At 72.5% G+C, this 55145-nt stretch carries 54 protein-coding genes; 47 read left to right on the top strand and 7 right to left on the bottom strand.

Features of this window, described 5'->3' with window-relative positions; genetic code table 11:
* The first annotated feature begins 183 nt into the window (after window positions 1-183).
* From rpsH to glmM, 21 genes are all read left to right on the top strand, one after another.
* Window positions 184-591, top strand: coding sequence for a 30S ribosomal protein S8 (gene rpsH / locus ACIPLC_RS00270; RefSeq protein WP_030055831.1), 408 nt, complete (start codon window positions 184-186; stop codon window positions 589-591).
* A gap of 22 nt (window positions 592-613) precedes the next feature.
* A complete protein-coding gene (rplF, locus tag ACIPLC_RS00265) occupies window positions 614-1153 on the top strand; it encodes a 50S ribosomal protein L6 (protein WP_030055832.1) in 540 nt (179 codons plus the stop codon).
* Between the two features lie 3 nt (window positions 1154-1156).
* Window positions 1157-1540 (top strand): 50S ribosomal protein L18, encoded by a 384-nt coding sequence (gene rplR / locus ACIPLC_RS00260; RefSeq protein ID WP_030280785.1) that lies wholly within the window; start codon window positions 1157-1159, stop codon window positions 1538-1540.
* Between the two features lie 48 nt (window positions 1541-1588).
* Window positions 1589-2212, top strand: a complete 624-nt coding sequence (gene rpsE, locus ACIPLC_RS00255; protein WP_030055834.1) for a 30S ribosomal protein S5 — start codon at window positions 1589-1591, stop codon at window positions 2210-2212.
* Window positions 2212-2394, top strand: a complete 183-nt coding sequence (gene rpmD, locus ACIPLC_RS00250; protein WP_030055835.1) for a 50S ribosomal protein L30 — start codon at window positions 2212-2214, stop codon at window positions 2392-2394. The genes rpsE and rpmD overlap by 1 nt, the downstream gene beginning before the upstream one ends.
* A 2-nt stretch (window positions 2395-2396) precedes the next feature.
* Window positions 2397-2849 (top strand): 50S ribosomal protein L15, encoded by a 453-nt coding sequence (gene rplO, locus ACIPLC_RS00245; RefSeq protein WP_030055836.1) that lies wholly within the window; start codon window positions 2397-2399, stop codon window positions 2847-2849.
* A gap of 306 nt (window positions 2850-3155) precedes the next feature.
* The gene (gene secY, locus ACIPLC_RS00240; RefSeq protein WP_400469126.1) at window positions 3156-4466 is read left to right on the top strand and encodes a preprotein translocase subunit SecY; all 1311 of its coding nucleotides are present in this window, start codon (window positions 3156-3158) and stop codon (window positions 4464-4466) included.
* Entirely contained in the window at window positions 4466-5119 is a 654-nt protein-coding gene (locus tag ACIPLC_RS00235) for an adenylate kinase (protein ID WP_400469123.1), read from the top strand. Before secY ends, ACIPLC_RS00235 begins: the two co-directional genes overlap by 1 nt.
* A gap of 108 nt (window positions 5120-5227) precedes the next feature.
* A complete protein-coding gene (map, locus tag ACIPLC_RS00230) occupies window positions 5228-6067 on the top strand; it encodes a type I methionyl aminopeptidase (protein WP_400469120.1) in 840 nt (279 codons plus the stop codon).
* A gap of 140 nt (window positions 6068-6207) precedes the next feature.
* Entirely contained in the window at window positions 6208-6633 is a 426-nt protein-coding gene (mscL, locus tag ACIPLC_RS00225) for a large conductance mechanosensitive channel protein MscL (RefSeq protein ID WP_400469117.1), read from the top strand.
* 196 nt (window positions 6634-6829) lie between these two features.
* Window positions 6830-7051, top strand: coding sequence for a translation initiation factor IF-1 (infA, locus tag ACIPLC_RS00220; protein WP_014047798.1), 222 nt, complete (start codon window positions 6830-6832; stop codon window positions 7049-7051).
* A gap of 32 nt (window positions 7052-7083) precedes the next feature.
* Window positions 7084-7197, top strand: a complete 114-nt coding sequence (gene rpmJ, locus ACIPLC_RS00215; RefSeq protein WP_003956441.1) for a 50S ribosomal protein L36 — start codon at window positions 7084-7086, stop codon at window positions 7195-7197.
* A 178-nt stretch (window positions 7198-7375) separates the two neighbouring features.
* Window positions 7376-7756 (top strand): 30S ribosomal protein S13, encoded by a 381-nt coding sequence (gene rpsM / locus ACIPLC_RS00210; RefSeq protein WP_148644398.1) that lies wholly within the window; start codon window positions 7376-7378, stop codon window positions 7754-7756.
* 72 nt (window positions 7757-7828) lie between these two features.
* The gene (rpsK, locus tag ACIPLC_RS00205) at window positions 7829-8236 is read left to right on the top strand and encodes a 30S ribosomal protein S11 (RefSeq protein ID WP_030232513.1); all 408 of its coding nucleotides are present in this window, start codon (window positions 7829-7831) and stop codon (window positions 8234-8236) included.
* A 144-nt stretch (window positions 8237-8380) separates the two neighbouring features.
* A complete protein-coding gene (locus tag ACIPLC_RS00200) occupies window positions 8381-9403 on the top strand; it encodes a DNA-directed RNA polymerase subunit alpha (RefSeq protein WP_030055844.1) in 1023 nt (340 codons plus the stop codon).
* Between the two features lie 127 nt (window positions 9404-9530).
* Window positions 9531-10016 (top strand): 50S ribosomal protein L17, encoded by a 486-nt coding sequence (gene rplQ / locus ACIPLC_RS00195; RefSeq protein WP_400469114.1) that lies wholly within the window; start codon window positions 9531-9533, stop codon window positions 10014-10016.
* A gap of 76 nt (window positions 10017-10092) precedes the next feature.
* Window positions 10093-11004: a tRNA pseudouridine(38-40) synthase TruA gene (gene truA / locus ACIPLC_RS00190; protein WP_400469111.1), complete on the top strand. Its 912-nt coding sequence runs from the start codon at window positions 10093-10095 to the stop codon at window positions 11002-11004.
* Window positions 11005-11045: 41 nt separating this feature from the next.
* Entirely contained in the window at window positions 11046-12704 is a 1659-nt protein-coding gene (locus ACIPLC_RS00185) for an ABC-F family ATP-binding cassette domain-containing protein (protein ID WP_400469108.1), read from the top strand.
* Between the two features lie 233 nt (window positions 12705-12937).
* Window positions 12938-13381 (top strand): 50S ribosomal protein L13, encoded by a 444-nt coding sequence (gene rplM / locus ACIPLC_RS00180; protein WP_014136251.1) that lies wholly within the window; start codon window positions 12938-12940, stop codon window positions 13379-13381.
* A gap of 45 nt (window positions 13382-13426) precedes the next feature.
* Window positions 13427-13936, top strand: a complete 510-nt coding sequence (rpsI, locus tag ACIPLC_RS00175; protein WP_400469105.1) for a 30S ribosomal protein S9 — start codon at window positions 13427-13429, stop codon at window positions 13934-13936.
* A gap of 164 nt (window positions 13937-14100) precedes the next feature.
* Window positions 14101-15465, top strand: coding sequence for a phosphoglucosamine mutase (gene glmM / locus ACIPLC_RS00170; RefSeq protein WP_400469102.1), 1365 nt, complete (start codon window positions 14101-14103; stop codon window positions 15463-15465).
* Between the two features lie 58 nt (window positions 15466-15523).
* Here the strand turns inward: glmM and coaA are convergent, their stop codons facing one another.
* The gene (gene coaA / locus ACIPLC_RS00165; protein ID WP_400469099.1) at window positions 15524-16519 is read right to left on the bottom strand and encodes a type I pantothenate kinase; all 996 of its coding nucleotides are present in this window, start codon (window positions 16517-16519) and stop codon (window positions 15524-15526) included.
* A gap of 99 nt (window positions 16520-16618) precedes the next feature.
* Between coaA and glmS the strand changes: the two genes are divergently transcribed.
* Complete coding sequence (gene glmS, locus ACIPLC_RS00160) at window positions 16619-18475, top strand: glutamine--fructose-6-phosphate transaminase (isomerizing) (protein WP_400469097.1); 1857 nt, start codon at window positions 16619-16621, stop codon at window positions 18473-18475.
* Window positions 18476-18513: 38 nt separating this feature from the next.
* On the opposite strand, the gene ACIPLC_RS00155 is transcribed toward glmS, so the two are convergent.
* Window positions 18514-19071, bottom strand: coding sequence for a Uma2 family endonuclease (locus ACIPLC_RS00155; RefSeq protein WP_400469094.1), 558 nt, complete (start codon window positions 19069-19071; stop codon window positions 18514-18516).
* A gap of 171 nt (window positions 19072-19242) precedes the next feature.
* On the opposite strand from ACIPLC_RS00155, the gene ACIPLC_RS00150 reads away from it, so the two are divergent.
* The 5 genes from ACIPLC_RS00150 (at window position 19243) to ACIPLC_RS00130 (ending at window position 24215) form a co-directional block, all read left to right on the top strand.
* Window positions 19243-20718, top strand: coding sequence for an NAD(P)H-hydrate dehydratase (locus tag ACIPLC_RS00150; protein ID WP_400469091.1), 1476 nt, complete (start codon window positions 19243-19245; stop codon window positions 20716-20718).
* Window positions 20719-20909: 191 nt separating this feature from the next.
* Entirely contained in the window at window positions 20910-22109 is a 1200-nt protein-coding gene (gene alr / locus ACIPLC_RS00145; RefSeq protein WP_400469088.1) for an alanine racemase, read from the top strand.
* Window positions 22106-23308 carry an alpha/beta fold hydrolase gene (locus tag ACIPLC_RS00140; protein ID WP_400469085.1) on the top strand — a complete coding sequence of 401 codons (1203 nt, stop codon included), beginning with the start codon at window positions 22106-22108 and terminating at the stop codon, window positions 23306-23308. Before alr ends, ACIPLC_RS00140 begins: the two co-directional genes overlap by 4 nt.
* 95 nt (window positions 23309-23403) lie before the next feature.
* Window positions 23404-23901, top strand: a complete 498-nt coding sequence (gene tsaE / locus ACIPLC_RS00135; RefSeq protein WP_400469082.1) for a tRNA (adenosine(37)-N6)-threonylcarbamoyltransferase complex ATPase subunit type 1 TsaE — start codon at window positions 23404-23406, stop codon at window positions 23899-23901.
* Between the two features lie 119 nt (window positions 23902-24020).
* The gene (locus ACIPLC_RS00130; RefSeq protein WP_400469080.1) at window positions 24021-24215 is read left to right on the top strand and encodes a hypothetical protein; all 195 of its coding nucleotides are present in this window, start codon (window positions 24021-24023) and stop codon (window positions 24213-24215) included.
* A gap of 6 nt (window positions 24216-24221) precedes the next feature.
* Here the strand turns inward: ACIPLC_RS00130 and ACIPLC_RS00125 are convergent, their stop codons facing one another.
* A complete protein-coding gene (locus ACIPLC_RS00125; protein ID WP_400469077.1) occupies window positions 24222-24839 on the bottom strand; it encodes a hypothetical protein in 618 nt (205 codons plus the stop codon).
* A 105-nt stretch (window positions 24840-24944) separates the two neighbouring features.
* On the opposite strand from ACIPLC_RS00125, the gene tsaB reads away from it, so the two are divergent.
* The 5 genes from tsaB (at window position 24945) to ACIPLC_RS00100 (ending at window position 28455) form a co-directional block, all read left to right on the top strand.
* Window positions 24945-25601, top strand: a complete 657-nt coding sequence (gene tsaB / locus ACIPLC_RS00120) for a tRNA (adenosine(37)-N6)-threonylcarbamoyltransferase complex dimerization subunit type 1 TsaB (RefSeq protein ID WP_400469074.1) — start codon at window positions 24945-24947, stop codon at window positions 25599-25601.
* A gap of 23 nt (window positions 25602-25624) precedes the next feature.
* Window positions 25625-26104 (top strand): ribosomal protein S18-alanine N-acetyltransferase, encoded by a 480-nt coding sequence (rimI, locus tag ACIPLC_RS00115; RefSeq protein WP_400470601.1) that lies wholly within the window; start codon window positions 25625-25627, stop codon window positions 26102-26104.
* Window positions 26097-27203 (top strand): tRNA (adenosine(37)-N6)-threonylcarbamoyltransferase complex transferase subunit TsaD, encoded by a 1107-nt coding sequence (tsaD, locus tag ACIPLC_RS00110; RefSeq protein ID WP_400469071.1) that lies wholly within the window; start codon window positions 26097-26099, stop codon window positions 27201-27203. Before rimI ends, tsaD begins: the two co-directional genes overlap by 8 nt.
* Window positions 27200-27460 carry a hypothetical protein gene (locus tag ACIPLC_RS00105; protein ID WP_400469069.1) on the top strand — a complete coding sequence of 87 codons (261 nt, stop codon included), beginning with the start codon at window positions 27200-27202 and terminating at the stop codon, window positions 27458-27460. Before tsaD ends, ACIPLC_RS00105 begins: the two co-directional genes overlap by 4 nt.
* Window positions 27461-27540: 80 nt before the next feature.
* Window positions 27541-28455, top strand: coding sequence for a polysaccharide deacetylase family protein (locus tag ACIPLC_RS00100; RefSeq protein ID WP_400469066.1), 915 nt, complete (start codon window positions 27541-27543; stop codon window positions 28453-28455).
* Window positions 28456-28480: 25 nt separating this feature from the next.
* On the opposite strand, the gene ACIPLC_RS00095 is transcribed toward ACIPLC_RS00100, so the two are convergent.
* A complete protein-coding gene (locus ACIPLC_RS00095) occupies window positions 28481-29647 on the bottom strand; it encodes an SAM-dependent methyltransferase (protein WP_400469064.1) in 1167 nt (388 codons plus the stop codon).
* Window positions 29648-29969: 322 nt separating this feature from the next.
* Between ACIPLC_RS00095 and groES the strand changes: the two genes are divergently transcribed.
* The 3 genes from groES (at window position 29970) to ACIPLC_RS00080 (ending at window position 33150) form a co-directional block, all read left to right on the top strand.
* Window positions 29970-30275: a co-chaperone GroES gene (gene groES, locus ACIPLC_RS00090; protein WP_014136232.1), complete on the top strand. Its 306-nt coding sequence runs from the start codon at window positions 29970-29972 to the stop codon at window positions 30273-30275.
* A gap of 116 nt (window positions 30276-30391) precedes the next feature.
* Window positions 30392-32023 carry a chaperonin GroEL gene (gene groL / locus ACIPLC_RS00085; RefSeq protein WP_400469061.1) on the top strand — a complete coding sequence of 544 codons (1632 nt, stop codon included), beginning with the start codon at window positions 30392-30394 and terminating at the stop codon, window positions 32021-32023.
* Between the two features lie 131 nt (window positions 32024-32154).
* Window positions 32155-33150 carry a LysR family transcriptional regulator gene (locus tag ACIPLC_RS00080; RefSeq protein WP_400469058.1) on the top strand — a complete coding sequence of 332 codons (996 nt, stop codon included), beginning with the start codon at window positions 32155-32157 and terminating at the stop codon, window positions 33148-33150.
* A gap of 98 nt (window positions 33151-33248) precedes the next feature.
* Here the strand turns inward: ACIPLC_RS00080 and ACIPLC_RS00075 are convergent, their stop codons facing one another.
* Window positions 33249-33575: a WhiB family transcriptional regulator gene (locus tag ACIPLC_RS00075; RefSeq protein WP_400469056.1), complete on the bottom strand. Its 327-nt coding sequence runs from the start codon at window positions 33573-33575 to the stop codon at window positions 33249-33251.
* A gap of 561 nt (window positions 33576-34136) precedes the next feature.
* Between ACIPLC_RS00075 and ACIPLC_RS00070 the strand changes: the two genes are divergently transcribed.
* From ACIPLC_RS00070 to ACIPLC_RS00055, 4 genes are all read left to right on the top strand, one after another.
* The gene (locus ACIPLC_RS00070) at window positions 34137-34748 is read left to right on the top strand and encodes a response regulator transcription factor (RefSeq protein WP_014136228.1); all 612 of its coding nucleotides are present in this window, start codon (window positions 34137-34139) and stop codon (window positions 34746-34748) included.
* 338 nt (window positions 34749-35086) lie between these two features.
* Entirely contained in the window at window positions 35087-35803 is a 717-nt protein-coding gene (locus ACIPLC_RS00065) for a sigma-70 family RNA polymerase sigma factor (protein ID WP_400469054.1), read from the top strand.
* A 252-nt stretch (window positions 35804-36055) separates the two neighbouring features.
* Window positions 36056-37558 (top strand): IMP dehydrogenase, encoded by a 1503-nt coding sequence (guaB, locus tag ACIPLC_RS00060; RefSeq protein WP_363618013.1) that lies wholly within the window; start codon window positions 36056-36058, stop codon window positions 37556-37558.
* A 148-nt stretch (window positions 37559-37706) separates the two neighbouring features.
* Window positions 37707-38834, top strand: coding sequence for a GuaB3 family IMP dehydrogenase-related protein (locus tag ACIPLC_RS00055; protein ID WP_063348999.1), 1128 nt, complete (start codon window positions 37707-37709; stop codon window positions 38832-38834).
* 65 nt (window positions 38835-38899) lie between these two features.
* Here the strand turns inward: ACIPLC_RS00055 and ACIPLC_RS00050 are convergent, their stop codons facing one another.
* Complete coding sequence (locus ACIPLC_RS00050; protein WP_400469050.1) at window positions 38900-39463, bottom strand: hypothetical protein; 564 nt, start codon at window positions 39461-39463, stop codon at window positions 38900-38902.
* Window positions 39464-39717: 254 nt separating this feature from the next.
* Between ACIPLC_RS00050 and ACIPLC_RS00045 the strand changes: the two genes are divergently transcribed.
* A complete protein-coding gene (locus ACIPLC_RS00045) occupies window positions 39718-41682 on the top strand; it encodes a protein kinase (RefSeq protein WP_400469047.1) in 1965 nt (654 codons plus the stop codon).
* A 20-nt stretch (window positions 41683-41702) separates the two neighbouring features.
* Here the strand turns inward: ACIPLC_RS00045 and ACIPLC_RS00040 are convergent, their stop codons facing one another.
* A complete protein-coding gene (locus tag ACIPLC_RS00040) occupies window positions 41703-42245 on the bottom strand; it encodes an SHOCT domain-containing protein (RefSeq protein WP_400469045.1) in 543 nt (180 codons plus the stop codon).
* Between the two features lie 57 nt (window positions 42246-42302).
* On the opposite strand from ACIPLC_RS00040, the gene ACIPLC_RS00035 reads away from it, so the two are divergent.
* The 7 genes from ACIPLC_RS00035 (at window position 42303) to ACIPLC_RS00005 (ending at window position 54926) form a co-directional block, all read left to right on the top strand.
* Window positions 42303-43415: a protein kinase gene (locus tag ACIPLC_RS00035; RefSeq protein ID WP_400469042.1), complete on the top strand. Its 1113-nt coding sequence runs from the start codon at window positions 42303-42305 to the stop codon at window positions 43413-43415.
* 160 nt (window positions 43416-43575) lie between these two features.
* On the top strand, window positions 43576-45333 hold the full coding sequence (locus ACIPLC_RS00030; protein WP_400469040.1) for a protein kinase: 1758 nt from the start codon (window positions 43576-43578) through the stop codon (window positions 45331-45333).
* 111 nt (window positions 45334-45444) lie between these two features.
* A complete protein-coding gene (locus tag ACIPLC_RS00025; RefSeq protein ID WP_400469037.1) occupies window positions 45445-47076 on the top strand; it encodes a succinic semialdehyde dehydrogenase in 1632 nt (543 codons plus the stop codon).
* Window positions 47077-47162: 86 nt separating this feature from the next.
* A complete protein-coding gene (locus tag ACIPLC_RS00020; protein WP_400469034.1) occupies window positions 47163-48968 on the top strand; it encodes a GMC oxidoreductase in 1806 nt (601 codons plus the stop codon).
* 229 nt (window positions 48969-49197) lie between these two features.
* Complete coding sequence (locus ACIPLC_RS00015; RefSeq protein WP_400469031.1) at window positions 49198-50943, top strand: hypothetical protein; 1746 nt, start codon at window positions 49198-49200, stop codon at window positions 50941-50943.
* Between the two features lie 1154 nt (window positions 50944-52097).
* Window positions 52098-53693 carry a glutamine-hydrolyzing GMP synthase gene (gene guaA / locus ACIPLC_RS00010; protein ID WP_400469029.1) on the top strand — a complete coding sequence of 532 codons (1596 nt, stop codon included), beginning with the start codon at window positions 52098-52100 and terminating at the stop codon, window positions 53691-53693.
* A 192-nt stretch (window positions 53694-53885) separates the two neighbouring features.
* A complete protein-coding gene (locus ACIPLC_RS00005) occupies window positions 53886-54926 on the top strand; it encodes a ubiquinol-cytochrome c reductase iron-sulfur subunit (protein WP_400469026.1) in 1041 nt (346 codons plus the stop codon).
* Window positions 54927-55145: the final 219 nt, after the last annotated feature.

Below are 55145 nucleotides of genomic sequence, written 5' to 3'. Positions count from 1 at the left end.
GGGTAGTGAGGTCGGGCCCCCTGTCGCGGGAGCTCCATAGCTGCCGTCGACCCTCTTCGGAGGGCTCGCACCCAGTCTTACGACGCCGCAGGTCCCCTGCGTCTGTGCCCCCGCCGCACTCCTCGGAGTGCGGCGGGGGGACCTGGCGCGGAGAAACCACGGCGAGAGAGGCCTGAGGCCATCATGACCATGACCGACCCCATCGCAGACATGCTCACGCGTCTGCGTAACGCTAACTCGGCGTACCACGACTCCGTGGCGATGCCGGCCAGCAAGATCAAGGCGCACGTCGCCGAGATCCTGCAGCAGGAGGGGTACATCTCCTCCTACAAGGTTGAGGAGCCCGTTGAGGGCGAGGTCGGCAAGAAGCTGACCATCGAGCTCAAGTTCGGCCCCAACCGTGAGCGCTCGATCGCTGGCATCAAGCGGATCAGCAAGCCGGGCCTGCGGGTCTACGCAAAGTCCACCAACCTGCCGAAGGTGCTCGGCGGCCTGGGCGTGGCGATCATCTCCACGTCCTCGGGTCTCCTCACCGACAAGCAGGCCGCCAAGAAGGGCGTAGGCGGAGAAGTTCTCGCCTACGTCTGGTAATTCGGGAAACGGAGGTACAGCAATGTCGCGCATTGGACGGCTGCCCATCCAGGTCCCCGCTGGCGTGGACGTCACCATCGATGGCCAGGCGGTCTCGGTGAAGGGCCCGAAGGGCTCCCTCACCCACGTTGTCGCCGCGCCGATCGAGATCGGTAAGGGCGAGGACGGCACGCTGCTCGTCACCCGCCCCAACGACGAGCGTCTGTCGAAGGCCCTGCACGGCCTTTCCCGCACGCTGGTGGCGAACATGATCACCGGCGTGACCGCGGGCTACCGCAAGTCGCTGGAGATCAGCGGTGTCGGCTACCGAGTTCTGGCGAAGGGCTCCGACATGGAGTTCCAGCTGGGCTACAGCCACCCGATCCTGGTCGAGGCCCCCGAGGGCATCTCCTTCGTCGTCGAGTCGGCCACCAAGTTCCACGTGGACGGCATCGACAAGCAGAAGGTCGGCGAGGTCGCCGCGAAGATCCGCAAGCTGCGCAAGCCCGACCCGTACAAGGCCAAGGGCGTCAAGTACGCGGGCGAGGTCATCCGCCGCAAGGTCGGAAAGAGTGGTAAGTAAGCGATGAGCGTCTCTGTCAAGATCGGCAAGGGCAACGCCTACAAGAGCGCCGCTCGCAAGCGCCGCGCGATCCGCGTTCGCAAGCGCGTCGTCGGCACCGAGGTGCGTCCGCGCCTCGTCGTGACGCGTTCGAACCGTCACATGGTCGCCCAGGTCATCGACGACGCCAAGGGTCACACCCTGGCGTCGGCGTCCACCCTCGACGTGTCCATCAAGGGCGCCGAGGGCGACAAGACCGAGCTGGCCAAGAAGGTCGGGAGCCTGGTCGCCGAGCGCGCCAAGGCCGCCGGCATCGAGTCGGTCGTCTTCGACCGCGCGGGCAACCGGTACGCCGGCCGCATCGCCGCCCTGGCGGACGCGGCCCGCGAGGCCGGGCTCGACTTCTAAGCCGCTCGTCGACTCAGTCGACGGACGTAATCGAGAGAGGTAATTCCAATGGCTGGACCCCAGCGCCGCGGTAGCGGCGCCGGCGGTGGCACCGGCGGTGGCGAGCGGCGCGACCGTAAGCGTGACGACCGGGGCAATGCCCCCGCCGTCGAGAAGACCGCTTACGTCGAGCGCGTTGTCGCGATCAACCGTGTCGCCAAGGTTGTCAAGGGTGGTCGTCGTTTCAGCTTCACCGCGCTGGTCGTGGTGGGCGACGGTGACGGCACCGTGGGTGTCGGTTACGGGAAGGCGAAGGAGGTTCCGGCCGCCATCGCCAAGGGTGTTGAGGAGGCCAAGAAGAACTTCTTCAAGGTCCCCCGTATCCAGGGCACCATCCCGCACCCGATCCAGGGTGAGAAGGCCGCCGGCGTCGTGCTCCTGAAGCCCGCCGCCCCCGGTACCGGTGTTATCGCCGGTGGTCCGGTGCGCGCCGTCCTGGAGTGCGCCGGCATTCACGACATCCTGTCGAAGTCGCTCGGCTCGGACAACGCGATCAACATCGTGCACGCCACCGTGGCTGCTCTGAAGGGCCTCGTGCGCCCCGAGGAGATCGCTGCCCGTCGTGGCCTGCCGCTGGAGGACGTGGCTCCCGCAGCTCTGCTGCGGGCTCGTGCTGCAGGGGTGAGCGCCTGATGGCTCGCCTGAAGATCACGCAGACCAAGTCGTACATCGGCAGCAAGCAGAATCACCGTGACACCCTGCGTTCGCTTGGTCTCAAGCGCATGCACGACGTCGTGGTGAAGGAGGACCGTCCCGAGATCCGCGGGATGGCCCACACGGTCCGTCACCTGGTGACGGTTGAGGAGGTGGACTGATCATGGGCGAGAACCCGATCAAGATCCACAACCTGCGTCCCGCCCCGGGTGCCAAGACCGACAAGATCCGCGTGGGTCGTGGTGAGGGCTCCAAGGGTAAGACCGCTGGTCGTGGTACCAAGGGCACCAAGGCCCGCTACCAGGTTCCGCAGCGCTTCGAGGGTGGCCAGATGCCGCTCCACATGCGCCTGCCGAAGCTGAAGGGCTTCAAGAACCCGTTCAAGATCACGTTCCAGGTCGTCAACCTCGACAAGCTGGCCGAGCTCTACCCGCAGGGTGGAGAGGTCACCGTCGAGGACCTGGTCGCCAAGGGCGCGGTTCGCAAGAACTCCCTCGTCAAGGTGCTCGGCACCGGCGAGATCTCGGTCGCGCTGCAGGTGACGGTTGACGCCGTCTCCGGCTCCGCCGCCGAGAAGATCACCGCCGCCGGCGGTACCGTCACCGAGCTCGTCTGAGCCCGCTGACTTCGGTGCGAGCCCCGCACCTCCTTCGGGAGGTGCGGGGCTCGCGCGTTTTCCGGGCATTCCGTTGACGTGCCCTCGTTCTTTTGTGTGGCAAACCCGGGCATCCCGTACCCCGTGAGTGGGGGACGGGCGGTACGCGCTTCTTCCGAGTGGCCGCGCACTGTTAGAGTCCGTGGAGTTCCCTTGTAGGCTGCGCGTAGGCTCGCCTGTGCCGTCTGTACGGGAGCCCGTACCGCCAAAACTCCCATTCAGGACCGACCCTCCCGCCGACGACGCGCGGGAGGCGCAGGAGGCACCGTGCTCAGTGCGTTCGCGCGGGCGTTCCAGACGCCCGACCTGCGCAAGAAGCTGCTGTTCACGCTGGGCATCATGGTGCTGTTCCGCCTGGGCTCACACATCCCGATCCCCGGCGTGAGCTTCACGGCCGTGAACGAGTGTGTGAAGGAGACCAAGAACAGCGGCCTCTTCGGGCTCGTCAACCTGTTCAGCGGCGGCGCGCTCCTCCAGCTGACGATCTTCGCGCTCGGCATCATGCCGTACATCACCGCGAGCATCATCCTCCAGCTCCTCACGGTCGTGATCCCGCGACTGGAGGCACTGAAGAAGGAGGGGCAGGCCGGCCAGACGAAGATCACCCAGTACACCCGCTACCTGACCATCGCGCTCGCCGTGCTCCAGGGCACCGGCATCGTGGCGACGGCCTCCAGCGGCGCGCTGTTCTCCGGCTGCCCGGTGGGCAACCAGATCGTCCCGGACACGAGCGTGTTCCGGATCGCGGTCATGGTGATCACGATGACCGCCGGCACCACGGTGATCATGTGGCTGGGCGAGCTGATCACCGACCGCGGCATCGGCAACGGCATGTCGCTGCTGATCTTCACCTCGATCGCCGCGCAGTTCCCGTCCTCGATGTGGGCGATCAAGACCTCCGGCACCATCGGTGGCGGCTGGGTCGAGTTCCTGTCCGTGGTCGCGGTCGGCGTCATCGTCGTGATGCTGGTCATCTTCGTCGAGCAGGCCCAGCGCCGGATCCCGGTGCAGTACGCGAAGCGGATGATCGGCCGCCGGGCGTTCGGCGGCACCTCGACCTACATCCCGCTCAAGGTGAACCAGGCCGGTGTCATCCCGGTCATCTTCGCCTCGTCGCTGCTGTACATCCCGGCCCTGGTGGTCCAGCTGACCAACAGCCAGGCGGGCTGGGCCACGTGGATCCGGACGAACTTCGTCAAGGGTGACCACCCGGTCTACATGGCGACGTACTTCCTGCTGATCGTCTTCTTCGCCTTCTTCTACGTCGCGATCTCCTTCAACCCCGAAGAAGTTGCCGACAATATGAAGAAGTATGGTGGCTTCATCCCGGGCATCCGGGCCGGTCGGCCGACGGCCGAGTACCTGAACTACGTGCTGACCCGCATCACGTGGCCGGGTTCGCTCTACCTGGGCCTGATCGCGTTGATCCCGATGATCGCCCTGGTCGCCTTCGGACAGCAGACCAACTTCCCGTTCGGCGGCACCAGCGTGCTCATCGTCGTCGGCGTCGGACTCGAAACTGTGAAGCAGATCGAGAGCCAGCTCCAGCAGCGCAATTACGAAGGGTTCCTCCGCTGATGCGTATCGTCCTCGTTGGTCCTCCCGGGGCCGGGAAGGGTACTCAGGCGCACCTGCTCGCCAAGACCCTGTCCATTCCCCACATCTCCACCGGCGACCTGTTCCGCGCCAACATCGGTCAGGGCACCCCGCTGGGGCTCGAGGCCAAGAGCTACATGGACGCGGGCCGCCTGGTGCCGGATGAGGTCACCATCGGGATGGCCAAGGACCGCATGCTCCAGGAGGACGCCGCGGGCGGCTTCCTGCTCGACGGCTTCCCCCGCAACCTCGGCCAGGCCAAGGCGCTCGACGAGTTCCTCGCCGAGCAGGGGATCAAGCTGGACGGCGTGCTGGACCTGGAGGTCCCCGAGGACGAGGTGGTCCGCCGGATCGCCGGCCGCCGCCTGTGCCGCAACGACGGGGGCCACGTCTTCCACGTGGACTACAACCCGCCGAAGGCCGACGGCGTCTGCGACGAGTGCGGCGGCGAGCTGTACCAGCGTTCGGACGACACCGAGGACAAGGTGCGCACCCGGCTGGAGGTCTACCACACGGAGACCGAGCCGATCATCGACTACTACGCCCAGCAGGGCCTGGTGGCGACCATCTCGGCCCTCGGCAAGGTGGACGAGGTCACCCGGCGCGCGATCGAGGCGCTGAAGCAGGACAACTGAGTTTCCCGGCGACGCCGTACGGCCGCGCTCCCCGATCCCGGGCGGCGCGGCCGTACGGCGTCGTACGGTGGTAGGCAGTGGCAAACAGAACGTGGAAGGCGTGACCAGATGGTGGAGATCAAGACCCCCGAGCAGATCGCGAAGATGCGAGCGGCCGGGCTGGTCGTCGCCGAGGCGCTGAAGGCCTGCCGGGAGGCGGTCGCCCCGGGAGTGACCACCCAGGAGCTCAACGACATCGCGGACAAGGTCATCACCGACCACGGTGCGACCTCCAACTTCCGGGCCGACCACGGTGGTCTGTGGTTCCCCGGGGTGATCTGCGCCTCGGTGAACAACGAGGTCGTGCACGGCATCCCCGGTGACCGGGTGCTCCAGGAGGGCGACGTCATCTCGATCGACTGCGGCGCCATCCTGGACGGCTGGCACGGCGACTCGGCGATCACCGTGGCGGTCGGCGAGGTCCGGCCCGAGGTCGAGATGCTGAGCCGGGTGACCGAGGGCTCGATGTGGGCCGGCATCGCCCAGATGAAGAAGAACAACCGCCTGGTGGACGTCTCCAAGGCGATCGAGGGCTTCATCCGCCGCCAGCCGCTGCCCCCCAAGGGCAAGTGGGGCATCACCGAGGGCTACGGCGGCCACGGCATCGGCACCGCGATGCACATGGAGCCGCACGTGCTGAACTACGTCGAGCGCGGCCGCGGCAAGGGCCCGAAGCTGATCCCCGGCACCGTGCTGGCGATCGAGCCGATGGTCTCGCTGGGCACCCCGCACACCGCCGTGCTGGAGGACGACTGGACGGTCGTCACCAACGACGGCACCTGGGCCTCGCACTGGGAGCACTCGGTGGCCGTCACCGAGGAGGGTCCGCTGGTGCTGACCGCCTTCGACGGCGGCAAGGCGGAGCTCGCGAAGCTGGGCATCACCGCCGCGCCGGACCCGCTCGGTTAGTCATCGGAAGGTCGGCCGAGCGGCCAACTTCCGCTGCTGACAAGGGATCAGGGCCCTGGAGGTTTGGACCTCCAGGGCTTTTGTCCTATTTTTATCGGCTGACAGTGGCTTCAGCAGCTTCGATTGATCGGGAGAGTGCAGTGCTCAAGGGATTCCGCGACTTCATGATGCGCGGCAACGTGGTCGACATGGCGGTCGGTGTGGTCATCGGCGCCGCGTTCACCGCGGTGGTGACCGGCTTCGTGTCGGCCTTCCTCACCCCGCTGGTCGGCGTGGTGGTCGGCGCGGCCGGCGACTTCAGCTCGTACAAGGCGACGGTGGCCGGGGTCACCTTCCCGTACGGCCAGTTCCTCAACGTGCTGATCGCCTTCGTGATGACCGCGGCGGTGCTGTACTTCTGCGTCGTGCTGCCGATCACCAAGGCGACCGCGCGGTACCTGCCGAAGAAGCCGAAGACCCCCAAGCGGCCCTGCCCCGAGTGCCTGACCGAGATCCCCGAGGCCGCCCGCCGCTGCTCCGCCTGCACCGCCCACGTCGAGCCGCTGAAGCTCACCGCCGGGTTCTGACCGGCCGGGACGTGACGGTGGCCGCCTTCGGGAGTACCCCGTTTTGGCCCACCGGACGCGCTGGCGTAGGATGGACCGTCGGCTCACTCGTAGCGTGCTTCAGCACGCCCTCTTCCCTTCGGGGGCGGGGTGAACCCAGGTTCGCACGAGCGTGCCGCATACGGTAGCCGGTCCCGGAAGGTGGATCTCGCAGTTCATGGCTAAGAAGCAAGGCGCCATTGAGATCGAGGGCACCGTGATCGAGTCTCTTCCGAACGCGATGTTCAGGGTCGAGCTGCAGAACGGTCACAAGGTCCTCGCGCACATCAGTGGCAAGATGCGCATGCACTACATCCGCATCCTGCCGGACGACCGGGTCGTCGTGGAGCTCAGCCCCTACGACCTCACGCGCGGGCGGATCGTCTACCGCTACAAGTAAGAACGTCAGATCTAGACCCGGAGAACCTGAACATGAAGGTCAAGCCGAGCGTCAAGAAGATCTGCGACAAGTGCAAGGTGATCCGCCGTCACGGCCGGGTCATGGTGATCTGCGACAACCTGCGCCACAAGCAGCGCCAGGGCTGATCTCGCCCCCGCATTTCTCGTAGTACTTCGCGCGACGCGAAAACGTCATAAGCGGGCTACCCGATCCGCCCCCACGAAGGGACGGACTGCCACCCCCGGTCAGAGGCCGGGGCTCCATCGTCGAGAGGCGAAGGAGTAGGTAGCACGCAAGACCTCTGAAGAAGCACAGGAGCCTTGAATGGCACGCCTCGCCGGCGTTGATCTCCCCCGTGAGAAGCGGATCGAGATCGCCCTCACCTACGTGTACGGCATCGGCCGTACCCGCGCCCAGCAGACCCTGGCCGAGACCGGTGTCAACCCGGATGTCCGCGTTCGCGACATCACCGAGGAAGACCTCGTCAAGCTGGGCCAGTACATCGACGCCAACTACACGGTCGAGGGTGACCTCCGCCGTGAGGTGGCCGCCGACATCCGCCGCAAGGTCGAGATCGGCTGCTACGAGGGTCTGCGTCACCGCCGCGGCCTGCCGGTCCGCGGTCAGCGCACCCACACCAACGCGCGTACCCGCAAGGGCCCGCGTCGCGCGATCGCCGGTAAGAAGAAGCCGGGCAAGAAGTAGTCCGTCCCGTAACCGGACATCCCTCCGGCCCGCGGGTCAGCGGACCGACCACCTCAGTAGGAGAACAGACTTATGCCCCCCAAGGGTCGTCAGGCTGCCGGCGCGAAGAAGATCCGCCGCAAGGAAAAGAAGAACGTCGCTCACGGCCACGCGCACATCAAGAGCACGTTCAACAACACCATCGTTTCGATCACCGACCCCGCGGGCAACGTGATCTCCTGGGCCTCCGCCGGCCACGTCGGCTTCAAGGGCTCGCGCAAGTCCACCCCGTTCGCCGCGCAGATGGCCGCCGAGGCCGCTGCCCGTCGCGCGCAGGAGCACGGCATGCGCAAGGTTGACGTCTTCGTCAAGGGTCCGGGCTCCGGCCGCGAGACCGCGATCCGCTCGCTCCAGGCCACCGGCCTGGAGGTCGGCTCGATCCAGGACGTCACCCCCACCCCGCACAACGGCTGCCGTCCGCCGAAGCGCCGCCGCGTCTGACGCAGCGCCTTCGGGCTCGCAGTTCTCGCTCCAACCACGTACGGGGTCCCACGCAGTGATTCGTCGCTGCTTGCGGGACCCCGTACGCTTGGTCCTGTCGGCATCAAATAGTGGGTGCCGAAGACAACCGGAGGAACATCCCCCATGCTTATCGCTCAGCGCCCCTCGCTGACCGAAGAGGTCGTCGACGAGTTCCGCTCGCGGTTCGTGATCGAGCCGCTGGAGCCGGGCTTCGGCTACACCCTCGGCAACTCCCTGCGCCGCACGCTCCTGTCGTCGATCCCGGGTGCCGCTGTCACCAGCATCCGCATCGACGGCGTCCTGCACGAGTTCACCACCGTGCCGGGCGTCAAGGAGGACGTGACCGACCTCATCCTCAACATCAAGCAGCTGGTCGTCTCCTCGGAGCACGACGAGCCGGTCGTGATGTACCTGCGCAAGCAGGGCCCGGGTGTCGTCACCGCCGCCGACATCGCCCCGCCGGCGGGTGTCGAGGTGCACAACCCGGAGCTGGTCCTCGCCACGCTGAACGGCAAGGGCAAGCTGGAGATGGAGCTGACCGTCGAGCGCGGTCGCGGCTACGTCTCCGCCGTCCAGAACAAGGCCTCCGGCCAGGAGATCGGCCGCATCCCGGTCGACTCGATCTACAGCCCCGTGCTGAAGGTCACCTACAAGGTCGAGGCGACCCGTGTCGAGCAGCGGACCGACTTCGACAAGCTGATCGTCGACGTCGAGACCAAGCCCGCCATGCGTCCGCGCGACGCCATGGCCTCGGCCGGCAAGACCCTGGTGGAGCTGTTCGGTCTCGCCCGCGAGCTGAACATCGACGCCGAGGGCATCGACATGGGCCCGTCCCCGACGGACGCCGCCCTGGCCGCCGACCTGGCGCTGCCGATCGAGGAGCTGGAGCTCACCGTCCGCTCCTACAACTGCCTCAAGCGCGAGGGCATCCACACCGTGGGTGAGCTCGTCGCCCGCTCCGAGGCCGACCTGCTCGACATCCGCAACTTCGGTGCGAAGTCGATCGACGAGGTCAAGGCGAAGCTGGCCGGCATGGGCCTGGCCCTCAAGGACAGCCCGCCCGGGTTCGACCCGACCGCGGCCGCCGACGCCTTCGGCGCCGACGACCTGGACGACGCGGGTTACGCCGAGACCGAGCAGTACTAAGAGATTTGGCCGCGGGGGCGGCTCCACCGAGCCGCCCCCGTCGTCGTGAAAGTCGTGCGGGCAACAGTGCCCGTACGCCCGCTGCGGTACCTGATACGGCCGTAGTCGGAGATTCAAGGAGTCATCCATGCCGCGTCCCACCAAGGGTGCCCGCCTCGGCGGCGGCCCGCACCACGAGCCGCTGCTGCTCGCCGGTCTGTGCCGGGAGCTGTTCCAGTACGGCCGCATCACCACGACCGAGGCCAAGGCCCGTCGGATGCGCCCGCTGGCGGAGAAGCTGATCACCAAGGCGAAGAAGGGCGACATCCACAACCGTCGCCTGGTGCGCAAGACGATCACCGACATCGCCGTGCTGCACACCCTCTTCACCGAGATCGCGCCGCGCTACGAGAACCGCCCGGGTGGTTACACCCGTATCACCAAGATCGGTCCCCGTCGTGGCGACAACGCCCCGATGGCCGTGATCGAGCTGGTCGAGGCGCTGACCGTCGCGCAGACCGCCGTCGGCGAGGCCGAGGGCGCCACCAAGCGCGCCGTCAAGGAGGCCGACGCCAAGGTCGAGGCTCCGGCCGACGCCAAGGCCGACGAGGCCGCCGAGGCCGAGCAGGCCTGACACCGCTAGGTGTGGTCGCGGGCCCGCTCTCCCATCCGTGGGGGAGCGGGCCCGTTCCTTCTGTCTGGAGTGGATTGTGGTCAACGATTGCGCCGAGCAGCCGCCGGTGAAGGACGGCCCGGCCGACGGGTACGTCCGGGTCCGGCTCGATCTCGCCTACCAGGGCGCCGAGTTCTCCGGTTGGGCCCGCCAGCGCGGCGGCCGCCGGACGGTCCAGGAGGAGATCGAGACCGCGCTGCAGATCGTCACCCGCAGCCCCGAGTCGTTCCCGCTGACCGTGGCCGGGCGCACCGACGCCGGGGTGCACGCCCGCGGCCAGGTCGCGCACGTCGACCTGCCGGCCGAGCTGTGGGAGGCGCACCGCGAGAAGCTGCTGCGCCGGCTGGCCGGCCGACTGCCCGGGGACGTCCGGATCTACCGGGTCGGCGAGGCGCCGGCCGGGTTCGACGCCCGCTTCTCGGCGATCTGGCGCCGCTACGCCTACCGGGTCGCCGACCACCCCGGCGGGGTCGACCCGCTGCTGCGCGGGCACGTGCTCTGGCACGACCGCCCGCTGGACGTCGACCGGATGAACGAGGCCGCGAAGCTGCTGCTCGGCGAGCACGACTTCGCCGCGTACTGCAAGAAGCGCGAGGGCGCCACCACCATCCGCACCCTGCTGGAACTGCACTGGGACCGCGTCCCGGTGGACTCCTACGCCGCCCAGGAGGGCTCGCTGGCGGTCGCCACCGTCCGCGCCGACGCGTTCTGCCACAACATGGTCCGGGCGCTGGTCGGGGCGATGCTGCTGGTCGGCGACGGGCACCGGCCGGTGGAGTTCCCCGGCGAGGTGCTGGCCGGCGGGGTCCGCAACTCGGCCGTCAATGTGATCCGGCCGTACGGGCTCACCCTTGAGGAGGTCGGCTACCCGCCGGACGACCGGCTCGCCGAGCGGAACCGGCAGGCCAGGCGGATGCGCACACTGCCCGGTCAGCCGCCCGTCGCGTAATCCGTTTTGGCCGGGCGCGTCGGCTTGGGACAATCGTCCGCATGGGACACGTCGAGATTTCGCACCTGGAGTACTACCTGCCGGACGGGCGGGTGCTGTTCGACGACGCGTCCTTCCGGGTCGGTGAGGGCGCCGCGGTCGCCCTGGTCGGCGCCAACGGGGCCGGCAAGACCACCCTGCTGCGGATGATCGCGGGGGACCTCCAGCCGCACGGCGGCACGGTGACGATCAGCGGCGGGCTCGGCGTGATGCGCCAGTTCGTCGGCACCACCGGCCGCGAGGACGAGCGGGCCACCCCGGGTGCGCTGGCGTCGGACGCCTCGGTCCGCGACCTGCTGGTGTCCGTCGCCCCCGAGCGGATCGCCGTCGCCGCCCGTGCGGTGGACGCCGCCGAACTGGCGATGATCGCCCAGGACGACGAGAAGACCCAGATGGCCTACGCCCAGGCGCTCTCCGACTGGGCCGACGTCGGCGGCTACGACTACGAGACCGACTGGGACGTCTGCACCATGGCGGCCCTCGGGATGCCCTTCGACAAGGCCCAGTGGCGCGGCCTGAACACCCTCTCGGGCGGTGAGCAGAAGCGGCTCGTCCTGGAGGCGCTGCTGCGCGGCCCCGAGGAGGTGCTGCTGCTCGACGAGCCCGACAACTACCTGGACGTCCCGGCCAAGCGCTGGCTGGAGGAGGCCATCAAGGCCACCCCGAAGACGGTCCTGTTCATCTCGCACGACCGCGAGCTGCTGTCCCGCACCGCCGACAAGATCATCAGCGTCGAGACCGGCGCGGCCGGCAGCAGCGTCTGGGTGCACGGCGGCGGCTTCGCCACCTTCCACGAGGCCCGCAAGGCCCGCTTCGAGCGCTTCGAGGAACTGCGCCGCCGCTGGGACGAGGAGCACGCCAAGCTCAAGAAGCTGGTCGTCAACCTGCGCCAGGCCGCCTCCATCAGCCACGACATGGCCTCCCGCTACTCCGCCGCCCAGACCAGGCTGAAGAAGTTCGAGGACGCCGGCCCGCCGGAGGCGCCGCCGCGCGAGCAGAGCATCACCATGCGGCTCAAGGGCGGGCGGACGGGCGTCCGCGCCTTCACCGTGGAGCGGCTGGAGCTCACCGGCCTGATGAAGCCCTTCGACCTGGAGGTCTTCTACGGCGAGCGGGTCGGCGTGCTCGGCTCCAACGGCTCCGGCAAGTCGCACTTCCTGCGACTGCTGGCGGGCGACGGCAGCGTGGCGCACACCGGCAGCTGGAAGCTCGGCGCCCGGGTCGTCCCCGGCCACTTCCGGCAGACCCACGCCCACCCGGAGCTGTTCGGCCGGACGGTGCGCTCGATCATCGAGGAGGAGCACGCGCTCGGCCGGGGCGCCGCGATGAGCGCGCTGCGCCGCTACGAGCTGGACCGGCAGGAGGAGCAGCGGTTCGAGTCGCTGTCCGGTGGGCAGCAGGCCCGGCTGATGATCCTCAAGCTCGAACTCTCCGGCGTGACGGCCCTGTTGCTCGACGAGCCGACCGACAACCTGGACCTGGAGAGCGCCGAGGCGCTGCAGGCCGGGCTGGAGGCCTTCGACGGCACCGTGCTGTGCGTCACCCACGACCGCTGGTTCGCCAAGACCTTCGACCGCTTCCTGGTGTTCGGTGCGGACGGCCGGGTCTACGAGTCGCCCGAGCCGGTCTGGGACGTCAGCCGGGTGGAGCGCGAACGCTGAGTGGCGGGGTGGTCGGGTCAGCCGATTTTTGACCCCCACCCACTCGCCCGGTAACCTGGACGCTTGATGTGCGTATTGGCTCGCTCTATCTCACGTGAGAGGTCGGTACGCCGGAGACATCAGGTTCGACGACCAGCGGTCCCCCTTGAATTGCGTCCAAGGTTGGCCAGGCTGCTCTTCCGTCCCGGGTGCTCCTGTCAGGACTCACTCACTGAAAAGCGAAGGCTACGACCGTGCGTACGTACAGCCCCAAGCCCGGCGACGTCCAGCGTCAGTGGCACGTCATCGACGCGACCGACGTCGTGCTCGGCCGCCTGGCTTCCCAGGCCGCCAACCTCCTCCGGGGTAAGCACAAGGCGATCTACGCGCCGCACGTTGACACTGGTGACTTCGTCATCATCATCAACGCCGACAAGGTGCACCTGTCCGGTAACAAGAAGACCCAGAAGCTGGCCTACCGCCACTCGGGCTTCCCGGGCGGTCTGCGGTCGGTGCGCTACGACGACCTGCTGGCGAACAACCCGGAGAAGGCCGTCGAGAAGGCCATCAAGGGCATGGTTCCCAAGAACAGCCTGGGCCGCCAGATGCTCTCGAAGCTGAAGGTCTACTCGGGCGACCAGCACCCGCACGCTGCCCAGCAGCCGGTGCCGTTCGAGATCACCCAGGTCGCGCAGTAATTCGGCCACCAAGCCCCCCAACACTGAAAAGAGCTGAGGAACACCGTGGCCGAGACCACTGAAACCCTTGAGGTCGACTTCGACGAGGCCGTCGAGGCCGTCGAGGGCGAGTACACCTCCGAGGAGAGCTACACCTCCGAGTCCCTGGCCGGCCGCTTCGGCGAGGCCGTCCCCGGCGCAGGCCTCGGCCGTCGCAAGGAGGCGATCGCCCGCGTGCGCATCGTCCCCGGCACCGGCCAGTGGAAGATCAACGGCCGCACCCTGGAGGGCTACTTCCCCAACAAGGTGCACCAGCAGACCGTGAACGAGCCCTTCAAGCTCCTCGAGCTTGACGGCCGTTACGACGTCGTCGCCCGCATCTCCGGTGGCGGCGTCTCCGGCCAGGCCTACGCGCTGCGCCTCGGCGTGGCCCGTGCCCTGAACGAGGCCGACGTGGACAACAACCGCGCCGCCCTCAAGAAGGCCGGCTTCCTGATGCGTGACGCCCGCGCCGTCGAGCGCAAGAAGGCCGGTCTCAAGAAGGCCCGCAAGGCGCCGCAGTACAGCAAGCGCTAGTCGCTCCCTGGGGGTGCGGTCCGCCCTGGCGGCGCACCCCCTGGTTGCGCGAACCGTCGCCCCGGAGTACCACGTGTACTCCGGGGCGACGTGTTCCCCGGCTATCGTGCGGCGGCCGGGTGCCATCGGTTGGGTTCCGAGCAGTGGTGATGGAGGACGGGACAGTGGGACGACTCTTCGGTACGGACGGCGTGCGCGGGGTGGCCAACGAGGGCCTGACGGCCGAGCTGGCGCTCGGGCTGTCGGTCGCGGCGGCCCATGTGCTCGGCGAGGCCGGCGCCTTCGAGGGCCACCGGCCGGTCGCGGTGGTCGGCCGGGACCCGCGCGCCTCGGGCGAGTTCCTGGAGGCCGCCGTCATCGCCGGTCTGGCGAGTGCCGGCGTCGACGTGCTCCGGGTCGGCGTGCTGCCGACCCCGGCCGTCGCGTACCTCACCGGCGCGCTCGGCGCCGACTTCGGCGTGATGCTCTCCGCCAGCCACAACGCGATGCCCGACAACGGCATCAAGTTCCTCGCCCGCGGCGGCCACAAGCTGGACGACCGCATCGAGGACGCGATCGAGACCCACTACCGCACGCACACGCTCGGCGGCGAGGACTGGAACCGTCCGACCGGCGCCGCCGTCGGACGGGTGCGCGAGTACACCGAGGGCTTCGACAAGTACGTCGCCCACCTGATCGGCGTGCTGCCCAACCGCCTCGACGGCATCAAGGTCGTCATCGACGGCGCCCACGGCGCGGCCGCCTACGTGGCCCCCGAGGCCTTCGCCCGGGCCGGCGCCGAGGTCGTCCACACCCTGGGGGCGGAGCCCACCGGCCTCAACATCAACGACGGCGTCGGCTCCACCCACCTGGACCGGCTGCGGGCCGCCATGACGGAGTACCGCGCCGACCTCGGCATCGCCCTGGACGGCGACGCCGACCGCTGCCTGGCCGCCGACGCGGACGGCAACGAGGTGGACGGCGACCAGATCATCGCCATCCTGGCCGTCGCCATGAAGGACGCCGGCACCCTGCGCCGCAACACCGCGGTGGCCACCGTGATGTCCAACCTCGGCTTCAAGCTGGCGATGGAGCGCGAGGGCGTCGAGCTGGTGGAGACCGCCGTCGGCGACCGCTACGTGCTGGAGGCGATGAAGGAGCACGGCTTCGCGCTGGGCGGCGAGCAGTCCGGCCACGTCATCCTGCTCGACCACGCCACCACCGGCGACGGCACCCTGACCGGCCTCATGCTGGGCGCCCGGCTGGCCGCCACCAAGCAGCCGCTGGCCGACCTGGCCGCCGTGATGACCCGTCTGCCGCAGCAGCTGATCAACGTCAAGGGCGTCGACAAGAGCCGGGTGAACACCAGCGTCGAGCTGGCCGCCGCGGTCGCCGGGGCCGAGGCCGAACTGGGCTCCACCGGCCGGGTGCTGCTGCGCTCGTCCGGCACCGAGCCGCTGGTCCGGGTCATGGTCGAGGCCGCCGACCCGGTGCAGGCCGAGGCCGTCGCGCAGCGGCTGGCCGAGGCCGTGCGGACGCACCTGGGCTGAGCCCGGCACGACGGAAGGGGCCCCCACCGCAGCGGGGGCCCCTTCCGTCGTGTTGGTGTCAGAGCTTGCGCAGCAGCGCCCGGCGGACCTTGTGGTCCGCCCCCTTCTGGAGGATCAGGGTGGCCCGGCCGCGGGTCGGCAGGACGTTCTCCAGCAGGTTCGGCTTGTTGATGGTGCGCCAGACCTGACGGCCGTACTCCATCGCCTCCTCCTCCGGCACCTCGGTGAAGCGGCGGAAGTAGGAGTTCGGGTCCTGGAAGGCGGTCTGCCGGAGCTTGCGGAAGCGGTCCAGGTACCAGTGCTCGATGTCGTCGGTGCGGGCGTCGACGTAGATCGAGAAGTCGAAGTAGTCGGCCACCGCCAGACGGGTGCGCCCGTCGGAGCCGGGCAGGGCCGGCTGGAGCACGTTCAGGCCCTCGACGATCAGGATGTCCGGGCGCTCCACGGTGAGCCGCTCGCCCTGCACGATGTCGTACACCAGGTGCGAGTACACCGGCGCGGTGACCCGCTCCTTGCCCGCCTTCACGTCCGCGACGAAGCGCGTCAGTGCCCGGCGGTCGTACGACTCCGGGAAGCCCTTGCGGGCCATCAGGCCGCGGCGGCGCAGCTCGGCGTTGGGCAGCAGGAAGCCGTCCGTGGTCACCAGTTCGACCCGGGGGTGCTCGGGCCAGCGGGCGAGCAGGGCCTGCAGCAGGCGGGCGGTGGTCGACTTGCCGACCGCGACCGAGCCGGCCACGCCGATGATGAACGGGGTGCGGGTGCGCTCGGTGTCCGGGGTGTCCAGGAACGTGCCCAGCGTGCCGCGCAGCTCGTGCGTGGCGTGGATGTACAGGTTCAGCAGCCGGGACAGCGGCAGGTAGACGTCGCGGACCTCGTCCAGGTCGAGGGCGGTACCGAGGCCACGTAGCCGTTCCACCTCCTCGGCGGTCAGCGGCAGCGGCGTACGCTCGCGCAGTGCGCTCCACTCGGCCCGGCTGAGGTCGACGTAGGGGGACGGCGACGGGCCGGGCGTGGCGGCGCCCCGCGTACAGAGTTCGGTCAGCACATGCTCCATTGTGAGCCGTGGCGGCGTTCACCGTGGTTGTGGTGTCGGTCACGCACTGTTCGCGGGAATCGGGAAAAGGGGCTCAGAACCGCCCTTATGCTGGCACGCATGTGCGGAATTGTTGGATACGTGGGCGCGCAGTCCGCCCTCGACGTAGTAATCGCAGGCCTGCAGCGACTGGAGTACCGGGGCTACGACTCGGCCGGTGTCGCGGTGCAGGCGCAGGACTCCGACGGGCAGTGGAGTCTGGTCACCGACAAGCGGGCCGGCAAGCTCGCCAACCTGGAGAAGTCGCTCGCCGAGACCCCTCTGCCCGGCGGCACCACCGGCATCGGCCACACCCGCTGGGCCACCCACGGCGGCCCGACGGACGCCAACGCCCACCCCCACCTGGACGACCACCTCCGGGTGGCCGTGGTGCACAACGGCATCATCGAGAACTTCGCCCAGCTGCGCGCCGAGATCGCCGAGCGCGGCCACACCCTCCGCTCCGAGACCGACACCGAGGTCGTCGCCCACCTGCTCGGCGAGGCCTACGAGGGTGACCTCGCGCAGGCCATGCGGGTGGTCTGCGGCCGCCTCGACGGCGCCTTCACCCTCGTCGCCGTGCACGCCGACGCGCCGGACGTGGTCGTCGGCGCCCGCCGCAACTCGCCGCTGGTGGTCGGGCGCGGAGAGGGCGAGAACTTCCTCGCCTCCGACGTCGCCGCGTTCATCGCGCACACCCGCGAGGCCGTCGAGCTGGGTCAGGACCAGGTCGTCGAACTGCGCCGGGACGGCGTCACGGTGACCAACTTCGACGGCACCCCGGCCGACGTGCGCGAGTACCACGTCGACTGGGACGCCTCGGCCGCCGAGAAGGGCGGCTACGACTACTTCATGCTCAAGGAGATCGCCGAGCAGCCGAAGGCCGTCGCCGACACCCTGCTCGGCCGGATCGGCACCGACGGCCGGCTCACCCTCGACGAGCTGCGCATCTCCGACGCCGACCTGCGCTCGGTCGACAAGGTCGTCATCGTCGCCTGCGGCACCGCCTTCCACGCCGGCATGATCGCCAAGTACGCGATCGAGCACTGGACCCGCATCCCCTGCGAGGTCGAGGTCGCCTCCGAGTTCCGCTACCGCGACCCGATCATGGGCCCGGGCACGCTGGTCATCGCCATCTCCCAGTCCGGCGAGACCATGGACACCCTGATGGCCCTGAGGCACGCCCGCGAGCAGGGCGCCAAGGTGCTGGCGATCTGCAACACCAACGGGTCCACCATCCCGCGCGAGTCGGACGCGGTGCTGTACACCCACGCCGGCCCCGAGGTCGCCGTCGCCTCCACCAAGGCGTTCCTGACCCAGCTGGTCGCCTGCTACCTGGTCGCCCTCTACCTGGGCCAGGTGCGCGGCACCAAGTGGGGCGACGAGATCTTCGCGGTCATCAAGGAGCTCAGCGACGCGCCCAAGCAGGTCGAGCAGGTCCTGGAGACCATGGAGCCGGTGCGCGAGCTGGCCCGCTCGCTCGCCGACGCCCGCTCGGTGCTGTTCCTCGGCCGTCACGTCGGCTTCCCGGTGGCCCTGGAGGGCGCGCTCAAGCTCAAGGAGCTGGCGTACATGCACGCCGAGGGCTTCGCGGCGGGCGAGCTCAAGCACGGTCCGATCGCGCTGATCGAGGAGGGGCTGCCGGTCGTCGTGGTCGTTCCCTCGCCGCGCGGGCGGTCGATCCTGCACGACAAGATCGTCTCCAACATCCAGGAGATCCGGGCCCGTGGCGCCCGCACCATCGTGATCGCCGAGGAGGGCGACGAGGCGGTCGTCCCGTACGCGGACCACCTGATCCGCATCCCGGTCACCCCGACCCTGCTCCAGCCGCTGGTCTCCACCGTGCCGCTCCAGGTCTTCGCGTGCGAGCTGGCGACGGCCAAGGGCCACGAGGTCGACCAGCCGCGAAACCTGGCCAAGTCGGTCACCGTCGAGTAGTCGACCGGTCGGCCCGGTGCCCCTGCGGTGGCTGCGTCCTACCGCAGGGGCGCCGTGTCGAGCGTGAAGGAGAAGGGGGCGGGCAGGTCGATCGGCTTGCCGAACTCGACCTGCGTGCGGGTGATGTAGTCCTCGCTCTCGGGTTTGGTGAACAGCGTGACCATGCCCTCGCTGCGGTCGATCAGCAGGTAGCACGGGATGCCGGCGGCGGCGTAGCCGCGGCGCTTGGGTTCGCGGTCCTTGTACGGGTTGGTCGAGGTGATCTCGAAGACCAGCAGGACTCCCGTGGCGGAGGCCCAGGAGTCAGCGTGCTCGAAATGGCCGACCGGGCTCAGGGTTCCGTCGGGGATGAACCGACCCTTGGGTGTGATCAGTCCCTTGTTGCCGGAGATGTCCAGCTCGATCTCGACCTTGCGCATGAACTGCCGGTTGAGTAGCGAGAACGCGGTTTCGTGGGCCCCGTCCGGTGGTGGCGCGACGACGATTTCCCCTTCGATGAGCTCTGCCTTGTAGCCGGGCGGGGTGTCCAACTCCAGGAACGCCTGGATGAGGTCGTCCCGGCCTCGCGGGCCCTCGACAGCTGGCATGGCGACCATGGCCCTTCTCCCTCCTGTGGGTCCGTGCCGAGCCACAAGGTAGGCGTGCGGACCGCCACCGGCGGGGGATCGAAGTGGTTGTCACTCGAAAGTGTCCCGCAGCTCGGCCTGCCGTGGGGCGGTGGCGCGGGCTAGCGTCGGCGGTACGTCGACTGCTGAAGGAGCCCTCGCATGCGTCATGCCCATCGGGTGGAAGTCGTCCGGGCCGCCGAGGCCGAGCTGATGGCGCGGCTGCCGGAGGGGACGCTGATGCAGCGGGCGGCCGCCGGGCTGGCGGCGACCTGCGCCCGGCTGCTGGCGGGGCGTCGGGGGCGGGTGTACGGCAGTCGGGTGGTGGTGCTGGCCGGCAGCGGGGACAACGGGGGTGACGCCCTGTACGCCGGGGCGGCGCTGGCCCGGCGGGGCGCGCGGGTGACGGCGGTGCTGCTCGTGCCGGAGCGTGCGCACGCGGGCGGGCTGGCCGCGGTGCGGGCTTCCGGCGGGCGGGTGGTGCTGGATCAGGAAGTCGGCCTGGCCGACTTCTCGCGCGCCGACCTGGTGCTGGACGGCATCGTCGGCATCGGGGGCCGGGGCGGGCTGCGGGCCGGGGCCCGGCCGTACGCGCGGGCCGGGCGGCGCGGGGTCGTGGTGGCCGTGGACCTGCCCAGCGGGGTGGACGCCGACACCGGCGAGGTGCCGGGCGAGGCGCTGCGCGCGGACGTCACGGTCTGCTTCGGCACGTACAAGCCGGGCCTGCTGGTCGACCCGGGGGCCTCGTACGCGGGCGCCGTCCAGCTGGTCGGGATCGGACTGGAGCCGCCCGCGCCGGACGTGACGGCCCTGCAGCACGCGGACGTGGCGGCGCTGCTGCCGCTGCCGGGCGCCGAGAGCGACAAGTACCGGCGGGGCGTGGTCGGGGTGGCGGCCGGTTCGGCGGCGTACCCGGGCGCGGCGCTGCTGGCGGTCGCCGGGGCGCTGCGCGGTGGCGCGGGCGCCGTCCGGTACGTCGGCACGGCGGCCGAGGAGGTGGTGCGGCGCTTCCCGGAGGCGCTGGTCACCGAGGGCGGGCCGGCCGGGGCCGGGCGGGTGCAGGCCTGGGTGGTCGGGCCGGGCGGCGGCGAGGGGGCGCGGCAGGCGCTGGCCGAGGCGCTGTCGAGCGACGTCCCGGTACTGGTGGACGCGGACGGGCTGACCGAGCTGGCCCGGCTCGGCCCGGGCGCGCTGGCCGGCCGGACGGCCCCCACCCTGCTCACCCCGCACACCGGCGAGGCCGCCCGGCTGCTCGCGGGCGCCGACGGCACCGCGCCGCCGCCCGCCGACTCGCTGGCCGCCGCCCGGCTGGCCACCGCGCGCCGACTGGCGGCCGACTACCGGGCGACGGTCCTGCTCAAGGGCTCCACGACCGTGATCGCCGACCCGGGCGGCGCCGTCCGGGTCAACCCGACCGGCACGTCCTGGCTGGCCACCGCCGGCAGCGGCGACGTCCTGGCGGGCCTGGCGGGCTCCCTGCTGGCGGCCGGCCTGTCACCGCTGGACGCCGCCTCCGTGGGTGCCTACCTGCACGGCCTGGCGGGCCGCCACGCGGCGGGCGCCCCGGGCGCGCCGGTGACGGCGCTGGCGGTGGCGCAGGCGCTGCCCGCGGTGTGGCGGGCGGTGCGGGAGGCGTAGCCGGGGCGTCGGCCGACGGGCGGGGCGGGAGGCGCGGCCGGGGCGGAACCGATCGGTCCTCCGTGGGCGTCCGGAACAGGGTGACGAGCGGTTCGCCGCAGGTCGGCGCGGTTCCGGGGGCCCGGGCACCGCGCCGCCGCACCGACGGGCCGTTCGGCGAGGACTCCGGGATGTCTGGGAGACTGACCCTGATGACAACTGCGAACACGACCGGCACGGCCACCCTGACCGACGGCGCACGGGCCGAGGCGACCATCGACTTGGCCGCCCTGCGCGGCAACCTCGCCGCGCTGCGCGAGCGCGTCGGCAGCTCGGCGGTGATGCTCGCGGTCAAGGCGGACGCCTATGGCCACGGCGCCGTCGAGTGCGCCCGCGAGGCGGTCGCGAACGGGGTCGGCTGGCTCGGCTGCGCGACGCCCGAGGAGGCGCTGGCGCTGCGGGCCGCGGGCATCCGCCCGGAGCAGGCCCGCGTCCTGTGCTGGCTGTGGACGCCGGGCGGGCCGTGGCGGGAGGCGCTGCGCGCGGACGTCGATGTCTCGGTGAGCGGTCAGTGGGCGCTGGACGAACTGCTGCCGGCCGTCCGGGAGACCGGCATCCCGGCCCGGGTGCACCTGAAGGCGGACACCGGTCTGGGCCGCAACGGCTGCCAGCCGCACGACTGGCCGCACCTGGTGGCCGCCGCCCGCCGCGCCGAGGCCGAGGGGCTGCTGACCGTGGTCGGTGTCTGGTCGCACTTCGCCGCCGCCGACGAGCCGGGCCACCCGTCGATCCAGGCCCAGCTGGACTCCTTCCACGCGGCGCTGGCCGGGGCCGAGGCCGCCGGGCTGCGCCCGGAGGTGCGGCACCTGGCGAACTCGCCGGCCACCCTGCTGCTGCCGCAGTCGCACTTCGACCTGGTCCGCACCGGCCTGGCCGCGTACGGGCTGTCGCCGGTGCCGCAGGTCGGGTCGCCGGCCGACTTCGGGCTGCGCCCGGTGATGGCGCTGACCGCGCGGCTGGCGCTGGTCAAACACGTTCCGGGCGGGCACGGGGTCAGCTACGGCCACCACTACGTGACGCCGGGCCCGACCACACTGGGCCTGGTCCCGGTCGGCTACGGCGACGGCGTCCCGCGGCACGCCAGCGGCACCGGCCCGGTGCAGATCGGCGGCAAGTGGCGCACGGTCGCCGGCCGGGTGGCGATGGACCAGTTCGTCGTGGACCTGGGCGGGGACACCCCCGCGATCGGCGACGAGGTGCTGCTGTTCGGCAACGGGGAGCAGGGCGAGCCGACCGCCGAGGACTGGGGCCGGGCCTGCGGCACCATCTCGTACGAGATCGTGACCCGGATCGGCGCCCGGGTCCCGCGCCGCTACCTGGGCGGCAGCCGCACCGAGGGTCCGGACGCATGACGGAGGGACCGGCCGAGAGTGGCCCGGCCGCGGCGGTGGCCAAGGCGGTCGGCGCGGCCGGCGCGGCCTCCGGGGTGAGCCGGGCCGGCGTGATCGGGATCTCGGTCGGCGTGCTGGCGGCCGGGGCGGCCGCCGGGGTGGCGATCGAGCGGCTGACCGTCGGCCGGGCGACCCGCCGCCGGGCCCGGGACGAGCTGGACGCCGAGGCCCCGTACGGCTCGCTGCGCGGGCGCCCGCGGACGGTGGCCGCGCCGGACGGCACCGAGCTGTACGTCGAACTGGACGGCACCGGGTCCGAGCCGGACGGCGACACCCCCGGCGCCGAGCCGCTGACCGTGGTGTTCTGCCACGGCTACTGCCTCAACCAGGACAGCTGGCACTTCCAGCGGGCCGCGCTGCGCGAGGGCCTGCGGCTGGTCTTCTGGGACCAGCGCAGCCACGGCCGCTCCGAGCGCTCCCGCTCCTACCTGGCCGGCGAGCCGGCCAGCATCGACCAGCTGGGAGGCGACCTCAAGGCGGTGATCGACGCCGTCGCGCCGACCGGGCCGCTGGTGCTGGTGGGTCACTCGATGGGCGGCATGACGGTGATGGCGCTGGCCGACCAGCACCCGGAGCTGTTCCGGGAGCGGGTCGCCGGGGTGGCGCTGATCGGCACGCTGGCGGGGGACTGGAACGAGGTCAGCCTCGGGCTGCCGTCGGCCGGCGCGAAGCTGTTCAAGAAGGTCGCGCCCGGGGTGATGCGGGTGCTGGGCCGTCAGGTCGAGCTGGTGGAGGCGACCAGGCGGCTGGGTGCGGACGTCACCGCCGTCTTCTACCGGAGGTTCTCCTTCGGCGGGAGGGACGTCGACCCGGGCGTGGTGCGGTTCGCCGAGCAACTGCTGGACGCCACCCCGATCGACGTGGTCGCCGAGTTCTACCCGGTGTTCGGCACCCACGAGAAGTACGCGGCGCTCGCCGCCCTGCGCGGCCTGCCGACGCTGGTGCTGGCCGGTACGAAGGACCTGCTGACGCCGTCGGCGCACAGCGAGGCGATGGCCGAGCGGCTGTCCGGCGCGGAGCTGGTCCTGGTGGAGGGCGCCGGGCACCTGGTGATGCTGGAGCGCCCGGAGTTGGTCGACCACGAGCTGGTGGCGCTGCTGCGCCGGGCCGCCGACTTCGCCGCCGCCGCGCCGCCCCCGGCGGTCCTGGACGGCCCCTGACCCCGCCCGGCGCGCGCCGGGTCGGCGATGTGGCACGGTAGCGGGGGCGGCCGGCGGTCGGCGCGCCGGTACGGACCGAAGGGCAAGACACGCGCATGGGCTCGCACGCCACTCTCACCGTCCCCACCCCGGAGCGGATGGGCCGGCTCGGCCGGGAGCTGGCCGCACTGCTGCGGCCCGGGGACCTGGTGCTGCTCTCCGGTGAACTGGGGGCGGGGAAGACCACGCTGACCCGGGGCCTGGGGGAGGGGCTGGGGGTCCGCGGGGCGGTGACCTCGCCGACCTTCGTGATCGCCCGGGTGCACCCGTCGCTGGTCGGCGGCCCGGCGCTGGTGCACGTGGACGCGTACCGGCTCGGCGGGGACCTGGACGAGATGGAGGACCTCGACCTGGACGTCTCGCTGCCGGAGTCGGTGGTCGTGGTCGAGTGGGGCGAGGGCAAGGTCGAGCGGCTGTCCGAGGACCGGCTGGAGGTGCGGATCGAGCGCGCTCTCGGCGACACCGCCGACGAGGACGACCTGGACCCGCGCCGGGTGGTGCTGACCGGCGTCGGCCCGCGCTGGGCGGGTGTCGCGCTGGAGGCGCTCGGCTGAGGCGCGCACCCGGGCCGTGCGCCGTTTTTGCCGACAGGCTGTCGGGAAGTGTTGCGGGCGGGGTGCCGGGCGTGGTGGGATGGGTGCTGCGGTTAGGTCTGCCTAACTAGGGAGGCGCCATGTCGAGCACCACCCCCGCCCCGAAGCGCGCCGGGCACGGCGCCGGGGCCGGAGAGTCCGCCCGCCGCGCCCAGGGGGCGCCGATGCGGGCACTGCTGGCCGCCTGTGCGGCCGCCGAGGCGGTGTCCACCCCGCCCGAGCCGGAGCCCCGGCGGGCCGAGGAGCCGGAGCCGGGCACGCCCCGCGCGGCCTGACCCGCCTCAGGCGACCACGACCACCTTGGTGCCGTTCGGCGCGAAGTCCCAGAGCAGCTGGCCCTCGGGGCGGCCGCTGCGGATGCCGCCGGTCTTGGCGTTCGAGTCGGCGGTCGGGGTGGCGCCGTCCACGGCGGCGCTGAAACCGAACACCACGCCGTTCTGCTGCGCGAAGCGCACCACGTGCTCGATCTGCCGACCGTCCGTCCCGGTGGTCGACGGGGTGCGGCTGTAGACCGAGTAGCTGCCCGGGGCCGGCTCGACCGAGCCCGGGGTGACCGCGAAGCCGGGCGCGACCTGCGGGCTCTTCTTCGGGTCGACCAGCCAGACGTAGTGGCTGCCGATCGAGTAGACCACCCGCGTCCCGCTGCCCGAGGTGGCCGGCAGCGGCGGGACCGTCGGGGTGGCCGAGGCGCTCGGCGTCGCGGAGGCGGCCGGCCCGCTGGACGTCGTGGTGCTGGCGACCGGCTTGGCGCCGCCCGCCCGGTCCTGAGCGCCGTTGGCCTGGAAGGCCAGCAGGCTCACCACCGCCAGGGCCCCCAGGGTCAGCCCCGTGACCACCACACCAGGACCCATCTTCGCCACGTGCCGCTCCCGCCGCCGTCCCTTTACGTACGGCCCCATCGTGCCAGGTTCGCCCGGCCGGGTCGCGGCGCCCCGGATGTGTGTTCCCGGGTGGCACGCCCGGCCGATCAGCCGGTCGGCCCAACGTCGGTCTAACCTTGACCCGTGCTGCTGCTCGCGTTCGACACCGCTACCCCCGCCGTCACCGCCGCCGTCCACGACGGCACGGCCGTCCTCGCCGAGACCCACCAGGTCGACGCCCGGCGCCACGGCGAACTGCTCCTGCCCGCGATCGACCAGGTCCTGCGGGCGGCCGGCGTCGACAAGCATCGGCTCACCGGCATCGCGGTGGGCGTCGGTCCGGGCCCGTACACCGGCCTGCGGGTCGGCCTGGTGACCGCCGCCGCGCTCGGCCACGCCCTCGGGCTGCCGGTGCACGGCGTCTGCACCCTGGACGCGATCGCCCACCAGGCCCGTGCCGAAGGCCTGGCCGGGCAGCCGTTCACGGTGGCCACCGACGCGCGCCGCAAGGAGGTCTACTGGGCCTCCTACGACGCCGACGGCCACCGCACCGAGGGCCCCGGCGTGGACCGCCCCGCCGAGCTGGCCCCGCCGTCGCGGTCGGTCGGCGCCGGCGCGCTGCTCTACCCCGAGAGCTTCCCCGGTGCGCACGGCCCCGCGCACGTGTCGGCCGGCGCCCTGGCGAGCTTCGCCGCCGCCGAGCTGGCGGCCGGCCGCCAGCTGCTGCCGAACGTCCCGCTGTACCTGCGCCGTCCGGACGCCCAGGTCCCCGCGGGCTACAAGGCGGTGCTCCCGGCGTGAAGCACGGCACCACCCTGCGCCCGATGCGCTGGTGGGACATCGCGCCGGTGATGGAGCTGGAGCTGCGGCTCTTCCCCGAGGACGCCTGGTCCACCGGGATGTACTGGTCCGAGCTGGCCGAGACCCACCCCGGCGGCACCCGCCACTACACCGTCGCCACCGGCGCGGACGGCGCCATCGTCGGCTACGCCGGGCTGATGGCGATCGCCGGCGAGGGCGACGTCCAGACCATCGCCGTCGACCAGCGCCACCAGGGCGCCGGCCTCGGCGCGGCGCTGCTCACCGACCTGATCCGGGAGGCCGCCCGGCGCGGCTGCGCCGAACTGCTGCTGGAGGTGCGGGTGGACAACCCGCGCGCCCAGCAGCTGTACGAGCGCTTCGGCTTCCACCCGGTGGGCATCCGGCGCGGCTACTACCAGCCCGCCAACGTCGACGCGCTGGTGATGCGCCTCGACCACCCCAGCACTGACCCGAAGGACCTTAAGGACACCCGCCATGGCTGACGAACCGCTCGTCCTCGGCATCGAGACCTCCTGCGACGAGACCGGCGTCGGCATCGTGCGCGGCACCACGCTGCTGGCCGACGCGGTCGCCTCCAGCGTCAACGACCACGCCCGCTTCGGCGGCGTCGTTCCGGAGATCGCCAGCCGCGCCCACCTGGAGGCGATGGTCCCGACCATTCAGCGCGCCCTGGACACCGCCGGTGTCAAGGCGAGCGACCTGGACGGCATCGCCGTCACCGCCGGCCCCGGCCTGGCCGGCGCGCTGCTCGTCGGCGTCAGCGCCGCCAAGGCGTACGCCTGGGCGCTGGACAAGCCGCTGTACGGGGTCAACCACCTCGCCTCGCACATCTGCGTCGACCAGCTGGAGCACGGCCGGCTGCCCTCGCCGACGATGGCGCTGCTGGTCTCCGGCGGGCACTCCTCGCTGCTGCTCAGCGAGGACATCACCAGCGACGTCCGCCCGCTCGGCGCGACCATCGACGACGCGGCCGGCGAGGCCTTCGACAAGGTCGCCCGGGTGCTCGGCCTGGGCTTCCCGGGCGGCCCGGTGGTCGACCGCACCGCCCGCGAGGGCGACCGCAAGGCGATCGCCTTCCCGCGCGGCCTGAGCGGCCGCAACGACCCCGCGTACGACTTCTCCTTCTCCGGCCTGAAGACCGCCGTCGCCCGCTGGGTGGAGGCCAAGCGCCGGGCCGGCGAGGAGGTGCCGATCGCCGACGTGGCGGCGTCCTTCCAGGAGGCCGTCACCGACGTGCTTACCCGCAAGGCCGTCAAGGCGTGCAAGGACAACGGCGTCGACCACCTGATGATCGGCGGCGGGGTGGCCGCCAACTCGCGGCTGCGCGAGATGGCCCAGCAGCGCTGCGACCGGGCCGGCATCCGGTTGCGGGTGCCCCGGCCGGGCCTGTGCACCGACAACGGCGCGATGGTGGCCGCGCTGGGCTCCGAGATGGTGTGGCGCGACCGCACGCCGTCCGCGCTCGACCTGTCCGCCGACTCCTCGCTGCCGGTGACCGAGGCGCACGTGCCGGCCGCGGACGTCCGGCACGGCGACGTCCACGGCCAGGCGTACCAGGCCCTCACCGGTGGCGCCGAGTGACCGTCGCCGCGATGTGGGAGGCCCGCGCCGTCGCCGGCCGTGGGGCCGAACTCGCCTCCTGGGTACGGGAGGTGGCGCTGCCGTCGGTGCGCGGCTCGGCCGGGCTGGTCCGCACCGAGCTGCTCGGCGCGCCCGGCGAACGCGTGCTGCTGATCACCTGGTGGACCGGCGAGCCGGTGCCGGTCGCCGACCCGCCGGCCGACCTGCTCGGCCGCCCGGTGCACCGCTGGTCCTTCACCAGCGAGCACGTCGAATAGGCACTGTCCGGGAACCGCCACCCCGACCGCTACCGTGCATAGCTGAGAAGAAGCTGGACGGGAACCGGGAGCGCGCTGCGGTGAACAGGGACGGTCGGAGCAGGACCAGGACGTACGCGGTGGGGGCGCTGGCCCTGCTGGCCCTGGCCACCGGATGCGGCGACAACGGGGGCGGCGCCGCTCCGGCGGCGGCCGGCGGCAGCTCGGCGGCCACCCCCCAGCCCACCGGCGGCGGCGCCGTGCCGACCAGCCCGACCGGCACGCCCACCACCCCGGCCCCGGCCGGCGGGGACGCGGCGGCCTGGGCGAAGTGGAACCTCAAACCGCTGGCGCCGGCTCCCGCGCCGCCCGCGGACAAGCCCATCAAGCTCGAACGGACCGGCCCCGTACCGGTGTTCAGCGATGTGAAGACGAGCGACAAGGTCGTCTTCATCACCATCGACGACGGTGCCGAGAAGGACCCGAAGTTCGTTGAGATGCTGACCGAGCTCAAGGTGCCGATCTCGATGTTCCTGACCCGGGACATCGTCAAGAACGACTACGGCTACTTCAAGCCGCTCCAGGCGCTCGGCAACCACATCCAGAACCACACCGTGGACCACCCGGTGATGAGCAAGATCCCGGCGGAGAAGCAGAAGTCCGAGATCTGCGACGCGCAGTCCGCGCTCACCCAGCAGTACGGCACCGCCCCGTTGCTGTTCCGCCCGCCCTTCGGGGACGGCGCCAACACCCCGACGCTGAACAACTCGGTCCAGCAGTGCGGTCCGCGCGCGATGGTGCTCTGGCGCGAGTCGATGCAGATCCACGACATGCAGTACCAGGCGGCGGACAAGAAGCTGAAGTCCGGCGACATCATCCTGGCGCACTTCCGCGGCCCGAAGGAGCTCAAGGGCGCCACGATGACCCAGATGTTCGGCGACCTGCTGGCCCGGATCCAGGAGCAGGGCTTCTCGGTGGCCCGGTTGGAGGACTACATCCAGGCGCCCGCCTCGTAGTCCGGGCGCCCGCCGCGCAGCCGCCTCAGACGGGCCGGCCGAGCATCATCAGCGGCCCGTTGTCGGTGCGGCTGAGGATCACCGTGACGGCGTTCGGCCCGGAGGGCTTGAGCTGGCGGCGCAGCTCCTCCGGGGTGATCGCCATCCCGCGCTTCTTGATCACCACCGTGCCGACCCCGCGCTCGCGCAGCAGCGCCTTCAGCCGCTTGATGTGGAACGGCAGCACGTCGGTGAGCTCGAAGGCGTGCGCGTACGGGGTGGCCACCAGCTCGTCCGAGGTCAGGTAGGCGATCTTCGGGTCGATCAGCCGGCCGCCCACCTGCTCGGCCACCTCGGCCACCAGGTGGGCCCGGATCACCGCGCCGTCCGGCTCGTACAGGTAGCGCCCGACCGGGCCGGCCGGCGGGTCGGGCAGGTCGCCGCCGGTGAGGCTGGCGGCCTGCGGCAGCAGGGTGGCGCGGTGCGGGCGGGCGGCCCCGGTGCCGAACCAGAGCACCGCCTCCTTCACGTCGCCGTGGTCGGAGACCCACTCCGCCTCGGCGTCGGCCGGGACGGCCTCGTGCGGGATGCCCGGGGCCACCTTCAGCGCGCCGATCGGGGTCCGGCGGCCGGCCTCGATCGCCCAGGAGAGCGGCGGGGCGTACGCCTCCGGGTCGAACACCCGGCCGCGCGCCGTCCGCCGCGCCGGGTCGGTGAACACCGCGTCGTAGCCGGTGACGTCCACCTCGGCGACGTCTGCGCAGCGCACCTCGACCAGGTCGGCCAGGCCCAGCGCGGCCGCGTTGGCGGCGGTGGCGGCGCAGGCCGCCGGGTCCTTGTCGACGGCCAGCACCTCGATCCCGGCCCGGGCCAGCGCCAGCACGTCCCCGCCGATGCCGCAGCACAGGTCGGCCAGCCGGCGGACGCCCAGCCCGGCGAAGCGGCGCGCCCGCCACTCGGCCACGCTGCGCCGGGTGGACTGCTCGACGCCGTTGGGCGTGAAGTACATCAGGTCGGCGTCCGCCCCGAACTTCGCCCGCGCCCGCTGCCGCAGCCGGGCCTGCCCGAACGCCGCCGACACCAGCTCGGCCGGGTGCTCCCGCCGCAGCCTGGTGGCCAGTGCCAGCTCCTCCTCGGGCGTGAACTCGCGCAGCTCGGCGAGCAGGGCCTGGCCCTCGGGGGTCAGCAGGGGCTGGAGGTTCTCGGTGTCCACGGGGCCATTCTGGCGGGTCGGCGGCCCCGTCCGGCCCGCCGGTGCCGGCGCGGACGGGCCGGGTCGCGACTCACGGCGGGAGCCCGCCCGGGGGCGGGGCGGTCGCACAGGAGTGCGGCCACGCGCCCGCGGTTGCGGGATGCCCGGGCGCGCCGTTGGCACTCTGGTTGACTGAGTGCTAACACCGGCCTATGGTCGTCCTTGGCACTCCCCACTGGGGGAGTGCTAACGCGAAGACGTGTGCCTGACCCCCGCGACGGCAGGCCCACAGGTTCGCTCCTACCCGTTAGAAACCCCGTAATCTCCGAAGGGGAGCTCGGACGTGACCACCAGCAGCAAGGTTGCCATCAAGCCGCTTGAGGACCGCATTGTGGTCCAGCCGCTCGACGCCGAGACCACCACGGCCTCCGGCCTGGTTATCCCGGACACCGCCAAGGAGAAGCCCCAGGAGGGCGTCGTCCTGGCCGTCGGCCCGGGCCGCTTCGAGGACGGCCAGCGTCTGCCGCTCGACGTCGCCGTCGGTGACATCGTCCTGTACTCGAAGTACGGCGGCACCGAGGTGAAGTACCAGGGCGAGGAGTACCTGGTTCTTTCCGCTCGCGACGTTCTCGCCATCATCGAGAAGTAAGTCGTTCCGACCCGCCCCGGATCCGTGTCCCAAGTGACAGGGGCCCGGGGCGTGGTTGTTGGTTCACGTAGTCCGGCGGCCGGTGGGTCGGCCGCAGCCCCGAGGGAATAGGGAACATGGCGAAGATCCTGCAGTTCGACGAGGACGCCCGCCGCTCGCTGGAGCGCGGTGTCAACAAGCTGGCCGACACCGTCAAGGTGACCATCGGCCCCAAGGGCCGCAACGTCGTCATCGACAAGAAGTTCGGCGCCCCGACCATCACCAACGACGGTGTCACCATCGCCCGTGAGGTCGAGCTGGACGACCCGTACGAGAACCTTGGCGCGCAGCTCGTCAAGGAGGTCGCCACCAAGACCAACGACGTCGCGGGCGACGGCACCACCACCGCCACCGTGCTGGCCCAGGCCCTGGTCAACGAGGGTCTGCGCAACGTCGCCGCCGGTGCCGGCCCGGCCGCCCTGAAGAAGGGCATCGACAAGGCCGTCGCCGCCGTCTCCGAGCACCTGCTCTCGGTGGCCCGCGAGATCGAGGGCAAGGACGACGTCGCCGCCGTCGCGTCCCTCTCCGCCCAGGACACCCAGGTCGGCGAGCTGATCGCCGAGGCGATCGACAAGGTCGGCAAGGACGGTGTCATCACCGTCGAGGAGTCGAACACCTTCGGCGTGGAGCTGGACTTCACCGAGGGCATGCAGTTCGACAAGGGCTACCTGTCGCCGTACTTCGTCACCGACGCGGAGCGGCAGGAGGCGGTCCTGGAGGACCCGTACATCCTGATCAACCAGGGCAAGATCTCCTCCATCCAGGAGCTGCTGCCGCTGCTGGAGAAGATCCTCCAGGGCGGTGCCTCCCGGCCGCTGCTGATCATCGCCGAGGACGTCGACGGCGAGGCGCTGTCCACCCTCGTGGTGAACAAGATCCGCGGCACCTTCAACGCGGTCGCCGTCAAGGCCCCGGGCTTCGGCGACCGCCGCAAGGCGATCCTCGGCGACCTGGCCACCCTGACCGGCGGCACGGTCATCTCCGAGGAGGTCGGCCTCAAGCTCGACCAGGTCGGCGTGGACGTGCTGGGCACCGCCCGCCGCGTGACCATCACCAAGGACGAGACCACCGTCGTCGACGGTGCCGGTGACGCCGAGGCCGTGGCCGGCCGCGTCGCCCAGATCAAGGGTGAGATCGCCGCCACCGACTCCGACTGGGACCGCGAGAAGCTGCAGGAGCGCCTGGCCAAGCTGGCCGGCGGCGTCTGCGTCATCAAGGTCGGCGCCGCCACCGAGGTGGAGCTGAAGGAGCGCAAGCACCGCCTGGAGGACGCCATCTCGGCGACCCGCGCCGCGGTCGAGGAGGGCATCGTCGCCGGTGGTGGCGCCTCCCTGGTGCACGCCGCCAAGGTGCTGGACGGCGGCCTGGGCCTGGAGGGTGACGAGGCGACCGGTGTCGCGGTGGTCCGCAAGGCGCTGCACGAGCCGCTGCGCTGGATCGCCCAGAACGCCGGCCTGGAGGGCTACGTCATCACCTCCAAGGTCGCCGAGCTGGAGCCCGGCCAGGGCTTCAACGCGGCCACCGGCGAGTACGGCGACCTGGTGAAGGCCGGCGTCATCGACCCGGTCAAGGTCACCCGTTCCGCCCTGGAGAACGCGGCCTCGATCGCCTCCCTGCTGCTCACCACCGAGACCCTCGTGGTGGAGAAGAAGGAGGAGGAGGCCGACGGCGGTCACGGCCACTCCCACGGTCACGGCCACTCGCACTGACGCCTGACGGTCGATCGGAGGCCCGGTCCGCGCCCCTCGGGGTGTGGCCGGGCCTCCGGCGTGTCCGGCGTTTGAGGCTTCAATCATCAGCAGAATTTTGCCATTGGCAAAGATTGCCTTATAACTGAGGCATGATCGAGGCCCGTCACCTGCGCGTCCTGCGTGCCGTCGCCCGCACCGGCTCCTTCTCCGCCGCCGCCCGCGAGCTGGGCTGTACGCAGCCCGCCATCAGTCAGCAGATGAAGGCCCTGGAGAAGTCGGTGGACACCCCGCTGGTGGTCCGCTCCGGCCGGGGCATGCAGCTCAGCGAGGCGGGGCGGGTCCTGCTCAAGCATGCCACCGGGATCCTGGCCGGGCTCTCCGCCGCCGAGGAGGAGATCGCCGCGATCGCCGGGCTGCGGGCCGGGCGGGTGCGGCTGGTCTCCTTCCCGACCGCGAGTTCCACCCTGGTGCCGCCCGCGGTCGCCCGGCTGCGGGACAGCCATCCGGGGGTGCGCGTGTCGCTGGTCGAGGCGGAGCCGCCGGAGTCGCTGGCGATGCTGCGCGGCGGCGAGTGCGAGATCGCGCTGGCCTTCCGCTACCCGCAGTCCGACGGCGGCGCCGCGCTGCCGGCGCCCGCGCACGGGACGCCGCGCGAGGCGCGGGCCGAGGCCAACCTGGAGGCGCAGCAGCTGAGCGCCGGCTCCGACTGGTCCGATCTGGTGGTCACCCCGCTGCTGGACGACCCGCTGGTGGGCCTGCTGCCCGCCGCGCACCGGCTGGCGGGGCGGGACAGGCCGGTGGAGCTGGCCGAGCTGGCGGGGGAGCAGTGGATCGCCGGCTGCCCGCAGTGCCGGGGGCACCTGGTGGAGCTGTGCGCGGGGGCGGGTTTCGAGCCCCGGATCGACTTCGCGACCGACGACTATCCGGCGGTGGTCGGCCTGGTGGCGGCCGGGCTGGGGGTGGCGGTGCTGCCCCGGCTGGCGCTGGAGTCGGTGCGCCCGGACGGGGTGTCGACGGTGCCGGTGCGGACGGCTGCGGGGGCGCCGGCGCTGCGGCAGGTGGTCGCGCTGACCCTGCCGGATCTGGCCGAGGTGCCGGCCGTGGCGCTGATGCTGGAGCGGCTGGCGGGGTCTGCCGGCCGCTGACCTCTGGGGCGCGAGGGGCCTGAGGGCCCCGAACGGGGCTCGGACAGCCTGAGGCGCCACGAAGAAACGTTTCTTCACGGCGCGCCGTGGAGGCGGGGCTAGCGCTGTGCGACCGCCGGCGGGGTCAGCGGGACCTCCACCAGCCGGTGCCGCGAGCGCCCCAGCATCTCCTCGCGCTCGTCCTCGGTCATCCCGCCCCAGACGCCGTACGGCTCGCGGACCGCCAGCGCGTGCGCCGCGCACTCGGTGATCACCGGGCAGCGCATGCAGACCTCCTTGGCACTGGCCTCGCGTGAACTCCGCGCGGCCCCGCGTTCGCCCTCGGGGTGGAAGAAGAGCGAGCTGTCCACGCCACGGCAGGCTGCGGAGAGCTGCCAGTCCCAGAGGTCCGCGTTGGGACCGGGGAGGCGGGAGAAATCTGCCATGGCTCATTCCCTTCAGAGGCTCGTCGGCCGTGGGCCGGCGCTCAGCGGGCTGCTGCTGGGCGGCGCGGCGGGGCGTCGATGCACTGGTGTGGACACCTGGAAATATGACTTACGGCAACTCCATGGACAAGTCACCCACAGAGTGGCACAACAGTCAATGACCATACGAAAGCTATAAAAACGGGCAAAGTGGGCAAGGGGTTCGGCGGGCGCGGGCGTGGCATTCGGGTGGCCGACGGGCGCGCGACGCTCCGCATCGGTGTGCGGGTCGTGCGCCGACCGCGCGCGAGCTGGGCAAAAGTGCGGCGTGTGCACCGCGATGCGGCTGATCGGTAATGGGTTGGCCACGTACAGTGGTGGAGATGGCCCCGAAGGCCGTAACTCATTCGAGTGACGGTCGTTGGAAGTGCGGAGGCGGTTAGCGGGCGCCGGACGTCGGGAACGATCGCGGGGAATTTGAGGCGATCAGCACGGACTCTGTCGCCGATCGGCCGTGTCGGAGAGGTTCGTACCAGCCAGGAGGCTCAACGTGACGCGGATCAGCTGCGGAGGACGACGGTCATGACTTCCGTTCTCGTTTGCGACGATTCCCCGCTCGCCCGCGAGGCGCTTCGCCGCGCGGTCGCGACCGTACCCGGTGTGGACCGGGTCACCACCGCGACGAACGGGGAGGAGGTCCTCCGCCGCTGGGTGGCCGACCGCTCCGATCTCGTTCTGATGGACGTCCGGATGCCCGGCCTCGGCGGGGTCGAGACGGTCCGGCGGCTGCTGTCCGCCGATCCGGGCGCGCGGATCATCATGCTCACCGTCGCCGAGGACCTCGACGGGGTCGCGCTCGCGGTGGCCGCGGGCGCCCGCGGGTACCTGCACAAGGACGCCTCGCGCGCCGAACTGCGGGCCACCGTCACCCAGGCCCTCGCCGACCCGACCTGGCGGCTCGCCCCCCGCCGGCTGCGCAGCCCCGACATGGGCGCGGCGCCCACGTTGACGGCGCGTGAGATCCAGGTGCTGGAGGGCATGAGCCACGGTCGCAGCAACGCCGAGATCGGCCGCGAGCTGTTCCTGTCCGAGGACACCGTCAAGACCCACGCCCGACGGCTGTTCAAGAAGCTCGGGGCCTCCGACCGCGCGCACGCGGTGGCGCTGGGTTTCCGCTGGGGCCTGGTCCGCTGACCGCCGGTGCCGCCGCCGGCTGCGGTGCGCCGCCGGCGGTTCCCGGGACGGACGCCGTCCGGGCGTGTGACGTTACGGTCCCGAGGTTGCACCATGGAGGAGTGGAGCACCTCGGGGACCAGCGGACAGGCACTGCGGCGAACCACACGGCCGCAGGACACTCGGCGAACGGCGCGAAGGACGGGACCACCGACGGCGGCGGGGCGGGAGGCGGCACGGTGCAGGAGGGGCCGGTGGTGCGCGGCGGCACGCCGTACGGTGCCGCAGCGCATAACGTTCCGGTGCACAACTCCGGACGCGGTGCCGCGTTTTCCCGATCGACCAGGCACCATGGACCGATGCGTGACGACGTCGCCGGTGCGGCCTGCCAGGCGGACCCGGTGGAGGCCGAGCCCTCCGACCCGGGCGGCGATCCGTCGTACGCCGACCCCGACGGCCCCGGTGCGGCGCCCGGCCCCGGCCGACCGCCGGTGCTCGGCACGGGCGGTTCCCCCCTGGTGGGCGAACTCGTCGCGGCCGCCGTCCGCGGTGAGGGCCCGGCCATCGACGCCCTGCTCGCCTACGTCCATCCGCTGGCGCTGCGCTACTGTCGCGGCCGGCTGGTCCGGCTGCCCGGCGGTGCCCGGCACCACGTGGACGACGTCGCGCAGGAGGTCTGCGTCGCGGTGCTGTGCGCGCTGCCCCGGTACAAGGACCAGGGGCGGCCGTTCGAGGCCTTCGTCTACGGCATCGCCGCGCACAAGATCGCCGATCTGCAGCGGGCCGCGATGCGCGGGCCCGGTTCGACCGTCGTCCCGCAGGACGACCTGCCGGAGGTGCCGGACGAGGCGCTCGGCCCGGAGGAGCAGGCGCTGCTGAGCAGCGACGCGGCCTGGGCCAAGGAACTGCTCTCCAACCTGCCGGCCCGTCAGCGCGAGCTGGTGCTGCTGCGGGTGGCCGCCGGGCTCTCGGCGGAGGAGACCGGCGAGGTGCTGGGGATGTCGCCGGGCGCCGTCCGGGTGGCGCAGCACCGGGCGCTCAGCCGGCTGCGGGCGCTCGCCGAGGAGTCCTCCTGAGGCCCTGACCTGCCGGAATGATCCACGGGTGGCCGGTGTTGTCAAGGGCACGCGAGGACACATTCGCAGTGCCAGTACCATGGGGTATCGGCGCCTGGGCGGGTTGCCAAAGTTTCGCGGGTGCGCGCGGGGTTCCCCTGGAGGTTCCTCCAAAACCACCCGGCTTCGGCGGTCTGCTGCGAGTGAGCGATGAACGCGCCCCCACCCTCAGGGCGTGAGCGGATTAGGCCGGCCACGGAAGGTACCCCCCAAATGTCTTACAACGCCGCAGGCGTACCCGAGAAGTTCGCCATGCTCGGGCTCACGTTCGATGACGTCCTGCTGCTGCCCGGGGCCTCCGCGGTGCTGCCGAACCAGGTCGACACCTCCTCGCGGGTCTCCCGGAACGTGCGCGTCAACATCCCGCTGCTCTCCGCCGCGATGGACAAGGTCACCGAGGCGCGGATGGCGATCTCGATGGCCCGCCAGGGCGGCGTCGGCGTGCTGCACCGCAACCTGTCGGTCGAGGACCAGGCCAACCAGGTCGACCTGGTGAAGCGCTCCGAGTCCGGCATGGTCACCGACCCGATCACGGTCGGCCCGGACACCACGCTGGCCGAGGCCGACGCGCTGTGCGCCAAGTTCCGGATCTCCGGCGTGCCGATCGCGGACGAGGCCGGCAAGCTGCTCGGCATCGTCACCAACCGTGACATGGCCTTCGAGTCGGACCGCAGCCGCCAGGTCCGCGAGATCATGACCCCGATGCCGCTGATCACCGGCAAGGTCGGCATCTCCGGCGTGGACGCGATGGCGCTGCTGCGCCGCCACAAGATCGAGAAGCTCCCGCTGGTCGACGACGAGGGCCGGATCAAGGGCCTGATCACCGTCAAGGACTTCGTCAAGGCCGAGCAGTACCCGAACGCCGCCAAGGACGCCGAGGGCCGTCTGCTGGTCGGTGCCGCCGTCGGTGCCAGCGCCGAGGCGTTCGACCGGGCCCAGGCCCTGGTCGAGGCCGGCGCGGACTTCCTGGTCGTGGACACCTCGCACGGCCACAGCCACAACGCGCTGGCCTGGATCGGGAAGATCAAGTCGGCCGTCGGGATCGACGTGGTCGGCGGCAACGTGGCCACCCGCGACGGCGCCCAGGCGCTGATCGACGCCGGTGTGGACGGCGTCAAGGTCGGCGTCGGCCCCGGCTCCATCTGCACCACCCGTGTGGTCGCCGGCATCGGCGTCCCGCAGATCACCGCCATCTACGAGGCCGCGGTGGCCTGCCAGGCGGCCGGCGTGCCGGTCATCGGCGACGGCGGCCTGCAGTACTCCGGCGACATCGGCAAGGCGCTGGCCGCCGGCGCCGACACCGTGATGCTGGGCTCGCTGCTGGCCGGCTGCGAGGAGTCCCCGGGCGAGCTGATGTTCATCAACGGCAAGCAGTTCAAGTCCTACCGCGGCATGGGCTCGCTGGGCGCCATGCAGTCCCGCGGCCAGGGTCGCTCGTACTCCAAGGACCGCTACTTCCAGGCCGAGGTGGCCTCGGACGACAAGCTCGTCCCCGAGGGCATCGAGGGCCAGGTGCCCTACCGCGGCCCGCTGTCGGCCGTGCTGCACCAGCTGGTCGGCGGCCTGCGCCAGACCATGGGCTACGTCGGCGCCGCCACCATCGCCGAGATGGAGAGCAAGGGCCGCTTCGTCCGGATCACCTCGGCGGGCCTCAAGGAGAGCCACCCGCACGACATCCAGATGACCGTCGAGGCGCCGAACTACTCCAACCGCTGAGCAGCCGAAGCACAGGGGTCCGTCACCGCACCGCGGCGGCGGGCCCCTCGGCACGCCCGGGGGCGGGGGCGTGCGTTCGCAGGGTGCGGGATAATGGGGCGGCCGGGGTGACCCGGCGGGCATGAGCAACACATCAGAAGGGCTCGAAGTGACTGAGATCGAGATCGGGCGAGGCAAGCGCGGCCGCCGGGCGTACTCCTTCGACGACATCGCCGTCGTCCCCAGCCGTCGTACCCGGGACCCGAAGGAGGTCTCGATCGCCTGGCAGATTGATGCCTACCGCTTCGAGCTGCCGTTCCTGGCCGCTCCGATGGACAGCGTGGTCTCGCCGCAGCAGGCCATCGCCATCGGCCGCCTCGGCGGCCTCGGCGTGCTGAACCTGGAAGGCCTCTGGACCCGCTACGAGGACCCGCAGCCGCTGCTCGACGAGATCGCCACGATCACTGACGAGGCCGCCGCGACCCGCCGCCTGCAGGAGATCTACGCGGCGCCGATCCGCGCCGAGCTGATCAAGCAGCGGATCCAGGAGGTCCGCGACTCCGGCGTGGTCACCGCCGCCGCGCTCTCGCCGCAGCGCACCGCCGAGTTCTCCAAGGCCGTCGTGGACGCGGGCGTCGACGTCTTCGTCATCCGCGGCACCACCGTCTCGGCCGAGCACGTGTCCAGCGGCGCCGAGCCGCTCAACCTCAAGCAGTTCATCTACGAGCTGGACGTCCCGGTGATCGTCGGCGGCTGCGCCACCTACACCGCGGCCCTGCACCTGATGCGCACCGGCGCGGCCGGCGTGCTGGTCGGCTTCGGCGGCGGCGCCGCCCACACCACCCGGGGCGTCCTCGGCATCCAGGTGCCGATGGCCACCGCCGTCGCCGACGTGGCCGCCGCCCGCCGCGACTACATGGACGAGTCCGGCGGCCGCTACGTGCACGTGATCGCGGACGGTGGCGTCGGCTACAGCGGCGACATCCCGAAGGCCGTCGCCTGCGGCGCCGACGCGGTGATGATCGGTGCCGCGCTGGCCCGCGCCACCGACGCGCCCGGCAAGGGCTTCCACTGGGGCATGGAGGCCGTCCACGAGGAGCTGCCGCGCGGCAAGCGGGTGGACCTCGGCACGGTCGGCACCACCGAGGAGATCCTGACCGGTCCCTCGCACACCCCCGACGGCACCATGAACCTGTTCGGCGCGCTGCGCCGCGCGATGGCCACCACCGGCTACACCGAGCTCAAGGAGTTCCAGCGGGTCGAGGTGACCGTCAACCCGGCGCTCAACCACCGCTGAGACGCCTCGTGGTGAAGGCCCCCGTCGGTTCCGCCGGCGGGGGCTTCGGGCTGCCCGGACCGGGCTCAGCCGCGGTCGGCGGTGCGGCGGGTGAGGAGGAAGCCGCCGACCAGGGCGATGCCGTAGAAGGCGAGGTCGAGCGCGCGCAGTTCGGCGCGCCAGTGCGCCAGGGCGTCGTGCGGCAGACCGCGCGGGCCGGGGCCGGCCGCGTGCACCCGGCGGAGCTGGCAGGTCAGTTGGCCGAGCAGCAGTGCGCAGGCCGCGAGCGCCGCGCCGAGCATCGGCAGCACCCGGCTGCGGCCGCCGAGCCGGCCGAGCGGTAAGGCGACCAGGGCGGCGAGGGCGATGGCCAGCCAGCCGAGGCTGTCCGCGGCCCGGGCCGGCGCGCAGCCGTAGGCCAGGCCGCCGAGCAGCATGGCGAGGACGGCGAGGGCGACCGCCAGGGCGGTGCGGCGGCGCGCGCCCGTCCGGTGGGAGCGGACGGTGGGGACGTATCCGGCCACCGGGACACCGGGCATACCGGGCGCGACGTAGCCCTCGGGGGAGTCCAGGGTGGGGGCGACCGAGTAGTGCTGGGCGGTGCGCGGCCGGCCCGACTGGCCGTCAGTGCCCGGTGCGGGTGCGGTCATGGGCGTCGGTTCCCCCCGGAAAGACGATGAGCTGCCGAACGGTAGCAGCGCTCCGGCCGGATCTTGGCGAGTTTTCGATCACAGATCGGGCACGGAGTGCCGAACCCGATCCGGTACGTCCCGGATCGGGTCCGGGGGCCGGGTGGTCCCGGCCCCCGGGGACAGGGGATGATGGACACTTGGGTGTTCGGGCCTGAGGCCGGGCCGACACGCCGTCACCACGACCGCCGGCAGCACATGGGGGAACGTTCCGAATGACCCAGGCGCAGGGTTCCACCGGCCGCCTCCTGGCCGGCCGCTACCGGCTGAACGGCGTGCTCGGGCGCGGCGGTATGGGCACCGTCTGGCGCGCCGAGGACGAGATGCTGGGGCGGACCGTCGCGGTCAAGGAACTGCGGATGAACGCCAGCGTCGAGGAGGAGGAGAAGCACCGGCTGATCGTCCGGACGCTGCGCGAGGCCAAGGCCACCGCGCGGATCCGGCACAACTCGGCGGTCACCGTCTTCGACGTGGTCGACGAGGACGACCGGCCGTGGATCGTCATGGAGCTGGTCGAGTCCCGCTCGCTGGCCGACGTCATCCGGGAGGACGGGCCGCTGGCCCCCGCCCGGGCCGCCGAGATCGCGCTCGACGTCCTCGGCGTGCTGAGCGCCGCGCACGCGCTGGGCATCCTGCACCGGGACGTCAAGCCGTCCAACGTGCTGATCGGCGACGACGGCCGGGTCGTGCTCACCGACTTCGGCATCGCCAGCGTGGAGGGCGACGCCTCGGTCACCTCCACCGGCATGCTGGTCGGCGCGCCCTCGTACATATCCCCGGAGCGGGCCCGCGGGCAGAAGCCCGGGCCGCCGGCCGACCTGTGGTCGCTGGGCGGCACGCTGTACGCGATGGTCGAGGGCCGGCCGCCGTACGACCGGGGCTCGGCGCTGGCCACCCTGACCGCGGTGATGACCGAGGACCTGACCGCCCCGGTCAACGCCGGGGCGCTGCAGCCGGTGATCGAGGGGCTGCTCGCCAAGGACCCGGCCGAGCGGCTGGACGCCTCGCAGACCCGGTCGATGCTGAAGCGGGTCGTCGCGGAGGCCACCGCGAAGGCCGAGTCGACCACCGAGCACGCGATGCAGGTCGAGCGGCCGACCGCCGCCGCGGAGCCCGAGGAGGCCCCGGCCAAGGCCGAGGAGGGCCGCAAGCGGTCCATCGGCGGGCTGCTGGGGACCGTCCGGGTGGGCAGCCGGGCCAAGGACGAGGAGCCCGCCGCCGTGGCGGAGCCGGCGCCCGGGTCTGCTTCGTCCCCGGACCCGGACCCGGCTTCGGGGACGGGCTCGACTTCGGGTTCGGGTTCGGCCCCAGATCCGGCGGCCGAGCCGATCCGGCCGGTGACCAGCGAGTGGACCCTGGGTGCCACGCAGGCGGCCGGTGCCGACCCGCGCAACGGACGGCGGCGGCTGGCCGTGGTCACCGTGGTGCTGGTCCTGCTGCTGATCGCCGGGGTGGTCGCGGTGCTCCAGGCCGTCGGCAACGGGGACGACTCGTCGGCGAACGGCGCGGGTGCCACCTCGCCGGCCGCGACCGGCTCCGAGACCGGGCCGAGCGGGCCCCCGGCCGCCTCCGTCCCGGCGGCGGAGCCGGTGCCGGGCACCGACAAGCCGTCCCCGGACAAGCCGGCCACCGACACGCCGGCCGCCGACACGCCCGGCGCCGCTGCGGCCAACCCGCCGGCCGCCGGCTCGCCCGCCACCACCCCCGCGCAGAGCCCGACCCCGTCGGGTGCCGCCGTGCCGGCCGGTTACCACGAGTACAAGGACCCGACCGGCTTCTCGGTCGTCCTGCCGGACTGGCTCCAGCCGGCCGGTTCGGAGAACGTCCGCCGGATCTTCAAGGGCAATGGCAGTACCCTGACCATCGAGTGGACCACCAGCCCCGGTCCCAGCGCCGTCGCCGACTGGCAGGACTCCGAGCCGGGCCTGCGCTCGAAGGTCACCAACTATCAGCGGGTCAACCTGGCCGCGATCAACTACCGGCAGTGGAGCAACGCGGCCGACTGGGAGTGGATCAGCGGCACGCCGCGCATGCACTCGCTCAACCGCGGCTTCGTCACCGGGGACCCGGCCAAGTACGGCTACGCGATCTACTGGATCACCCCGGACGCGGACTGGGGCTCCCCGGCCGACTCCCAGGCGCGGGACACGGCCTTCGCCAGCTTCCAGCCCGCGCCGTAGGCGACGGAGCCAGGCCGGGCCTAGCCGATCAGGCGGGCCTTGGCCCGGCTGAACTCCTCGTCGGTGAGCGCACCGGAGGCGTGCAGGGCGGCCAACCGCTCCAGCTGGCCGAGGAGTTGGTCGCCCGCGCTGAGGTCGGCGGGGGCGGCCTCGGCCGCCGGCCGGGCGGTGGACGCGGCCTTGCGGGCGAGCCGGGCGGCCGCCCGGACCTGCTCGGCGAAGACGTCGGCCTTGGCCACGTCCTCGAACCGGTGCGAGCCGGTCAGGGCGACGACGGTGAGCACGTCGCCGTTGAGTTTGGTCCTGGCCACGGTCGCGTCCGTGACCGCCGTAAGCGGAACCGGGACCGGCGGTTTTCCGTCCTTGAGGAAGAGCAGCCGGTGGGTGGTGAGGACGAGCACGCCCTTGCGGAAGTGGTCGGGATGGCGCCCAGCCGTCGAGGCGACCGGATTCTCGCCGTCGATGACGGCCGCCTCGACCGTGCGCACGGCCTCGGCCTGATTGGCTTGGCTGTTGTTCCCCGCCACCTTGAAGGCGGTGTCGATCAGATCGGTCCAGTCCATGGGACCGAGCGTAAAGGAGCCGCTCAGTAGGCTGCTCGGTGAGCGAGAGGAACTGGCATGCGAGGCGGCCCAGGGCAGTTGCTGGCGGGGCGGTACCGGCTGACGGACCGTCCCGAACTCCTGCGGGCCCTGGCGGTGGACGACCGCACCGGGGAGTCGGTGCTGCTGCGCGCCCTGGAACTGCCGACGCTGCTGACCGCCGGTCAGGACCTGGACGGCGAGGTGCCCGCGCACGCCGACCGGCTGGTCCGCCGGGTGGCGGCGGTCGGCTCGTCCGCGCCGACCAGGCACCCCCGGCTGCTGCGCGGGCTCGGGGCCTTCGTCGAGGGCGAACTGCTGTGGACGGTGGAGGAGCGGCCGGGCGCCATGACGCTGGCCGACCTGGCGGCGGCCGGGCCGGTGCCGCCCTACCGGGCGGCCGAGCTGGCCGCGGACCTGGCCGGCGCGCTGCGGGCGCTGCACGAGGACGGGCTCGTCCACGGGAACCTGACCGCCGAGTCCGTGCTGGTCTGCGAGGACGGCGCGGCGATGCTCGGCGGGCTGCTGTCCGGGGTCGCGGAGGAGGCGCTGGCCGAGGACCTCGGCGGCCCGGGCGGGCGCCGCCGGTACGACGTGCGGGCCACCCTGGTCGGGCCGGTGGCGGAGCGCTGGCCGCTGGACGGCGGTCCGGCGGGCGACTGCTGGGCGCTCGGGGTGCTGGTGCAGCGGCTGGTCACCGGACGCTCGCCGTTCCCGGACGGGGGCGTACCGGAGCTGGTGTCGGCGGTCCGGGACGGGCGGCGGGAGCCCGCGGCGGTCTGCGGGCCGCTGGCGCCGCTGGTCGAGCGGCTGTTGCAGCCCGACCCCTCGCTGCGGCCGACCGCCGAGGAGGCCCGCCGGGAGCTGGCGGCGCTGCTCGCGGGCGCGCCGGAGCCGGCCGACGAGGAGCGGGCGGCGCGGGCGCTGGTGCTGAGACCGGACGGCCCGCTGGTGCGGCGCCGGCGCGGGTGGGGTGGCGGGGAAGGGCGGCTGGAGGCCGTCGTGGGCGCGGGCACCGGCGCGGGCACCGGGCGGCCGGACGAGGCGCGGCCGCCGCGGATACCCCCGGTGCTGCTGGGCCCGCTGCTGGTGGGGGGCGTGTTCCTGCTGCTGGTGCTGGGGGTGGCCGCGGTGGTGCTGTTCGCAGGCTGACGGCCCCGGCGCGTCCCGGGCCGCCGGTCCGACGGGTGAGCGTGATTACCGGGGCTGGCAAGGTGCGCCTAATGTGTGCGTGGGATTTGTTCGAACAGTGGTCTGCACCAGGCCCTCCGTCGCTGTGACGGCAGACGGATGTGAGGGGGAGTGGTCGCCGATGGGCGTGCAGGACCGGCCGGAGACGGCCGAGACGGAGCGGCTGCTGGCCGGGCGGTACGAGCTGGGCGAGCGGCTCGGCCGGGGCGGGATGGGGACCGTCTGGCGGGCCTGGGACCGGATGCTGAACCGTGAGGTCGCGGTCAAGGAACTGACCGTCAACCACCTGCCCGAGGACGAGCTGCAGATCCTGCACGCCCGGATGAAGCGGGAGGCCAGCGCGGCCGCCCGGATCAAGCACCCCGGCGTGATCACGGTGCACGACGTGCTGGAGCAGGACGGCCGGCCGTGGATCGTGATGGAGCTGGTGGACGGCCGCTCGCTGGCCGACGTGATCAGCCAGGACGGCACCCTGCAGCCGCGCGCCGTCGCCGAGGTCGGCAGCCAGGTGCTCGCCGCGCTGCACCGCGGCCACCAACTCGGCGTCCTGCACCGGGACGTGAAGCCGGCCAACGTGCTGCTGGAGCGCGGCACCGGGCGGGTGGTGCTGCTGGACTTCGGCATCGCGACGTACGAGGGCTCGGCCGAGCTGACCCGGCCGGGCGACCTGGTCGGCTCGCCGGACTACCTGGCGCCGGAGCTCGCCCAGGGCGAGCGGCCCGGGCCGGCCTCCGACCTGTGGGGCCTCGGGGCGACGCTGTACGCCGCGGTGGAGGGCCAGTCGCCGTTCCGCCGGACCTCGCCGATCACCACGCTGGCCGCGGTGGTGGGCGAGCCGCTGCCGGAGCCGCGTCGGGCCGGGCCGCTGGGCCCGGTGCTGGCCGCTCTGATGGCCAAGGACCCGACCGAGCGGCCGAACGCGGACGAGGCCGCCCGGATGCTGGCCGAGGTTCAGGCCGGGCACACGCTCGGCCTGAAGTCGGTCGCGCCGCTGCGCGCGCCCACCCAGTCGGTGCCGGTGGTGGACCGCAGCGAGCGCCCGGTGACGGAGGAGGACCAGGAGGAGGCCGCGCCGGGTACGGCGGAGGAGAAGGCCGAGGAGCCGACCGGAGTGCGTTCGGGGGCCGTCCCGGCGGCCACCGGGGGCGTGGCCGCCGAGACGACGGCGCCCACGGCCGGGGTCGCGCCGGTGGCGCACCCCGTCACGCCCGCGCGCGGACCGGCCAGGCGCCGCAGCACCCTGAAGATCGTCGCGATCGCGGTGGCCGTCGGCCTGCTGGCGGCCGGCGCGACCTTCCTCGCCACCCGGCACACCGCCGCCCCCACGTCCGACGCGTCCGTCCCGACCGCCTCCGCCGGCTCGGGACCGGCCAGCGAGGCCAGCCCGGGCCCGAGCAGTGACGCCAGCCAAGGACCGGCGGCGCCCAGCGGCTACCACTGGGTCGACGACCCGGCCGGCTTCCGCTTCCCGCTGCCCTCGGGCGCCCCGGCCTGGCAGCGCAGTGCCACGTCCGACAACCAGATCTACTACAGCCCCGACAACAAGGTGCACTACCTGCAGTTCGCGGTCACCGTCGGCCAGTCGGTCAAGCCGCTGGACCACCTGCGGCAGATGGAGACCACCGTCTCCAAGACGCTGAAGGAGTACAAGCAGCACAAGATGACCGGCGTCGCGGTGAACGGCCACGAGGCGGCCGTCTGGGAGTTCAGCTACGCCGCCAAGGAGGGCGGCCGGCGCCGGGCGGTCGAGGCCGAGTTCATCGACGACGACGGCACCAGCTACGCGATCTACTCGTCCAGCCCGGATCGGGGCAACGAGTGGAACGAGGCGGAGCAGCGCTTCAACGCGGTGCTGCACTACTTCTCGCCGACCCGCTGACCGGGGTTCTCGCCGACCCGCTGACCGGGGCACGCCCGCTCCACCCGGCTGCGGCAGATTCTTGTTACCGACGGGTACCGGACCGGCTGCCGAGCGCCTAGGCTGCGCCGTATGTCGGACCTCACAGCAGACGCAGTGGCCACCGAGCACCCCGCGACCGGAAACCCGCCCGCTCCCGGCGGCGGCCGGACCGTCGCGGCGGCCGTCCCGCCGTCCCTGGTCGCCCGGCTGGCCGCCGGCGTCACCGCCACCGGCGAGCCCAGCCTGGTGGAGACCGTCGCCCCGCTGACCGGCGAGCGGCTGGCGAGCCTGCCGCAGTCCACCCCGGCCGACGTCGAGGTCGCCTTCGAGCTGGCCCGCCGCGCCCAGACGGCCTGGGCCGCGCTGCCGGTGCGCCGCCGCGCCGCCGTCCTGCTGCGCTTCCACGACCTGCTGCTCAAGCGGCAGGACGAGGTGCTGGACCTCGTCCAGGCCGAGACCGGCAAGGCCCGGCTGCACGCCTTCGAGGAGGTGCTGGCCGTCGCCATGGCCGCCCGGCACTACGGGCGGGCCGCGCACGGCTACCTCCGGGACAAGCGGCGCGGCGGGGCGCTGCCGGTGCTCACCCACGTGGTCGAGGCCCGCCGCCCCAAGGGCGTGGTCGGCCACATCTCGCCCTGGAACTACCCGCTGGAGCTGTCCGTCGGCGACATCCTGCCCGCCTTCGTGGCCGGCAACGCCGTGGTCAACAAGCCGGACACGCAGACCGCGCTGACCGCGCTGTGGGCCCGCGAGCTGCTGATCGAGGCCGGGCTGCCGGCCGACCTGTGGCAGGTCGTGATCGGCGACGGCCCGGTGATCGGCCCCGCCGTGGTGGAGCACGCCGACTACGTCTCGTTCACCGGCTCCACCCGCACCGGCCGCGAGGTCGCCCAGCGCGCCGCCGCCCGGCTGGTCGGCGCCTCGCTCGAACTCGGCGGCAAGAACGCCATGCTGGTCCTCTCCGACGCCGACCTCGACCGGGCCGCCGCGGGCGCCGTCCGGGCCTGCTTCTCCTCCGCCGGGCAGCTGTGCATCTCGATCGAGCGGTTGCTGGTGCACCGCTCGGTGGCCGACGACTTCCTGGAGCGCTTCGCCGCCCGCACCCGGGCGCTGCGCCTCGGCGGCGGCCTCGCGTACGGCGCCGACATGGGCTCGCTGGTCTCGGTCCGCCAGCTGGAGACCACCACCCGGCACGTGGAGGAGGCGGTCAAGGCGGGCGCCACCGTGCTGGCCGGCGGCCGGGCCCGGCCCGACCTCGGCCCGTACTTCTTCGAGCCGACCATCCTCGACGGGGTGACCCCGGACATGGCGGTCTGCGGCGAGGAGACCTTCGGCCCGGTCGTGTCCGTCTACCGCTTCGACACCGAGGACGAGGCGGTGGCCGCCGCCAACTCCACGCCGTACGGCCTGAACTCCAGCGTCTGGACCCGGGACACCCGGCGCGGCCGGGCGGTCGGGGCCCGGCTGCGCACCGGCACGGTCAACGTCAACGAGGCCTACGCGGCCGCGTACGGTTCGATCGGCTCGCCGATGGGCGGCATGGGCGACTCCGGGCTCGGCCGCCGGCACGGCGCCGAGGGCATCCTGCGCTTCACCGAGGCGCAGACCGTCGCGACCCAGCGGCTGATGCCGATCGCGCCCTCGTTCGGCCTGGACGACCGGCAGTTCGCCGCGGTGATGACCGGCGGGCTGCGGGTGTTGAAGGCGCTGCGGTTCAAGTAGCCGGCCCGGCCCGGTGGCCCGGCTCGGTGGCCCGGCCCGGTGGTCGGAGCGTAGTTCAGGTTCGCGTCCCGAAGGAGCAGTGGCAGATGGTGGAGTCCGGCGGTGCGGCGGAGTTCGACTACGACGTGGTCGTGGTCGGCTCCGGCTTCGGTGGTTCGGTCGCCGCGCTGCGGCTGACCGAGAAGGGCTACCGGGTCGCCGTCCTGGAAGCCGGTCGGCGCTTCGAGCGGGACGAACTGCCCAGGAACTCCTGGGACCTGCCGAACTACCTGTGGGCGCCGAAGCTCGGCCTCTACGGCATCCAGCGGATCCACCTGCTGGCCAATGTGCTGATCCTGGCCGGCGCCGGGGTCGGCGGCGGCTCGCTGAACTACGCCAACACCCTGTACGTGCCGCCGAAGGCCTTCTTCGAGGACCGCCAGTGGCGCCACATCACCGACTGGCAGGAGGAGTTGGCGCCGTTCTACGACCAGGCGCAGCGGATGCTCGGGGTCCGGCTCAACCCGACCGTCACCCCCTCCGACGTGCACCTCAAGGCCGCCGCCGAGCAGATGGGGGTGGGCGACACCTTCCACATGGCGCCGGTCGGGGTCTTCTTCGGGGACGGCCAGGACGCCGGCGGCAGGGCCAAGGCGGCGCCCGGGGACGAGGTCGCCGACCCGTACTTCGGCGGCGCCGGGCCGGCCCGCAAGGCCTGCGTGGAGTGCGGCGAGTGCATGACCGGCTGCCGGCACGGGGCCAAGAACATGCTCACCGAGAACTACCTGCACCTGGCCGAGCGGGGCGGCGCCGAGATCCACCCGCTCACCACGGTGGCCCGGATCCGCGAGTGGGCCGACGTGGACGGGAACCACGGCTACGCGGTGGACGTGCGCCGGACCGACTCCCGTTCCCGCACCGACCGGGTGAAGGCGGGCGCGCGGACCATCACCGCCGCCCGGGTGGTGGTCGCGGCCGGGACGTACGGCACCCAGTCGCTGCTGCACCGGATGCGCGACGGGGGGCACCTGCCCCGGATCTCCGCCCGGCTCGGCGAGCTGACCCGCACCAACTCTGAGGCGCTGGTGGGCGCGCAGACCACCGACCGGCGCTACGGCGCCCGGGCGGACTTCACCAAGGGCGTGGCGATCACCTCCTCGATCCACCCGGACGCCAGCACCCACATCGAGCCGGTCCGCTACGGCAAGGGCTCCAACGCGATGGGCGCGCTGTCGGTGGCCCAGGTCAAGGGCGGTGGACGGGCCCCGCGCTGGCTGCGCTACCTGGGCGGGTCGGTGCGCCACCCGGTGACCTTCGCCCGCTCGATGAACCAGCACCGCTGGTCCGAGAAGACGATCATCGGTCTGGTGATGCAGTCGCTGGACAACTCGATCACCGTCTCGCTGAAGAAGGACCTGTTCGGCAAGAGCCGACTCACCTCCGTCCAGGGCCACGGCGCCCCCAACCCGACCTGGATACCGGCCGCCGAACAGGGCGCCCAGGCCCTGGCCGAGCAGATCAACGGCTTCGCCGGCAGCAGCGCCGGCGAGATCTTCGACATCCCGATGACCGCCCACTTCCTCGGCGGCTGCCCGATCGGCGACGCCCCCGGGACCGGCGTGGTCGACCCCTACCACCGGCTGTACGGCCACCCCGGGATCAGCGTGGTCGACGGCGCGGCCGTCTCCGCCAACCTCGGGGTGAACCCCTCGCTGACCATCACCGCGCAGGCCGAGCGCGCCCTGTCGATGTGGCCCAACAAGGGCGAGGCGGACCGCCGCCCGGCCCAGGGCGAGGCCTACCGGCGGGTCGCCCCGGTGGCGCCGGCCCGGCCGGCCGTCCCGGAGGACGCGTTCGGTGCGCTCCGACTGCCGCTGCTGCCCGTCCCGGAGGTTCCGAAGAAGCGCGGCTGAGCGGGCCCCGACGGGCCCCGGCGGGCCAACCCGTCTGGCCCGGTACCCGGTTGACATTCGTTCGGATCCGATGGGATAAACGGGCTTTCTGGGGGGACCAGGAACTCGTCGAGCGGGGGGAAACCGGTCCATGGCCATCTGCGCATCGTGCGGCGCGGCATCGGTGGAAGGGGCGCCCGCCTGCGTCTCGTGCGGGCGGCCGCTGGCGCCGCCCCCGCCGACGGCCACCATGCCCGTACCGCCCGCTGTACCGCCCGCCGTACCGCCGCCGCCGGCGTACGGCCCGCCGTCCGCCGCGCCCGGGTACCCGCCGCCGCCCGGCTACGGGCCGCCGCCCCCGCTGCCGCCCGGCTACGGCCCGGGCCACCCGCCGACCGCCGGCCCGCCCACGCTGGGCAGTTGGGGTGCCGGACAGCCGTACGACCCGCGGGCCGGCCGGCCGACCGCGCTGAGCCGGCTGGTCGGCGCGGACTGGCGCCCGGCGCTCCTGGCCGCCGTCGCCCCGACCGCCGTGTTGCTGCTGGCGGCGCTGATCGTGGCGATCCCGAGCGACTACCAGTACACCTACCTGTTCCGGGCGCCCGGGTTCGGCGAGCGCTTCGGTGCCGCCCTGTCGCTGGCGCTGAGCGCGCTCGGCGCGCCGTTCAAGCTGGGGTACACCAGCTCGCTGCGGCGCGGTGACGCGGAGGGCATGGACGCGCTGCTCCGGACGGTGCCGCTGACGGTCACCGTGCTGTGGGCGCTGGCGCTCTGGCTCGGCCTGCGGGCCGGGGCTCGCCGCCGCCGGGCCGCCGGCCTCCAGCTGACCCGGGGCCGGGCCGCGGGCGAGGCGCTGCGCACCGCGGTGGTCCTGGCGGCGGTGACCGCGGTGCTCGGGCTGGCCGGCGGGACGTCCTGGCAGCCGCAGCGCACCGGCATCATCGGCCGCGCAGTCGGGGTGACGTACACCGTGGACTCCGGCTGGCTGGAGGCGACCGGCTGGACCGCCCTGCTCGCCGCGCTGACGGCCTTCGCCGTCTACGGCACCGACGCGCTGCGCTGGGCCGCCTGGCGCAGCCGGGCGGTGCGCGGCTGGGCGGTCGCCGCGCTCACGGCGGGCCGGGTGCTGGCCCTGTCGCTGGGCCTGGCCTCGGTGACGGGCTTCGTGCTGGTCGCCGTCAACAGTGACAGGGGCTGGCAGACCCCGGCCTCGGTGGCCTTCCTGCCCAACCTCGGTCTGGGTCTGCTCGGCCTGGGCTCGGGGGCGACCCTGCGGGCGTTCAGCGGGGTGAGCGGCGCGGCGGGCGGCGACTGGCAGGACACCCCCGACGGCGTGGAGGTCTCCTTCTTCGACCTGCACGACCAGACCGCCGACTGGCGCTGGACCGGCCTGCTGGCCCTGGCCACGGCCGCTGTCCTCGGCTGGTCGGCGTACCGGCGGCGGCTGGACGCGGCCGACCGGCTCCGGCTGGCGGCCGTCCACGCCGTGGTGCTCACCGCGCTGATGGCGGTGGGCGGCGCGCTGATGACGACCTCGACGTCCTCCGCGCAGCCGGGGTGGGGCACCTTCGTCGACCGGACGGACCTGTCCCGGGAGACCTCGATCGGCCTGGGGTTCGTCAGCGTGCTGGTGGCCAACCTGGTCTGGGCGGCGATCGGCGCGCTGCTGGTGCCGCCGCTGCTGGCGGCCGTCCGGGGCCGGGGCGCGGTGGCCACCGAGGACGCCCACGGCGCGGCCCCGTACGGCGCGGTGCCGCCGCCGGGGGTGCCGTACGAGGCCGGACCGCCGCAGGGCGCGCCGTACCGGGGCGTGCCGTACCAGGGCGTGCCGTACGGGGCCGCGCCGGAGCCGCAGCCGTACGCCCCCGGGGCGGGGGTGGGCGACGTGGTCGGCTCGGACGATGCCCCGCTGGTGCCGCCGCCGGGGGTGCCGGCCGACGCGGCGCGCGCGGCCGAGGAGCCGGTCGATCCGAGCGTCTGGCGCAGGCAGCCCTGAGCCGAGCGGCCCTGAGCCGAGCGGTCCTGAGCCGAGCGGTCCTGAGTCGAGCGGTCCTGAGCTGAGCGGCCCTGAGCCGAGCAGTCCTGAGCCGAACAGCCCAGGGTGGAGCGGCCCGGACAGGGCAAAGGGCCCCGCGGGGGAACGGGGCCCTTTGTCGCTCAGCACGCGGCGTCAGGGCTGCGCCGGTGCTGGGGGTGACGGCGCCGGGGGAGGAGCGCCGTCGGGTCGGTCGGCTTCGGGGTCGCGCCGCCGCGGCCCGGCGTGGGTGGCCGGTGGTGCGGGGCGCGCACGCTCACGGTGCGGCGGGTCGGCGCGCAGGTCTGCGCCGGGCCTTCGCTCACGGAGCGTGAGGTGATGTACAGGGCCGCCGCACAGGGTGGCGGCATCGGTCGGGGCCCCCACGGTGAGCCTGTCGGCCGCCGGGAGAACCGCTTCCACGCAGCATCGTGCTGGACGAAGGGCTTGCTCTGCAACCGATTCGGCACAGTTCGGCCCAGCGCATTTGGTGCGGGTGCCGTCTCGCGGGTGCGGCTCGGGTCTGGGTGCGGGCCTCGTTCCGCCCCGTCGGGCGGTTGCGGGCGGGTGTCGACGCGGGGTGTCGATGATCACGGTGCGTAGTGGTGTGAGTCGCTGCCGCGCACGGGGACGCGCGTAGCGGCGCGGGACGGGAAAGGGTGTGCGCCCGGGCGTGCCCGGCTCGCGGTGGGGGGTGCGACGGCCGGCCCGGGCGTCCCCGGGGACCGGCCGTCCCACCTCTCGGTCCAGTCGCGGCCGGGGTCGCTGTCCCCTGCTGTCCGGCCGCGGCACCCGCGCACGGTCCCACGGCGCCGCGCTCCCGGCGGGGCCGGGGCGGTGGCGCCACATGCGCCGGTGGACTGGGATGAAGCTCCACGCGTGGTCCTGCAGTCCGTACGGCGGCGCCCCTGGCCGGGGCGAAGGCGGCGCGTCTGGCGGGCGCGGCGCGGTCGTACGGTCGTCAGAAGCAACGAAAGGCGGCCCCGCCCGGTCACGGTCGTTTGGACGGGCAGACGAGTGAAACCGGACAGCCCGGTAGAATCGGTGTCCAGACACCCCCACCCGTCGCCGCCGCGGCCCCCGCCGGGGAAGCGGTTCGGTGTGACACCTCTCGTACCGCTGCCGGAAGGCCGTCTGTGTCCTCTGCAATTCCCGTCCAGTCCGCGCCGGACAACGACACCGTCCTGGTGGTCGACTTCGGCGCCCAGTACGCCCAGCTCATCGCCCGTCGGGTGCGTGAGGCGCGGGTCTACAGCGAGATCGTGCCGAGCAGCATGCCGGTCGCCGAGATGCTCGCCAAGAACCCCAAGGCGATCATCCTCTCCGGCGGTCCGTCGTCGGTCTACGAAGAGGGCGCGCCGCAGCTCGACCGCGCGATCTTCGAGGCCGGTGTCCCGGTCTTCGGCATGTGCTACGGCTTCCAGCTGATGGCCAAGACCCTCGGCGGCACGGTCGACAACACCGGCGCCCGCGAGTACGGCCGCACCCCGCTGACCGTCAGCCGCACCGGCTCCACCCTGTTCGAGGGCGTTCCGGCGGAGCACTCGGTGTGGATGTCGCACGGCGACGCCTGCTCCGCCGCCCCGGAGGGCTTCACCGTCACCGCCTCCACCGCGGTGGTCCCGGTCGCGGCCTTCGAGAACGACGAGGCCCGCCTCTACGGCGTCCAGTACCACCCCGAGGTGCTGCACTCCGACCACGGCCAGCAGATCCTGGAGCACTTCCTCTACCGCGGCGCGGGCATCGCCCCGACCTGGACCACCGGCAGCGTGGTCGACGAGCAGGTCGCGCTGATCCGCGCCCAGGTCGGCGAGAAGCGCGCGATCTGCGGCCTCTCCGGCGGCGTGGACTCCGCGGTCGCGGCCGCCCTGGTCAACAAGGCCATCGGCTCCCAGCTGACCTGCGTGTACGTCGACCACGGCCTGATGCGCAAGGGCGAGACCGAGCAGGTCGAGAAGGACTTCGTGGCGGCCACCGGCGTGCAGCTGAAGGTGGTCGACGCCGCGGAGCGCTTCCTGAACGCGCTGAAGGGGGTCACCGACCCCGAGGAGAAGCGCAAGATCATCGGCCGGGAGTTCATCCGGGTCTTCGAGCAGGCCCAGGCCGAGATCGTCGCCGAGGCCGGCGAGCACGGCGAGTCGGTCGACTTCCTGGTCCAGGGCACCCTGTACCCGGACGTGGTGGAGTCCGGCGGCGGCACCGGCACCGCCAACATCAAGTCCCACCACAACGTCGGCGGCCTGCCGGAGGACCTGCAGTTCCAGCTGGTCGAGCCGCTGCGCAAGCTGTTCAAGGACGAGGTCCGGATGGTCGGCCAGGAGCTGGGCCTGCCGGAGGAGATCGTCCAGCGCCAGCCGTTCCCGGGCCCGGGCCTGGGCATCCGGATCGTCGGCGAGGTCACCCAGGAGCGGCTGGACCTGCTCCGCGACGCCGACGCGATCGCCCGCGAGGAGCTGACCGCGGCCGGTCTGGACCGCGAGATCTGGCAGTGCCCGGTCGTGCTGCTCGCCGACGTGCGCAGCGTGGGCGTGCAGGGCGACGGCCGCACCTACGGTCACCCGATCGTGCTGCGCCCGGTCTCGTCCGAGGACGCCATGACCGCCGACTGGTCGCGCCTGCCGTACGACGTGCTGGCCAAGATCTCCACCCGGATCACCAACGAGGTCCGCGACGTGAACCGCGTCGTCGTCGACGTCACCAGCAAGCCGCCGGGCACCATCGAGTGGGAGTGAGCACTCCCGCCGGCCGCTGAGCCGGTGCTGAACGGCCGCGCCGTCGTTCCCCTGGGTGGGAACGACGGCGCGGCCGTTCGCGGTGCGGCGGCCGCCGTCCGGGTGGGACCTCCCACGGAAAGCGATCGGGAGCGGGCAGAATGCGGACCGGACCTGTCAGGGAGTGGCGGGCCGTGAGGGAAGGTGTGAGCGATGTCGGAGGCTGGCAACTCCGTGGCGGGTGACGGGGGAGCGGACGACGGGGGAGCGGCCGGTCCGGTCGACCGGGCGGTGCAGTGGCGGGCGTTCGCGTCCCGGTACGCGCTGCTGCCGCTGCGGCTCTTCCTCGGCCTCACCTTCGTGTACGCCGCCCTCGACAAGCTGTCCGACGCGCACTACCTGGCCGGGGCCGGCGACCCGGCGTCGTTCGTCTCGCAGACCCAGGCGGCCAAGGGCGGCAGCCCGATCTCCTTCCTGCTCGGCACCGCCCTGCACGCGCCCACCCTGTTCGCGCTCGCCGTCGCCTTCGGCGAGCTGGCGGTCGGCCTCGGCACCCTGCTCGGCCTCTGGGGCCGGGTCGCGGCGCTCGGCGGTGCGCTGATCAACCTCAGTCTCTGGCTGTCCATCAGCTGGAGCGTCTCGCCGTACTACCTCGGCAACGACCTCGGCTACCTGATGGCCTGGACGCCGCTGCTGCTGGCCGGCACCCCGTACCTGTCGGTGGACGGCTACCTCGCCCAGCGGGCCGGCCGGGACCGGGGGCGCGGGCTGCACGAGGACCGCGTCAAGCGCCGGGCGCTGGTGGACGGCGGGATCGCCGCCGTCGCGATCGGCGGCGCCGGGCTGCTCACCGGCTCGCTCACCCGGACCTTCGGCCGGGACGAGCAGGCCGCGCCCAAGCAGTCCGCGGCCCCGGTGTCGACCACCCCGGCACCGGCCGGACCGGCCCCCTCGGTGGCCGCCGCGAGCGTGCCGGTCGGCGGCTCGGCCCAGGTCAAGGACCCGGCCACCGGGGACGCCGTCTACATCGTGCAGCCCAAGGCGGGCCAGTACTGCGGCCTGTCCTCGGTGTGCACCCACTCCGGCTGCGCGGTCGACGCCCCGAAGAACGGCCAGCTGTACTGCCCCTGCCACGGCTCCCGGTTCGACGCCGCCACCGGTGCGGTGGTCAACGGGCCGGCGGTCAAGCCGCTGCCGAAGTACGCCGTCACCCGGGACGGCGACAAGCTGAACCTCGGGCCGCTGCAGAGCTGAGCCCGGTCGGACCCGCCCGGTCAGGCCCTGCGGCCGGTCCTCGTGGTCGGGCCTCGCGGCCAGTTCTCGCGGCCAGTTCTCGCGGCCAGTTCTCGCGGCCAGTTCTCGCGCCTAGTTCTCGGGCCTAGTAGTGCTTGGTCAGGTGTACGCGCTGGTGGCGTGTCCTGCGGGGCTGTGCCGCGTTGATGGTGTGTGACACCTGGGGAGTTGGATAAGGTC

It is taken from the genome of Kitasatospora sp. NPDC086801 (assembly GCF_044745805.1).
Taxonomy (GTDB): Bacteria; Actinomycetota; Actinomycetes; order Streptomycetales; family Streptomycetaceae; genus Kitasatospora.
The sequence above is the reverse complement of the archived record's forward strand: the minus strand, read 5'-3'. Positions and strand labels throughout refer to the sequence as shown.

What these genes read in the sequence shown, in the direction of transcription:
- rpsH (WP_030055831.1), top strand. Translation starts at nt 184, where the DNA reads ATGACCATGACCGACCCCATCGCAGACATGCTCACGCGTCTGCGTAAC.
- rplF (WP_030055832.1), top strand. Translation starts at nt 614, where the DNA reads ATGTCGCGCATTGGACGGCTGCCCATCCAGGTCCCCGCTGGCGTGGAC.
- rplR (WP_030280785.1), top strand. Translation starts at nt 1,157, where the DNA reads ATGAGCGTCTCTGTCAAGATCGGCAAGGGCAACGCCTACAAGAGCGCC.
- rpsE (WP_030055834.1), top strand. Translation starts at nt 1,589, where the DNA reads ATGGCTGGACCCCAGCGCCGCGGTAGCGGCGCCGGCGGTGGCACCGGC.
- rpmD (WP_030055835.1), top strand. Translation starts at nt 2,212, where the DNA reads ATGGCTCGCCTGAAGATCACGCAGACCAAGTCGTACATCGGCAGCAAG.
- rplO (WP_030055836.1), top strand. Translation starts at nt 2,397, where the DNA reads ATGGGCGAGAACCCGATCAAGATCCACAACCTGCGTCCCGCCCCGGGT.
- ACIPLC_RS00235 (WP_400469123.1), top strand. Translation starts at nt 4,466, where the DNA reads ATGCGTATCGTCCTCGTTGGTCCTCCCGGGGCCGGGAAGGGTACTCAG.
- map (WP_400469120.1), top strand. Translation starts at nt 5,228, where the DNA reads ATGGTGGAGATCAAGACCCCCGAGCAGATCGCGAAGATGCGAGCGGCC.
- infA (WP_014047798.1), top strand. Translation starts at nt 6,830, where the DNA reads ATGGCTAAGAAGCAAGGCGCCATTGAGATCGAGGGCACCGTGATCGAG.
- rpmJ (WP_003956441.1), top strand. Translation starts at nt 7,084, where the DNA reads ATGAAGGTCAAGCCGAGCGTCAAGAAGATCTGCGACAAGTGCAAGGTG.
- rpsM (WP_148644398.1), top strand. Translation starts at nt 7,376, where the DNA reads ATGGCACGCCTCGCCGGCGTTGATCTCCCCCGTGAGAAGCGGATCGAG.
- rpsK (WP_030232513.1), top strand. Translation starts at nt 7,829, where the DNA reads ATGCCCCCCAAGGGTCGTCAGGCTGCCGGCGCGAAGAAGATCCGCCGC.
- ACIPLC_RS00200 (WP_030055844.1), top strand. Translation starts at nt 8,381, where the DNA reads ATGCTTATCGCTCAGCGCCCCTCGCTGACCGAAGAGGTCGTCGACGAG.
- rplQ (WP_400469114.1), top strand. Translation starts at nt 9,531, where the DNA reads ATGCCGCGTCCCACCAAGGGTGCCCGCCTCGGCGGCGGCCCGCACCAC.
- ACIPLC_RS00185 (WP_400469108.1), top strand. Translation starts at nt 11,046, where the DNA reads ATGGGACACGTCGAGATTTCGCACCTGGAGTACTACCTGCCGGACGGG.
- coaA (WP_400469099.1), bottom strand. Translation starts at nt 16,519, where the DNA reads ATGGAGCATGTGCTGACCGAACTCTGTACGCGGGGCGCCGCCACGCCC.
- glmS (WP_400469097.1), top strand. Translation starts at nt 16,619, where the DNA reads ATGTGCGGAATTGTTGGATACGTGGGCGCGCAGTCCGCCCTCGACGTA.
- ACIPLC_RS00155 (WP_400469094.1), bottom strand. Translation starts at nt 19,071, where the DNA reads ATGGTCGCCATGCCAGCTGTCGAGGGCCCGCGAGGCCGGGACGACCTC.
- ACIPLC_RS00150 (WP_400469091.1), top strand. Translation starts at nt 19,243, where the DNA reads ATGCGTCATGCCCATCGGGTGGAAGTCGTCCGGGCCGCCGAGGCCGAG.
- alr (WP_400469088.1), top strand. Translation starts at nt 20,910, where the DNA reads ATGACAACTGCGAACACGACCGGCACGGCCACCCTGACCGACGGCGCA.
- ACIPLC_RS00140 (WP_400469085.1), top strand. Translation starts at nt 22,106, where the DNA reads ATGACGGAGGGACCGGCCGAGAGTGGCCCGGCCGCGGCGGTGGCCAAG.
- tsaE (WP_400469082.1), top strand. Translation starts at nt 23,404, where the DNA reads ATGGGCTCGCACGCCACTCTCACCGTCCCCACCCCGGAGCGGATGGGC.
- ACIPLC_RS00130 (WP_400469080.1), top strand. Translation starts at nt 24,021, where the DNA reads ATGTCGAGCACCACCCCCGCCCCGAAGCGCGCCGGGCACGGCGCCGGG.
- ACIPLC_RS00125 (WP_400469077.1), bottom strand. Translation starts at nt 24,839, where the DNA reads ATGGGGCCGTACGTAAAGGGACGGCGGCGGGAGCGGCACGTGGCGAAG.
- rimI (WP_400470601.1), top strand. Translation starts at nt 25,625, where the DNA reads ATGCGCTGGTGGGACATCGCGCCGGTGATGGAGCTGGAGCTGCGGCTC.
- tsaD (WP_400469071.1), top strand. Translation starts at nt 26,097, where the DNA reads ATGGCTGACGAACCGCTCGTCCTCGGCATCGAGACCTCCTGCGACGAG.
- groL (WP_400469061.1), top strand. Translation starts at nt 30,392, where the DNA reads ATGGCGAAGATCCTGCAGTTCGACGAGGACGCCCGCCGCTCGCTGGAG.
- ACIPLC_RS00080 (WP_400469058.1), top strand. Translation starts at nt 32,155, where the DNA reads ATGATCGAGGCCCGTCACCTGCGCGTCCTGCGTGCCGTCGCCCGCACC.
- ACIPLC_RS00075 (WP_400469056.1), bottom strand. Translation starts at nt 33,575, where the DNA reads ATGGCAGATTTCTCCCGCCTCCCCGGTCCCAACGCGGACCTCTGGGAC.
- ACIPLC_RS00070 (WP_014136228.1), top strand. Translation starts at nt 34,137, where the DNA reads ATGACTTCCGTTCTCGTTTGCGACGATTCCCCGCTCGCCCGCGAGGCG.
- ACIPLC_RS00065 (WP_400469054.1), top strand. Translation starts at nt 35,087, where the DNA reads ATGCGTGACGACGTCGCCGGTGCGGCCTGCCAGGCGGACCCGGTGGAG.
- guaB (WP_363618013.1), top strand. Translation starts at nt 36,056, where the DNA reads ATGTCTTACAACGCCGCAGGCGTACCCGAGAAGTTCGCCATGCTCGGG.
- ACIPLC_RS00050 (WP_400469050.1), bottom strand. Translation starts at nt 39,463, where the DNA reads ATGACCGCACCCGCACCGGGCACTGACGGCCAGTCGGGCCGGCCGCGC.
- ACIPLC_RS00045 (WP_400469047.1), top strand. Translation starts at nt 39,718, where the DNA reads ATGACCCAGGCGCAGGGTTCCACCGGCCGCCTCCTGGCCGGCCGCTAC.
- ACIPLC_RS00040 (WP_400469045.1), bottom strand. Translation starts at nt 42,245, where the DNA reads ATGGACTGGACCGATCTGATCGACACCGCCTTCAAGGTGGCGGGGAAC.
- ACIPLC_RS00035 (WP_400469042.1), top strand. Translation starts at nt 42,303, where the DNA reads ATGCGAGGCGGCCCAGGGCAGTTGCTGGCGGGGCGGTACCGGCTGACG.
- ACIPLC_RS00030 (WP_400469040.1), top strand. Translation starts at nt 43,576, where the DNA reads ATGGGCGTGCAGGACCGGCCGGAGACGGCCGAGACGGAGCGGCTGCTG.
- ACIPLC_RS00025 (WP_400469037.1), top strand. Translation starts at nt 45,445, where the DNA reads ATGTCGGACCTCACAGCAGACGCAGTGGCCACCGAGCACCCCGCGACC.
- ACIPLC_RS00020 (WP_400469034.1), top strand. Translation starts at nt 47,163, where the DNA reads ATGGTGGAGTCCGGCGGTGCGGCGGAGTTCGACTACGACGTGGTCGTG.
- ACIPLC_RS00015 (WP_400469031.1), top strand. Translation starts at nt 49,198, where the DNA reads ATGCCCGTACCGCCCGCTGTACCGCCCGCCGTACCGCCGCCGCCGGCG.
- ACIPLC_RS00005 (WP_400469026.1), top strand. Translation starts at nt 53,886, where the DNA reads ATGTCGGAGGCTGGCAACTCCGTGGCGGGTGACGGGGGAGCGGACGAC.